This is a genomic window from Streptomyces sp. NPDC004327 (genome assembly GCF_042873935.1).
GTDB lineage: Bacteria > Actinomycetota > Actinomycetes > Streptomycetales > Streptomycetaceae > Streptomyces.
Genome location: NZ_JBIAME010000006.1, coordinates 615,608 through 671,129, shown reverse-complemented (window position 1 = coordinate 671,129; position 55,522 = coordinate 615,608). Strand labels below are relative to the sequence as shown.

Here is a 55,522-nt window from a genome sequence, read left to right as displayed (position 1 = left end):
CCGATTTCCTCGGTGCTTTCCGGTCCCTTTTCGACTTTCGTCGTTCCGGGCCCTTCCGGCGGTTCCGACTCTATCAGATCCTTTCGGCGTCTGATCCCCAGTCAGCGGGGTTTGTCTTTCCGGCTGTTGGGCCGTTCCGACGTCTCAAACTCTAGCGGATTTCCCTGGCGGCTCATAATCGAGCCATTCGAAATGAATTTCGGCATGCCGAAATTCGTCCCGGTAGGGAGATCGTGCGGAGTTGAGTGCCGCATCTGCGGCGGGATGGCTGCCGAGGAACCGTTCCGGCTCCGTGACAACTCGGAGAACACTACGCATCCCCGAGGGGCGTGTCAAGGCCCCCTCAGGGGCCCTGGCCAGGGGCCGGACGCCCCGGGAGCCGCTAGTCCAGGTCCGTCAGCCGGCCGCCCGCGTCCGGCTGGGTGAGCTCCACGCGGCGCAGCAGGCGGATCAGCATCTCGCCGAGCGCGCCGCGCTCCTCCGCGGAGAGGTCCTGGAGGAGCTCCTCCTCGAAGTCGGTCGCCATGCGCATGGCCTCCAGCCACTTCTGGCGGCCCTCGTCCGTCAGCTCGACGATCACGCGCACGCGGTTGTTCTCGTCGCGGTCGCGGGTGACCAGGCCCTCGCCGGCCATGCGGTCGATGCGGTGGGTCATGGCGGCCGGGGTGAGGCCGAGGCGCTTGGCGAGCTCGCCGGGGCCCAGGCGGTAGGGGGCGCCGGAGAGGACGAGGGTCTTGAGGACCTCCCACTCGGCGTTGCTGATGCCGAGGTCGGCGACCTGGCGGCCGTACGCCACGTTCATCCGGCGGTTCAGCCGGCCCAGGGCGGAGACCACCTTCTCGACCTGGGGGTCGAGGTCGCGGAACTCGCGCTGATAGGCGGCGATCTGCTCGTCGAGGCTCGGCTCCTGGGGGCCCTGGGTGCCGGACGGCTCGGGGTTGTCGGACATGCGGCGAGTATCCCACGGAGCTCGTTGGCGTTGAAGTCCTTCTATGTGTATCGTTAAGGATCGAACTTTAGGATTGAAGTCTTCAGGGTTCAGGGCTACAGCACTGAACCCGCGACCGAAGTGGGTGAGTGTGACCAAGGGGATGGGCGCCGCGATGCGCCGGATTCAGGCAGGCAGCGCGCTGAGCGCGTTCGGACTCGGCTTCACCGTGCCGTACCTCTATGTGTACGTCGCTCAGGTGCGCGATCTGGGTGCGAGCACAGCGGGTGTCGTCCTGGCCGTCTTCGCCATGGCGGCGCTCGTCGTCCTGCCCTTCAGTGGGCGGGCCATCGACCGGCGCGGTCCGGTGCCCGTGCTGCTCGTCGCCTCGCTGCTCGCCGCGGCCGGCGCGCTCGGGATGGGCCTCGCGTCCTCCGTGCCCGCGGCCGTCGGCGCTGCCGCGCTGCTCGGTGCCGGTACGGCCGTGATGCAGCCGGCGCTCGCCACGATGATCGTGTGGTGCTCGACGCCGGCCACCCGGACCCGGTCCTTCGCGACGCAGTTCTTCCTGCAGAACCTGGGGCTCGGCGTCGGTGGCCTCATCGGCGGCCAGCTGGTCGACGTGAGCCGTCCCGACAGCTTCCTGCTGCTGTTCTCGATCGAGTCGGCGATGTTCCTGGTCCTGGCCGCGATCGTGCTGACCGTGCGGACGCCGGAGTCCCCCGCCCTCCAGGGCGCGCGGCCGGCCGAGCGCAAGGGCGGCGGTGTGCGGGCGCTGCTCGGGCACAAGGCGATGGTCCAGCTGATGGTGCTCGGCTTCGTGCTGTTCTTCGCCTGCTACGGGCAGTTCGAGTCGGGTCTCGCCGCTTACGGCACGGAGGCCGCCGGGATCGCCCCGTCGACGCTCGGTATCGCCCTGGCCGCCAACACGGCGGTCATCGTGGCCGCGCAGTTCCTGGTGCTGAAGTTCGTCGAGCGCCGCCGGCGCACCCGGGTGATCGCGGCCGTCGGTCTGATCTGGACCGTGGCGTGGCTGTTCGCCGGGTACGCGGGCCTCGGTCACGGCAGCCAGGCGATGGCGACGGCGGCGTTCATCTCCACGTACGCGCTGTTCGGTCTCGGTGAGTCGATGCTGTCGCCGACGGTCGCGCCGCTGGTGGCGGACCTGGCGCCGGAGTCGATGGTCGGCACGTACAACTCGGCCTTCGCCCTGGTGAAGCAGCTCGCGCTGGCCGTCGGCCCGGCGGTCGGCGGGCCGATGGGAGCGGCGCTGCCCGGCCCGTACATCGTGGTCTTCGTGCTGTTCTCGCTCGGGATCACCTTCCTGGCGGTCCGGCTGGGCAGGCAGCTCACGCCGGTGCAGGACCAGCCTTCGCTGGCCGCCAGGCCGTCGAAGATCGTGGCGCGCCACGAGCCGGTGAAGGAGCCCGCCGCCGCCTAGTCGGGCAGGGCGAACTCGCACCACACCGCTTTGCCGCCGCCCGGCGTGCGGCGGCTTCCCCAGGACGAGGCGATCGTCGCGATGATCGAGATTCCGCGACCCGCCTCGTCCTCCGTTTCCGCCCGGCGGCGGCGCGGCAGATGGTCGTCGCCGTCCGTCACCTCGATGATCAGGCGGCGGTCGGTGCGGCGCAGCCGCAGCCGCATGGGCGGCGTGCCGTGCTGGAGGCTGTTCGCCACCAGCTCGCTGGTGGCGAGGACGCCGAGGTCGCGCAGCTCGACCGGGAAGCGCCAGCTGGCGAGGACGCCGGAGGCGAAGGCACGCGCGCGCGGGGCGGCCTCGACGCCGCCGATGAGTTCCAGGGCCGCGTTGTGGAACAGCTCGGCGTCGGCGCCGTCGCGGGCCGGGTGCTGGACGACGAGGACGGCGACGTCGTCGTCGTGCTCGGCGGTGACGCCGAGGGAGCGCAGCAGCCGGTCGCAGACGACCTGGGGGGTGCCGGTGGCGCCGGACAGGGCGCGCTCCAGGGCGGAGACGCCTTCGTCGATGTCCTCGCGGCGGCGTTCGACCAGGCCGTCGGTGTAGAGGACGGCGGTGGAGCCGGGCGGCAGGGCGATGGAGCCGGAGCTGTGGAGCCAGCCGCCGGTGCCGAGCGGGGGTCCGGTGGGGTCCTCGGCGCGGCGCACGGTGCCGTCCTCGTCGCGGACGAGGATCGGCAGGTGGCCGGCGGAGGAGTAGACGAGCTTGCCCTCGTTGGGGTCGTGGACCGCGTAGACGCAGGTGGCGATCTGGCTGGCGTCGATCTCGGCGGCGAGGCCGTCGAGGAGCTGGAGCACCTCGTGCGGCGGCAGGTCGAGGCGGGCGTAGGCGCGGACGGCGGTGCGCAGCTGGCCCATGACGGCGGCGGCGCGGACGCCGCGGCCCATGACGTCGCCGATGACGAGGGCGGTGCGGCCGGCGCCGAGGGTGATGACGTCGTACCAGTCGCCGCCTACGGCGGCGTCGGTGCCGCCGGGCTGGTAGGTGGCGGCGATGCGGAGGTCGTCGGGCTGCTCCAGCTCCTGGGGGAGCAGGGAGCGCTGGAGGGTGACGGCGGTCTCGCGGTGGCGGCGCTCGCTGGCGCGCAGCCGCTCGGCGGCCTCGGCGTGGTCGGTGACGTCGGCGGCGTGGACGAGGACGCCGCCGTCGGCGAGGTGCGGGCTGTCCACGGGCAGGCAGGTGACGGTGTAGGAGCCGCCGTCCTTGGTGCGGCGGGACTTCACGGTGCGGGGCTTGCCGCTGCGCAGGACCTGGTCGAGGAGGGGCAGCAGGCCGAGGTCCTCGGCTTCGGGGCAGGTGTCGGCGACGGTGGCGCCGGCGGGCCGGGGGCCGAAGGCGGCGACGTACGCCTCGTTGACGTACGCGATGCGGTGCTCCCTGCCGTACACGAGCGCGACCAGCCCGGGGAGGCGGCCGACGATCTCCCGCACGGTGAAGTCCTCCAGGGCGGGGCCGTCGAAGGAGTCGCCGGGGTCGCCGGCGGCGGGAGTGCCGGGCAGGGGCTCCGGCCGGGGCCCGTACTCACCGCGGGCCGCGGGCACGGAGCCTTCGGTCCCGCGGCCCGCCGCGCGACGCTGCGTTCCGGGGAGCCGGGCGCTCCAACGGGTGAAGTTCACGGATCTGTATGCCTCGTGGTGTCGTTGCCGTGCAGAGTCACTCTGTGCAGGTGTGAGCCCACCTATGGTCACACGTCCAGTGTGGACGAGTGCACTGACAGTGATGTCAGGCGGAGGACTCGCCGCCGTCGGATGGCCCGGCGGGCTTCGGCGGGGGTGGGGGCGCGGCGGCCTGTTCGAATTCGGCGCGCGGGTGCTCCAGGGAGCCGAGGGAGACGATCTCACGTTTGAACAGGCCGGAAAGGGTCCATTCGGCGAGGACGCGGGCCTTGCGGTTGAACGTGGGGACCCGGCTGAGGTGGTAGGCGCGGTGCATGAACCAGGCCGGGTAGCCCTTGAGCTTGCGCCCGTAGACGTGGGCGACGCCCTTGTGCAGGCCGAGGGAGGCGACGGAGCCGACGTAGGCGTGCCGGTATTCCTTGAGCGGCTGTCCGCGCAGGGCTGCGGCGACGTTCTCGGCGAGCACCTTGGTCTGGCGGACGGCGTGCTGGGCGTTGGGGGCGCATTCGGTGCCGGGAGTGTCGGCGGTGACGTCGGGTACGGCGGCGGCGTCGCCGGCGGCCCAGGCGTGTTCGACTCCGTCGACGGAGAGCTGCGCGGTGCAGCGGATCCGGCCGCGTTCGGTGCGCGGCAGGTCGGTCGCGGCGACGAGCGGCGCGGGTTTCACGCCGGCGGTCCACACGACGGTGCGGGTGGGCAGCCGGGTGCCGTCGCTGAGGACGGCGACGCGGTTCTCGCAGGAGTCGAGGCGGGTGCCGAGGCGGACGTCGATGTTCCGGCCGCGCAGCTCGCGGATGGCGTAGCGGCCCATCTCCTCGCCGACCTCGGGCAGGATCCGGTCGGTCGCCTCGACGAGCACCCAGCGCAGGTCCTCGGGCTTGATGTTGTGGTAGTAGCGGGCGGCGTAGCGGGCCATGTCCTCGAGTTCGGCGAGGGCCTCGACGCCTGCGTAGCCGCCGCCGACGAAGACGAAGGTGAGGGCGGCGTCGCGGATGGCGGGGTCGCGGGTGGAGGAGGCGATGTCCATCTGCTCGATGACGTGGTTGCGCAGGCCGATGGCCTCCTCGACGGTCTTGAAGCCGATGCCGTGGTCGGCGAGGCCGGGGACCGGGAGGGTGCGGGAGACCGAGCCGGGGGCGAGGACCAGCTCGTCGTAGCGCATGTGGACGTGTCCGGCGCCCTCCTCCTCGGTGGCGAGGGTGGAGAGGGTCGCGGTGCGCTTGGCGTGGTCGACGGCGTGGACCTCTCCGATGACGATGCGGCAGCGGTCGAGGACCCGGCGGAGCGGGACGACGACGTGGCGCGGGGAGATGTTGCCGGCCGCGGCCTCCGGCAGGAACGGCTGGTACGTCATGTACGGCTCGGGTGTGACCACCGTGATCTCGGCCGTGCGGTCGCGGAGCTCGGCCTTGAGCTGCCGCTGGAGGCGCAGCGCGGTGTACATCCCGACGTAGCCACCGCCGACAACGAGAATGCGCACAGGTTCCGTCACCGTCCCATGACGCACCGCCGTCCGGGGTTTGTCCACAGGCCCGGCAAATTGTGTGACCGGAGGGGTATGGAGGCGCGGGGTGGCGGAGCCACCGGTCGGGCCGGAGAATTCGCAGGTCAGGATGGAAATGCCCGGTGGGACCAGGAAGCGGAATCGGGAGGGTTCCGGTCCTTGCTCCGATCGGGGGGCGCACCGTACGGAACTGCCCCTTCTGAATTGACCCCGACTCAACTATGTTCGTACCTCGTCGGGGTGTCGGATCGCCGCGCGCGGACCGCACGCGCGGCACGGTCGGACCCTCGTGTCAGGGCGGGGAGTCTCCGGGGGGAGACATCATGAGCGGGGGAACGCTTATGCAGATTCAGGATTCGTACGGGCAGGTCCGTACGGCGCAGTCGGCGCCGAACGGCCGGTCCGCGCCGCTGCGCGTGGACGCGCAGCGCAATCTGGAGCACGTGCTGCGCGCCGCGCGCGAGGTGTTCGGCGAGCTCGGCTACGGGGCTCCGATGGAGGACGTGGCGCGCCGCGCCCGGGTCGGCGTCGGCACCGTCTACCGCCGCTTCCCCAGCAAGGACGTGCTGGTCCGGCGGATAGCCGAGGAGGAGACCGCGCGGCTCACCGAGCAGGCGCGGACGGCGCTCGGCCAGGAGGACGAGCCGTGGTCGGCGCTGTCCCGGTTCCTGCGCACCTCGGTTGCCTCGGGCGCCGGGCGGCTGCTGCCGCCGCAGGTGCTGCGGGTCGGCGTGGACGAGGTGCTGCTGCCGACCGGTGCCGTGGTGCCGGGTGCGCCGGCGGAGGACGAGGCGCGGGTGCCCCAGCAGCGCGAGGCCGTCGTCGCCGTGGGCGCCGGTGTGCCGGCCGTCGTGGCCGGCTTCGGTGAGAACGCTGACCAGCGGATCGTCGCGCCGCGCGCGGTGCCGGTGGCCGAGCAGGACGACGCGGGGGCCTCGGAGCTCCTGGAGGTCGTCGGCCGGCTGGTGGACCGGGCGCGGGAGGCGGGCGAGCTGCGGACGGACGTGACGGTGTCCGACGTCCTGCTCGTGATAGCCACCGCCGCGCCGGCGCTGCCGGACGCCGCCCAGCAGGCGGCGGCTTCGGCCCGGCTGCTCGACATCCTCCTGGAGGGTCTGCGCTCGCGGTAGCGGGCCGCCCCCGGGAGCAGGGTTCTCGATGGCCCGGGCGGGCCGTCGAGCATGACACGAACGGATGAGCGGTCACGCCCGTAGGCGCGAAGTCGCCCCGGACGAGTGGTAAGTGGACGCGGGGGTTCGGCGTGCCCGCGCTCTGTGGCAGGCTTGGCCGTGTTCGGGTCCGAGCGTGCATACGGGGGCTTCCGCGATGAGCGGTGACAGTCGGGACGAGACGTCGGCCGCCGCCGGCACCACGGAGCCCGACGGGCTGCCGGCCGGGCAGGTGCCGAGCCAGGGCGGGCCTACGGGCGCGTCCGGGCCGGGTGCCACGACTGCCGCCGGAGCCGCTTCGGGCGCCGGGGCCGCTTCGGGCGCCGGGGCCGCTTCGGCCGCCGGAGCCGTCGAGCCGAGCGTGCCGCAGCAGCGTGAGGGCGGCTCTTCGGCGCATCTCGCGGGCGACGACGCCGAATCCGGCTCCGTACTGCCGCCGCCGGTCGACCTGCCGCCGTCCGACGCCGAGCTCGTGCAGCTGATGCGGGAGGGCGAGGACAGCGCGTACGAGGAGCTGTTCCGCCGGCACTCCGAGGCCGTCCGCCGCTACGCCCGTTCCTGCTGCCGTGACGCCGACACCGCCGACGACCTGACGGCGGAGGTCTTCGCCAGCACCCTGCAGGCGGTACGGCGCGGGGCCGGGCCCGAACAGGCCGTGCGCGCCTATCTGCTGACCTCGGTCCGCCGTGTCGCCGCCACCTGGACCCGCACCCAGAAGCGCGAGCAGCTGGTCGAGGACTTCGCGGTGTTCGCCGAGGACGCCGCCCGGTCGTCCGAGGTCTCCGACGGGACCTCGGCCTTCGCGGGCGCCGACCTGGGCGCCGACGTGCTCGCCATGCACGAGGCCGAACAGTCCCTCGCCATGCAGGCGTTCCGGTCGCTGCCGGAGCGCTGGCAGGCCGTCCTGTGGCACACCACGGTCGAGGAGGAGTCGCCGAGCGAGGTCGCCCCGCTCTTCGGCCTCACCGCCAACGCCACCGCCGTGCTCGCCAGCCGGGCCCGCGAGGGCCTCAAGCAGGCGTACCTCCAGGCCCACGTCAGCCAGTCGCTCACCTCGGGCGGCGACTGCGCCCGCTATGCCGACCGGCTCGGCGCGTTCGCGCGCGGCGGGCTGCGGATGCGCGCCGAGCGGGGACTGCGCAAGCACCTGGACGAGTGCGCCAAGTGCCGGCTCGCGGCGGGTGAACTGGCGCACGTGAACTCCGGGATCCCCGCGCTCCTTCCGGTTGCCGTCATCGGCTGGTTCGCCGCCGGGTACTCGCTCAAGGCGGCCGGGGTCGTCGCGGGCGGTGTCGCCGGGGCGGGCGCGGCGGGCGCCGCCGCCGCGGCCACCGGCACGGGTGCCACCGGCACCGCCGGGGCCTCGTCGGCCGCCGCGGCCGAGGGCCTGGGCATCCCGGCGAAGGCGGGCATCGCGGCGGTCGCCGCGGTCGCCGCGACCGCCGGTCTGGTGTGGGCGCTCACCGGCTCCGACGCCGAACCGGTCGCCAAGCCCACGGCGACGCCGACGGTCGTCGCGCCCGTCGAGGCGCGGCCGCCCGCGCCGAAGCCGGCGCCGAAGCCCAGCAGCAGGCCCGCGCCCCCGCCCGTCCAGGCCGCCCCGCCGGCGCCCGTGCCGAAGCCGAAGCCGACTCCGACGCCGAGCGCGAAGCCCAGCCCCCGGCCGACGCCGTCGCCGAAGCCCCGGCCCAAGACGACGCCCCGGCCCACCCCGTCCAGGACCACGCCGAAGCCGGTGCCCGCGCCGGCCGCGTACCAGCTCAGCGAGTTGCAGTACGGGATCGCCGGAGACGGCACCAAGCCGGAGGTCGACCTGGCGGGGAGCAGCTGGATGTGGCAGCGCTCCGGCCTGTCGATGAACGGCACCCGCTACGCGCACGGGGTGACCGTGAACGCCCCGTCCTCGCTGCTGATCAACCTCAACCGGCAGTGCACCGGCTATGACGCGCTCGTCGGTGTCGACGACATGACCGTTCCGCTGGTCAAGCCCGCCGGGGTGCGCTTCTCGGTGTACGCGGACGGGGAGCGGGTGTGGCGCTCGGCCGTGGTCCGTCCCGGTGACGCGCCGATCCCGGTGCACGTCGGCCTCTCCGGCCGGCACACGCTGCGGCTGGTGGTCGAGCAGCACACGCCGTTCGGCCGCGCGGTGGTCGCGGACTGGGCGGACTCGCGGATCAGCTGCTCGTAGCGGAGCCCCGCCGGTCGCAGGGCGCCGCGACCGGCTCGCCCAGCGGCCGGGCCGTCGGCCCGGCTGTCGGCCCGGCCGGTGCTCCGTACGGCTCCGCGAGGGCGAGCAGGTCGTCGACGGCGAAGCCGAGGCCGCGGGTCCGCGCCGCCTCGTAGGTGTCCGCGTCCAGTCCGGCACGGGCCAGGGTCATGACGGCCTCGGCCTCGCGCAGCTCCGGCCGGACGCGCGGGACGTCCCCGCGCCAGGTGTCGGCGGCGGCCAGGGCGCTGACGGCGGGGGCGAGTTCACCGGCGAGGGCGAGCGTGGTGGCCAGGCCCTCGGCGAGGCCCGCGGTGATGAACTCGGCGCACTCGGCGTCCCTGGCCGTGCGCAGCGCGGCGACGGCCCGGCCGACGGCCGCCGCGCCGGCGCCCTCGTGGGCCTCGACGCGGGCGGCGAGGCCCAGCACGACGGCGACGAAGTGCGGCGGCGGGGTGCCGACCTCGACCAGGGAGCCGGCCGTCTCGACGTAACGGCGGGCGGCGGCCGTGTCCCCGCCGTCCAGGGCGAACGCGGCCCGCAGGAAGTTGACGTACGTCTCCGAGTCGTTGACGCGGTAGCGCGCGGCCTCGGACTCCGCCTCGTCCAGGCCCCTGGCGGCGTCCTCCGGGCGGCCGTCGCGGAAGTCGAGCTCGGCGAGCCGGGCGAGCAGGAACGGGGCCTCGGCGTGCGCGCCGACCTCGCGCGCGTGGGTCAGCGCTTCCAGATACGCCTCGCGGGCCTCGGCGTGCCGGCCGCGCATCAGGTTGGCCTCGCCGGCGGCGCTGGCGACCTGGGCCCGTATCCAGCGGTCGCCGACCCGGTGGGAGAGCACGCGCAGCTCGGCGAGGTCGTCGTCGACGCCGGGCATGCGGCCGGGCATGTCGACGACCATGTGGGTGCGGAACATCAGCATCACGCCGATCTCCCACTCGCCGCCGTACCGGCGGCAGTTGGCCACGGCCGTCTCCAGCAGGGCGCGGATGTCGACGGGCTCCTCGGAGAGGAACGCGGTGAACGGCCACAGCAGCCCGGGGAAGCGGGCGGCCTCGGGACCGGCCTCGGTGGAGAAGACGGTGCGCACGCGCTCGATCAGGGCGGCGGTCTCCGGGTCGTCGCGGAACGAGGAGAGGTTCTGGTTCTCCACGGTGAGGAAGAAGTGGAGCATGCGCAGGTGCATGCGGGGCCAGAAGCGGGGGTCGGCCCGGTCCTCGGGGTCGTCGCCGAGCCGCAGCACGCGCTCGACCCAGGACATGCCCTCGGGGCGGTAGTTGCGCAGCCACCAGAACCAGCCCATGGCGAAGACGATCCGCTGGGCGACGGCCTCGTCCGGGTCGGCGACCGTGGCGCGGTGGGCTGCGGCGCGGATGTTGTCGAGGTCGCGCTCGACGCGGGCGATCCAGGGGAGCTGGTCGCCGGAGCGCAGGAGGGGCTCGGCTCGCTCGGCGAAGGCGGTGAAGTGCGCGGTGTGGGCGGCCTCGGCGGCGGCGCGCAGCTCCGGGGTCTCGGCGGCGCGCTCGACGGCGTACTCGTGGATGGTCTCCAGGAAGCGGTAGCGCATCTCGCCGTCGTCGGTGGGGGTGGCGACGACGAGGGACTTGTCGACGAGGGCGCCGAGGACGTCCGCGGTGCGGTGGGCGGTGCCGCCGGCGGCCACGCTGAGGGCCTCGGCGGCGGCCAGGTCCCAGCCGCCGGCGAACACCGACGCCTGGCGCAGCAGCTCGCGCTCCGCCGGTTCGAGCAGCTCCCAGGACCAGTCGACGACCGCGCGGAGCGTCTGCTGGCGGGGCAGCACGGTGCGGGAGCCTGAGGTGAGGAGGAGGAAGCGGTCGTCGAGGCGGTCGGCGATCTGGCGCGGGGTGAGCAGCCGGAGCCGGGCGGCGGCGAGCTCGATGGCGAGCGGCAGCCCGTCGAGACGGCGGCAGATCTCCTCGACGGCGCGCGCGTCCTCGCCGGTGGCCTCGGCCCGGAAGTCGGGGCGGACCGCGCGGGCGCGCTCGGCGAAGAGCAGGTGGGCGGGGGTCGGCGGGAGCGGTTCGACGGGGCGGACGGCTTCGCCGGGCACGCCGAGGGGTTCCCGGCTGGTGGCGAGGATCCGCAGGCCGGGACAGCGGGTGAGGAGCGTCTCGGCGAGCGCGGCGGCCGCCCCGATGACGTGCTCGCAGTTGTCGAGCACGAGCAGCAGGGGGCGCCGGGCCAGGTCCTCGACGAGGTGCTCGGTCGGGTCGTCCTGAACGGGCACGCCGTCGCGGGTCATCATGTTCGTCTCGCGCAAGCGGAGCGCGGAGAGCACGGCGCCGGGCACGGCCCCGGGATCGTCCAGCGGCGCGAGTTCGGCGATCCACGCGCCGCCGCCGGCGGCCTGCCGGGCGGCCTCCTCCGCGAGCCGCGTCTTCCCCGAACCACCGGGCCCGGTGAGCGTGACCAGCCGCGAGCGCCCCAGATCCGCCCGCAGCGCGGCGAGGTCGGGCTCACGGCCGACGAAGGAGGTGAGCCTGGGGCGGATGTTCCCGGGCTCGGGGGCGACGGCCGGGGCGGTCCGGCCGGCCGGACCGGCGGGGGCGCCCGGGTCGGCGTCAGCCGGCCCGTCGGAAGGAGCGCCGGGGTCCGCCGGCCAGGCCGGAGCGGCCGGGCCCGGTGAAGGGGACCAGCCCGCGGGAGCGCCGTCCCGGGCGGGCCAGGCGACCGAACCGGCAGGAGCCGGCCCGTCGGAAGGAGCGCCACCGTCCGCCGGGCCGCCCGGGCCGGCCGGTCCGGGCGACGTGGACCAGCCCGCGGGAGCGCCGTCCCGGGCGGGCCAGGCAGCCGAACCGGCAGGAGCCGGCCCGTCGGAAGGAGCGCCACCGTCCGCCGGGCCGGCCGGGCCGGCCGGTCCGGGCGACGTGGACCAGCCCGCGGGAGCGCCGTCGCGGGCGGGCCAGGCGGCCGAACCGGAAGGGGCGGCCCCTTCGCCGGGGACGGCCCCGCCGGTGGCGGCCTGGTCGGGCCCGGCTTCGGGGCCGGCCGTGACCGGGCTGGCCGGGCGGGTGGGGCGGGCCGGGGCGGCGAGAGCGGACCAGCCGGAAGGTGCGGCCCCGTCGGGACGGGGTGCGGGAGCGCCGTGGTCGGCCCAACCCGCCTGGCCGGAAGGGGAGACGGGGCCCGGCCTGTGCGTCGGGGCGGGGGACGGCGGGCGCGGTGGGGTGTGGCCGGACAGGAGGTCGGCGTGCAGGGTGGTGAGCTCGGGGCCCGGGTCGGCGCCGAGCGCGTCGGCGAGGGTGCGGCGGGCGTGCTCGTACGCGGCGAGGGCGTCGGCCTGGCGGCCCTCGGCGCGCAGGGCGCGGATGAGCTGGGCGTGGAAGGTCTCGTCGAACGGATACGCGCCGGTGAGCTCGCTCAGCTCCGGCACGAGCCCGGCGGTGGCGCCGCGCCGCAGGTCGGCCTCGATGCGCTGCCGGAGCGCGGCGAGCCGCTGCGCCTCGGGACGCACGCCCGCCTGCTCGGGCAGATCGGCGAGCGCGGGGCCCCGGAACAGCGCGAGCGCGCCGCGCAGGAGCCCGGCCGCCGCGTCCGGGTCGCCGTCCGCGAGCCGGGCGCCCGCCTCGCGGACGCGCGCCTCGAACACGTACAGATCGATGTCCTCGGGCCCGGCCACCAGCCGGTACCCACCCGGGCCCGACGCGACCGCGTCCTTCCCGAGCACCCGGCGCAGCCGCCCGATCAGCGCCTGAAGCGCCGCCTGCGCCTCCAGCGGCGGCTCGTCCCCGTACACGTCGTCGACCAGCTCGCCGACCGACACCGTCCGCCCGCCGCGCACCGCGAGCGCGGCGAGCAGCGACCGCAGCCGGGCCCCGCCCAGGGGCAGGGGGGCGCCGGTGGCGTCGAAGGCTTCGGTCGTGCCGAGGATGAGATAGCGCACCGGATCATTGTCGCGGGCCGGGATGCCCCGCGCCTCGGGGTTTCCCCGGAGAGGGGCGCGGGAGGGGCGCGGGAGGGGCGCGGAGCCGTGGGCCGGGGGCGGAACTCTGTCCACAGGCTGGGGACAAACTCGGGCGGGCGCGCCGGCGGCCGACGCCTCCGCCCGCCTCCTCACGCCGGCAGTGATCTCCCCGTGGGGATCAGCGGGCCCGGCACCGCCCGGTGCCGGGGGGCCGCCGTGCCCGTCCAGCAGGAGCCCCGGCGGGTGAGGAGGCGGCGGAGCCAAAGTTCGGTGGAGACGAGGTCGGCGAGGCCGTCGAGCGGGAGGGGCGCGCCGTCGGCGGCGGCGAGGAGGGCCTCGCGGACGACGCGGGCCTCGATGAGGCCGGCGTCGGCGAGGAGGGGGGCGTCGAAGAGGGCGAGGAGGTGCGGGAGGGCGGCGCGCAGGCCGGCGCGGGTGGCGGCGGCCGGGACGGCGGGGTGGGAGGCGCCCCAGCCGGGCGGCAGGTCGTGGATGCCGGCGCCGGCGAGGACGGTGCGCAGCACACCGGCGCGGGCGTCGGGCTGGACCCGCAGCGACTCGGGGAGGTCGCGGCAGGCCCGTACGACCTGGTTGTCGAGGAACGGGGCGTGCAGCCGCTGGCCGCGGATCTCCGCGGCCTGTTCCAGAACGCGGTGGTCGGCGGCGGCACGCGCGAGGGCGGCACGCGCGCGTGCCTCGCCCGGCCGCTGCACGGAGGCCGGCAGGGTCGCCGCGCGGTTCAGGCGAACCGATACTTCCGCGAGCGCCTCCCCCGTCAGCCAGCGCGCCGCCGGACCCGGCCGGGACCAGGCGAGCGCGGACAGCGAGGCCTCCAGCGGGCCGTGGGCCCCGGCGGGCGCGCGATTGGCCTCCAACACGCGCGTGGCGGCGGCCTCCAGTCCGCTGCGGTACGGCGTACGGGCCAGCCGCCGGGCCGCCCGGTACACCTGGAGCGGGACCAGGAGCGCCCCCGCCGACGGGCCGGTGGCCTTCGCGAGCGCGGTCACGGGCCGCACCAGGGAGCGGCGCCGGCGGTCCATCAGGAGGTCGGCGAGGCGCGCCGGATGGGCGTCCAGGGCCTGGCGGGCGCCGAAGCCGGTGAAGTGGTCCGCGCTGCCGCCGGCGAGGCGCCGCCGGTGCCGTTCGGCCGACACCAGGGACGGGCCCGGCTCGTCCGTCAGCGGCCCGTCGAGGTCCGCGTACGGCAGGGCCTCCTCGCCGGCCGCGACGACCACGTGGTGCAGCCGCGGGTTGGCGGCGATCTCGCGGGCCCGGACGAGTTCGTCCCGGCCCTGCCGGCTGCCGGGTCCGGCCAGGTCGTTGAAGGTGACGGCGAGCAGCCGCTCCCCGGCGCCGGTGCCGTGGCCGAGGATCGTGCCGGGCACGCCGGGCAGCCCGGCGGCGAGGAGGGCGAGGGTGCCGGACGCGCTGCCGCCGGACAGGTCGGCGCCGATGCCGGGCGCGGGGGCGCCGCCGCGGGCCGCGCGCCGGTCGGCGGGGCCCATGCCGGGCACCGGTCCGGGGTCGGGCAGGGGCACCTCGGGGGCGTGCCGGGGCGCGGTGAGCCGGGCCCGTACGGCCTCGACGAGCGCGTCCCGCACGGCTTCCACGGCCTGCTTCGGGTCGGCCTCGGGCGCGGCGACGGCGAGCGAGGCGACCGTCTCGTAGCCGGTGATCTCGCGGGAGCCCTCGCGCAGGATCAGGGCGTGGCCGGGCGGCACCCGGCGCACGCCCTCGTACGGGGTGGAGTCGCGCAGCGCCTCGGGGGTCTCGGGGCAGGCGAGCAGGGCGGCGAGGTGGCCGATGTCGAGCTGGGCCTCGGTGAGGTCGGCGAGCGGCAGCGCGGCGGTGGAGTAGGCCGTGCCGCCGGCCCAGGGGGTGTGGAACACCGGGCGGGCGCCCGCGAGATCACCGGTGACGGTGATGCGGCGGCCTGCCTTGACGACGGCGGTGTAGCTGCCGGGCCACGCGGTCATATGCCGCAGTGCGCCCCCGCGCGCGGTCAGCAGGCCGCGCCGCAGCTCGTCGTCGCTCGCGGCGCAGCAGCCGAGCACGGCGATCCGGGTGTGCGCGTCGACGTCGACCAGCCGCACCTCGTCGGGGCGCCAGTCGCCGACCGCCCACAGCGGATCGGGGTCGCCCCACAGGAGTTGCGCGCCCACCGGGTGCACGGTGCGCCCCTCGGCGGGGTCGCCGACGGCGCCGGCCGAGCCGGGCGGCGCCGCAGAGGGACCGGCCGCGCCGCTCGCGCCGAAGCGCGCGGCGACACTGCTCCAGCCCACCAGCCACCGCATCGCCGCCTCCACAAAGGTCGAGTGGAGGACATGCTGCCATGACAACGGCGCACGGGAGGTGTCACCGGGGGCATCGCGCCAGACGCGAATGCGCCCCTGGCATGGGCCAGTTGGACCCTGCCCCTACGGGGTCGCCTTTCGGCCATTCTCGACCGCGCGACCGGGCGGCGGGTTTGCCGGGAGTCCTCCGGCAGTCCGGGAGGCGGTCGCCTCCCGGAGCCGCCCATCGCCCGCGGGGAATGGGGCGACGGTGTCCCCCAGCCCACCGGACCCGGACATCGGTCCTCGGCCAAGTGGGCCGACCCACGCAGCACTCATGGAAGCGCTCCCCCACCGGCCCGGCGAGAGCGCACGGGCGGGCGCACGGCCACACGGCGGGAGCACGACCGGCACCGGTCCGCCCGCCGCTCATTCCATCCCACAACAATCTCGCCATACGGAACACCGCCCCTTAACGGTCGGGATCCGGCGAACTACGCTGTGCTTACGAATGCCGCACGCCTATGCCCGGCGTTGTGCCCGGCGTCGCGGCGGCCGTCCGGGTTCCGGGTGTCGTGTCGAGGGGTGGCGTCATGTCCAGGGAGCAACGCGGGCCGAACGAAAAGCTCGGCACGGTTCTCGCCCTCGCGGGAATCAGCAATGCCGGGCTCGCCCGGCGCGTCAACGATCTCGGCGCGCAACGGGGTCTGACGCTTCGTTACGACAAGACGTCGGTGGCCCGCTGGGTGTCCAAGGGCATGGTGCCGCAGGGCGCCGCCCCGCATCTGATCGCCGCCGCCATCGGCCAGAAGCTCGGCCGGCCCGTGCCGCTGCACGAGATCGGGCTCGCCGACGCCGACCCCGCGCCCGAGGTGGGGCTCGCCTTCCCGCGCGACGTCGGCGAGGCGGTCCGCTCGGCCACCGAGCTGTACCGGCTGGATCTCGCCGGTCGGCGGGGCGGCGGCGGGATCTGGCAGTCGCTCGCCGGCTCCTTCGCGGTCAGCGCCTACGCCACGCCCGCCTCGCGCTGGCTGATCACCCCCGCCGACCCGTCGGTGGAGCGGCTCGCCCCGCGCCCGGCGACGACCGGGACCACGGGCACTTCGGGCGGGGAGGGCGCCGAGCACGCGCGCGTGGGGCACAGCGACGTCGCCAAACTGCGCGAGGCCGCCGAGGACGCGCGCCGCTGGGACTCGAAGTACGGCGGCGGCGACTGGCGCTCCTCGATGGTCCCCGAGTGCTTACGGGTGGACGCCGCGCCGCTGCTGCTCGGCTCCTACTCGGACGAGGTGGGCCGCGCCCTGTTCGGCGCGACCGCCGAGCTGACCCGGCTCGCCGGCTGGATGGCCTTCGACACCGGCCAGCAGGAGGCCGCCCAGCGCTACTACATCCAGGCGCTGCGGCTCGCCCGCGCCGCCGCCGACGTGCCGCTCGGCGGCTACGTCCTCGCCTCCATGTCGCTCCAGGCGACCTACCGGGGCTTCGCCGACGAGGGCGTCGACCTCGCCCAGGCCGCCCTGGAGCGCAACCGGGGCCTGGCCACCGCCCGCACCATGTCCTTCTTCCGGCTCGTCGAGGCCCGGGCGCACGCCAAGGCCGGCGACCAGGCGGCGGCCGCCGCCTCGCTCAAGGCCGCCGAGGGCTGGCTGGAGCGGTCCCGGGCGGGCGACGCCGACCCGAGCTGGCTGGGCTTCTACTCGTACGACCGGTTCTGCGCCGACGCCGCCGAGTGCTACCGCGACCTGAAGCTGCCCCGGCAGGTGCGCCGCTTCACCGAGCAGGCGCTGTCCCGGCCCACCGAGGAGTACGTGCGCTCGCACGGCCTGCGGCTCGTGGTGTCGGCGGTCGCCGAGCTGGAGTCGGGCAACCTGGACGCGGCCTGCGCCGCCGGCACGCGCGCGGTGGAGGTGGCCGGGCGGATCTCCTCGGCCCGCACCACCGAGTACGTACGGGACCTGCTCCACCGCCTCGAACCGTACGGGGACGAGCCGCGCGTCATGGAGCTGCGGGAACGGGCCCGGCCGCTCCTCGTGGCCCCGGCGTGACCGCCCCCGTCCCCGCCCGGGACCGGGCGGACGGGCGCCGCGGCCCGGCGTGACGCGCATCCCACGGGGTGAGCGGTTTAGCCCGGATGTCAGTGGGCCAGTGCACTATCAGGGGTGGGAGGTGGCGCTGGTGTCCGTGTCGGACCGCTTTGACTGTGACGTGCTGGTGATCGGCGGCGGAATCGTCGGTCTGTCGACGGCGTACGCGATCACGCGTGCCGCGCCGGGCACCCGGGTCACGGTCCTGGAGAAGGAGCACGCCCCGGCGCGCCACCAGACCGGGCGGAACAGCGGCGTGATCCACAGCGGCATCTACTACAAGCCGGGCTCGCTCAAGGCCCGCTTCGCGGTCGAGGGCGCGGCCGAGATGGTCAAGTTCTGCGCGGAGTACGGCATCGCCCACGAGGTCACGGGCAAGCTGATCGTCGCCACCGGGCGCGAGGAGCTGCCCCGGCTGCACGCCCTCGTGCAGCGCGGCAGGGAGAACGGGATCCCGGTGCGCGAGCTGGGCCCGGCGCAGATCAGCGAGTACGAGCCGCGGGTGCGCGGCCTGGCCGCGATCCACGTGGGCACGACCGGGATCGTCGACTACGGGCAGGTGGCGGCCAAGCTCGCCGAGGCGTCCGGGGCGACCATCCTGTACGGCTCGGCGGTCACCGCGATCGACCGGCGGCCCTGGGGCGTGGCGGTGCGCACGGCCGCCGGGCGCGTGGTGCGCGGGCGCGTCCTGGTGAACTGCGCGGGGCTGCACTGCGACCGGGTGGCGCGGCTCGCGGGCGACGACCCGGAGATGCGGATCGTCCCCTTCCGCGGGGAGTACTACGAGCTGGCCGACCCGTCCCTGGTCCGCGGCCTGGTCTATCCGGTGCCGGATCCGGCCTTCCCCTTCCTCGGCGTCCACCTCACCCGGGGCATCGACGGCGGCGTGCACGTCGGGCCGAACGCGGTCCCGGCGCTCGCCCGCGAGGGATACGGCTGGTCGGTCGTCCGCCCCCGCGACCTGGCCGGCACCCTCGCCTGGCCCGGCAGCTGGGCGATAGCCCGCCGGCACTGGCGGTACGGGGCGGGCGAGCTGCACCGCTCGCTGTCCAAGCGCGCCTTCACCGAGGCCGTGCGGCGGATGCTGCCGCTCGTCGAGGAGCGCGACCTGCGGCGGACGAAGCCGGGCGTGCGGGCCCAGGCGGTCCTGAAGGACGGCACGCTCGTGGACGACTTCCTGATCCGCGAGGCCGAGCGCACGGTCCACGTCCTCAACGCTCCCTCGCCGGCGGCGACGGCCTCCCTGCCGATCGGCCGCGAGGTGGCGGGCCGGGCACTGGCCCAGCTGTAACGCGCCCGGGCCGGCGTCTGCGCTCCCGGCTCCCGGCCCCGGCTCCCTTCGGCCCCGACGGGTCGGCGCGGCGCCCCGTAGAATCGGGGCATTGTGTCTGAGCAGCCAGAGAACACCCCGCACACCGCCACCGCCGCCACCGCCGAGCAGCCCGCGCAGCCCGTCGCGCGCCGGGGCAGCCGGATGTTCGCGCCGGGCGAGGGCCCCGCGCCGGATCCGGCGGGCTCGCACTTCGAGCGGCGCATCCGCAGCTTCCAGCCGCGCCGCAGCCGGGTCACGGCCGGGCAGGCCGAGGCCATGCTGAAGCGCTGGCCCGACTGGGGGCTCGACATCGACGGCTCGCGGACGCTCGACCTGAACGAGATGTTCGACGGTCTGCCGGTCGTGCTGGAGATCGGCTTCGGCATGGGCGAGGCCACGGCGCAGATGGCCGCCGCCGACCCCGGCACCGGCATCCTCGCCGTGGACGTGCACACGCCCGGCCAGGGCAACCTGCTGGGGCTCGCCGATCGCGGCGGGCTCGGCAACGTCCGGGTCGCCAACGGCGACGCGATCATCCTGCTGCGCGAGATGCTCCCGCCCGAGTCGCTGACCGGCTGCCGGGTCTACTTCCCGGACCCGTGGCCGAAGAAGCGCCACCACAAGCGGCGGCTGATCCAGCCCGACTTCCTGACCCTGCTCGCGCCGCGGCTGAAGAAGGGCGGGCTGCTGCACTGCGCCACGGACTGGGAGCCGTACGCGGAGCAGATGCTGGAGGTGCTCAGCGCGCACCCGGACTTCGCGAACAGCCAGGCCGACGGCGGTTACGCGCCGCGGCCCGGTTTCCGGCCGCTGACCCGCTTCGAGGGACAGGGACTCGACAAGGGCCACCCCGTCCACGACCTGCTTTTCCACAGGATCTGACGGGTCCGGGCCCGGTCCGCGCCGACTCAAGTCCGGTTTTCCACAGGCTTGGAGAACTCTCTCGCCCGCTGTCGGTGCCGCTGGTTAGTGTCGTTCCGTGTCATCGAACCCGATCACCGGACCTGCCGTCGGCCCCGCCACCGCGGTCGTGCCGGCCCCCGCTCCCGTGCCCGCGCTGGAGAGCGACGGACAGCCGGACTTCGCCGCCGTGCCGGAGCGCGCCAAGTGGCGCTACAAGCCGCGCAAGGCGTTCTGGCGCAGCCGGGTGGTCCGGGCCGTCGCGCTGATCACCGCGCTCGCGCTGTGCGCGCTGGTGATCCTCGCGCTGGTGCGGGAGGAGACCGGCACCACCGGCTTCCTCGTCGGCCTCGGCCTCGCCGTGCTGCCGGTGCCGCTGCTCATGGCCGCGTTCCGCTGGCTCGACCGCGTCGAGCCGGCTCCATGGAAGAACCTGCTGTTCGCGCTCGCCTGGGGCGCGTTCGCCTCCACACTGGTGGCGATCTTCGCCAACTCCTTCGCCGTGGAGTGGATCAGCAGCGCCACCGCCGACCCCGGCTCGGCCGACAAGCTCGGCGCGACGGCCGTCGCGCCCGTCGTGGAGGAGACGGCGAAGGGCGCCGCCGTGCTGCTGCTCTTCCTCTTCCGCCGCAAGGACTTCACGGGCCCGGTCGACGGCCTCGTCTACGCCGGGTTCACCGCCACCGGCTTCGCCTTCACCGAGAACATCCTCTATCTGGGCAACGCGTTCGGCGAGGACCAGGAGTTCGGCTCCGGAGGGGTCGGCTCGGTCACCGTGGGCACGTTCTTCGTCCGCGTCATCATGTCCCCGTTCGCGCACCCGCTCTTCACCTCGCTCACCGGGCTCGGCCTCGGCTTCGCCGCCCTGGTCCCGGCCGCCGCCCGGGCCCGCCGGATCCGCCTGGTGCTGCTGCCGCTGGCCGGTCTGCTCCTCGCGATGGGCATGCACGCGCTGTGGAACGGCTCGGCGAGCTTCCACCCGCTGGCGTTCGTGCTGGTCTACGGGATGTTCATGGTGCCGGTCTTCGCCCTGCTGACCTGGCTCGCGATATGGAGCCGGCAGAAGGAGCTGCGCACGATATCCGGCGAGCTGCCGGCCTATGCCTCGGCCGGCTGGCTCGCCCCCGACGAACCGCTCGCGCTCTCCTCCATGCGGGCCCGCTCGATGGCCCGCAACTTCGCCGCCCGCAGCCACGGCAAGCCGGCCGCGCAGGCCGTCGGCGAGTACGAGGCGTTCGCGACGACGCTGGCCTTCCTGCGGCACCGGGCCCGGCGCGGCCAGGCCGTGCCGGACTTCGCGGCCCGCGAGCAGGAGCTGCTGCACCACCTGTGGCAGCGCCGGGCGGTCGCCTCGCCCGCGCTGTCGTACGCGGCACGGGCGACGGGCCGGGTGTGGGCGCCGCCGCAGTACCTGGACTACGGCGGCTACAACCCGTACCGCAGCTAGAGCACCCGCTCCCCCGGCCGCCTCGGGCCGGCCGGCGACCCCGGCCCTGGGCCCAGGGCCGGCGACCCCGGCCCCGACTGCTCCGCCCGGCACTCGGCGCTCGGGCTCGGCACTCGGCTCCTGAGGTCTGTCCGACCCCGATCCGGCCTGATCGGCAAGACGCCCCTACAGCGCCGACGCCTCCGTGAGGGCGGCCAGCTCGGCCTCCGTCAGCTTCAGCTCGGTGGACGCGAGCAGCGCCGGGAGCTGCTCGACCGTGCGCGCCGAGGCGATCGGGGCGACGACGGTCGGGCGGGCGGCCAGCCAGGCGAGGGCGACGGAGGCGACCTCGGCGTCATGGGCCTCGGCGACGGCGTCCAGGGCGGCGAGCACCCGCCCGCCGCGCTCGGATTCGACGAGCTCGGCGACCCGCGGGGCGCGGACGCTGTCGACGGTCCTGCCGGGTCGGTACTTGCCGGTGAGGAAGCCGGCCGCGAGCCCGAAGTACGGCACGGCCGCGAGGCCGGCCTGCGCCACGGTGTCCATGAGCGGGCCCTCGTAGGTCTCCCGGGAGACCAGGTTGTAGTGCGGCTGGAGGGCGACATAGCGGGCGAGGCCCTCGGCCTCGGCGAAGTCGAGGGAGGCGCGCAGCCGCTCGGGGGAGATGTTGGAGGCGGCGACGGCGCGCACCTTGCCGTCCTTCACCAGCTGGTCGAGGGCGGTGACGATCTCCTCGACGGGCACGGACTCGTCGTCGAAGTGCGTGTAGTAGAGGTCGATGTAGTCGGTGCCGAGGCGGCGCAGCGACTCCTCCGCGCCGGCCTTGATCGTCGGGGCGCTCAGGCCCTTGTAGCGGGAGTGGGCGCCGACCTTGGTGGCGACGAGGACGTCGGAGCGGTTGCCGCGGGAGGCGAGCCAGCGGCCGATGACGGTCTCGGACTCGCCGCCCTCGTGGCCCTCGGCCCACTCCGAGTAGACGTCGGCGGTGTCGACGAAATTGCCGCCCGCGGCGGCGTAGGCGTCGAGGACGGCGAAGGACTGCGCCTCGTCGGCGCTCCAGCCGAAGACGTTGCCACCGAGGGCGAGCGGGAAGACGTGCAGGTCGGAGTCGCCCAGTCGGCGAAGAGAAGTCATGGATTGATCAACCCTCCACGCCACCGGGCCTATTCCGGCCGCCCGGGCCCGTCACGGCGAGGCGCCGGCCGAACACGCCGGCGCCCGCCCCCGGCCGGTGGCCGGAGGCGGGCGCCGCGGGAGGTCAGTAGCTGAGGCCCTTCGAGCGCAGCCAGGCGCCCGGGTCCACGCGGTCGCCCGACCCCGTGTGGACCTCCAGGTGGAGGTGGGGGCCGGTGACGTTGCCGGTGGCGCCGACGCGGCCGATGGTGTCGGCGGTGCCGACGGACTGGCCGACGGAGACCGTCATCGAGGAGAGGTGGCAGTACCAGACCTCGGTGCCGTCCTCGAGCTCCAGGACGATCCGGTAGCCGTAGGAGCCGGACCAGCCGGCCGACTTCACGGTGCCGCTGTGGACGGCCTTGACCGGGGTGCCGGTGGGCGCGGCGAAGTCCAGGCCGGTGTGGTAGCCGGAGGACCACATCGAGCCGGCCTCGCCGTAGGTCGAGGTGATCGTGTACGAGGAGGTCGGCAGCGAGAAGCTGGCGGCGAGCTTGGCCAGGCGCTCGGCCTCGGCCTTCGCCGCGGCCTCCGCCTCGGCCTTCTTCTTCGCCTCGGCGGCGGCCTTCTCCGCGGCGGTGGCCTTGGCGGCGGCCTCCGCGGCCGCCTTCTCGGCGGCGGCCTTCTCCGCCTTCGCCTTCTCGGCGGCGTCGGCGACGGCCTGCTGCTGCTCGGCCTGCTGGAGGATGCGGGCGCGCAGGGCCTCGCCGGCGTCGGCGGCCGTCTTCGTCTGCTCGGCGCCGGCGGTGTCGCCCTCGCCGGCGGTGTAGGTGACGGCGGTGAGCGGCTGGGTGTTGCCGTTGCCCGCGGTGTCGGCATTGTCGCCGTTGTCGTCGTGGCCGATCAGCGCGCCGACGCCGGGGAGTTCGCTCGCGTCGGGCAGGTGGACGTCCGGCAGGTCGGGCAGGGCGATCGAGACGGGCGGCTTGGCCTGCGCGGAGGCGAGGCCGCCGGCGCCGACGGCGGCGATGACACCGACGCCGAGGACGGTGGAGGAGCGGGCGAAGTTGGAGCGCTGCTTGACCACGCGGTGGCGCCCGCCGGAACGGCTCTGGGCCCGCAGGGAGTCCTCGGTGGGGTTCCACTCCTCGGCCGCCCCGTCCGTGCCACCCGCGCCAGGGGCGTCGTAGGAGGCGAAGGGGGTATGCGGAGCGGGGGTGTTGGAGGCCACGGAGGCGCTCTCCTTTCCTTCCTTCTCGCCTACCGGGTTAGCTGACGGGTTCGGAGCAGGAAGGTCTCCTACGGGCGTGCCGCACGGGTGCGGCGGGGCCCGATTCACCCCAAGTGGTGGTTCCCCGGTTCCCTTGCGGGATTCGGCGCGTGCGCACGGTGCCGCCTCTTGCGACGGCTGGGACGACCGCGCTGCGTTATCGAACGTTAATAGACACGGGCACTCGATTCCAAGCTGTTCCTCTTGATCATTCACTGAATTGAGAGGGAATCGCCCGAGTTGAGACCCCTTCAGAAAAAGCTCAGGTCACAAGAGGAGTCTGACATTCCGTCAATTGTTATCGGAGGGAGATCCATCGACTACACCCCGTCATGAGCCCTCGGGATCGCCAGGCGGGACAATCGGCGGGCCTTCCGGCGGCACCACCGGCATCGTCCGCCGCGACTCCGGCCGCCCCACCGCCGGCCGGCTCACCGCGAGCAGCGCCATGTCGTCCGTGGAGTCCCCGCCCGTGTGCCGGCGCACGTCCGCCACCAGCGCGTCCAGCAGCTCCTCCGGCCCCGGGAAGAGCCGCCCCACGAGCCGCACCGCCGGGTCGTAGAAGACACCGCCCGCGTCCCGCGCCTCCGACAGGCCGTCCGTGTAGAACAGCAGGGTCGCGCCCGCCGGGAACGGCGTCTCGTCCACCCGGTCCGGCCACGCCGCCAGGTCGCCCATCCCCAGCGGCAGCGCCGCCTCGCTCGGCCGCAGCAGCGCCACGCCCCCGTCCTCGTACAGCAGCAGCGGCTCGGGATGCCCGCGGTTCACCACCCGTACGACACCTCCGTGACCGCCCGGGAACTCGGCGAGCACCGCCGTCGTGAACCCCTCGACGGCGTCCAGGCCCTCCCGCCGCGTGGCCTCCCGTGCCAGCGCCCGGTCGAGCCGCGCCGCCACGCCCTCCAGGCTCGCCTCCTGCTCGGCCGCCTCCCGGAAGGCGCCGATGAGGACCGTGACCGCCTCCACGGCCTCCAGCCCCTTGCCCCGCACGTCGCCGACCACGAGCCGGACCCCGTGCGGGGTGTCCTGCACGGCGAACAGGTCGCCGCCGATGAAGGCGTCCGCGCGCGCCGCCTCGTACCGGGCCGCGATCCGCAGCCCGCCGATCCGCCCGGCGGGCGCAGGAAGCACCGCCCGCTGCGCGGTCTCCGCGATCTCCCGCGCCGAGGCGAGCCGTTCGCCGCTGCGCCGCACCACCCGGTTGATCAGCAGACCGAGCGCCGCGACCGTCACCACGGTCAGCGTCTCCGTGAGCGAGGGGATCTCGTCCACGGTCCCGTTGTAGAAGTGCAGGCCGATGCTGGCGAGCACCGCGGCGACGCCGGTGAGCAGCGTGATCAGGGTCGAGAAGAACGGCGCGGCGATCAGCGGCGCCGCCGAGAACAGCGGCGCCGCCGTGAAGGTGGGCGGGGTCGCCAGGTCGTAGAGCACCCCGCCCACGATCAGCAGGGGCGGCAGCGCGCGGATGAACGTGCGGGCGCCCCGGTACGGGCCGGGGTCGGGGCCGGGGGTGTCGTCCCCCGGCCCGCGCCGCACCGCCGCTCGCGCCACGCTGTGCTCCGCTCCCTGGTCCCGGGTCCGGGCCGCGGACGTACCCGCGCCCTCCCCAGGGTGCGGTCAGCCGGCCCGGCTCGGCGACTCCTCCTCGGCCGGTTGGCGTACGGCGAGCCGCCCGCCGCGCGCGAGCGCCGCCATGGCCGCCGCGCACCCGAGGCCGACCGCGCAGAGCACCAGCCAGGGCGCCGCCGACCAGCCGGTCACGTCGAGCAGGGCGCCCGTGCCCAGGTTCCCGAGCGTGATGCCGATCCCGCAGACGGTGTTGTAGAGCCCGTAGTGGGTGGCCACCCAGCGCCCCCGGGACAGCGCGACGACCGTGTCCATCTCGTACGGGTAGAGCACCGCGTTCGCCACCGCCAGGACCGCCGCGCACGCGAGGAGCGCCGGCAGCGAGCGACCGAGCGCCGCCGGCACCAGGAACGCCGCCCCCATCAGCCCGAGCCCGAGCACCAGGCACCGCTCGCGGCTGAGCCGCGCCTTGCACCAGGCGGTGATCCGCAGCTGCCCGGCCAGCGCGACCAGCGCCGACACCACGAACAGGGCCGTGGTCGCCGCCGTCCCGTCGGCCGCGAGCGGCAGCGCCAGATAGACCTGGAAGGACAGCACGTACGAGCCGGTCATGGCCAGCGAGAACAGCCAGAAGGTGCGGTTGGCCAGCGCCGACCGGAACTGCCCCTGCGCCGCCCCCTCCGACGAGGCGGCCTCCTCGGCCGCCTTGCGCCGTACGGGCAGATGCCGCAGCTGGACGACGGTGAGCCCGGCGAACAGCACCGCGGCCACCACGCACGTCAGCCGGAACGACACCCCGGTCAGCGCCACCCCGACGAGCGGCCCGAACAGGATGCCCGCCTGGTAGTAGGCGTTGAACAGCGCGAACGCCTCCACGCGCCGCTCCCCCGCCTCCGCCGCGACATAGGCCCGCACCGCCGGGTTGAACAGCGCGCCCGCCAGGCCCGTCGCCAGCGACGCGGCGATCAGCCAGGGCAGCGACTGCGCGAACGCGAGCGCCCCGAAGCCGGCCGTCCGCAGCGCGCAGCCGGCGACGATCAGCGGCTTGAAGCCGAGCCGGTCGGCGAGCGCGCCGCCGACCAGGAACATGCCCTGCTGCGACAGGTTGCGCGCGCCGAGCACGAGACCGACCGCCCAGGCCGCCATGCCGAGGCCGTCGGCCAGATGGGCCGCCAGGTACGGCATCAGCATGTAGAAGCCGAGGTTGATGGTGAGCTGGTTGAGGAAGAGCAGCCGCACGGCCGGGTCGAAGCTCCGGCTCTGCTTCCAGATCCCGCCCCGGGCGGGCACCGTCGTCGCGCTCAACGGACCGGCTCCTCGCGGGTCAGCTGACGGCGGGTCCAGCCGGTGACCGGCTCGCCCTCCGCGTACGCCGCCGGCTCCTCCCGCACGGGGCCGTCGAGCAGCCCGTGCGCCGCGCAGTACTCGTCGTTGAAGACCGTGTCGAAGTAGCGCTGCGGCCCGTCGGGGAAGACGGCCGCGATCCGGGTGCCGCGCGGCCGGGTGCGGGCCAGCCAGCCGGCGACCAGCGCGACCGCGCCGACGCTCCAGCCGCCCGTCGCGAACTGCCGGGCGGCGAGCCGGCGGGCCGCCCGCACCGATTCCGCCGGGGCCACCCAGTGGACCTCGTCGAAGGCGGCGTGGTCGACGTTGGCCGGGTGGATCGAGGAGCCGAGGCCGCGCATCAGGCGCGGTCCGGCCGGCAGGCCGAAGACGGTGGAGTTCACCGAGTCGACGCCGACGAGTTCCAGCGCGGGGCTGCTGGTGGCGCGCAGCGCGCGGGAGATGCCGGCGGAGTGGCCGCCGGTGCCGACCGCGCAGACCAGCACGTCGATCCGGTCCAGCTGTTCGGACAGTTCGGTGGCGAGTGCGCCGTACGCCCGCTGGTTGTCGGGGTTCCCGTACTGGTTCGGCCACCAGGCCCCGGGGAGCGCGAGGAGCAGCTCGGCGACCCGGTCCATCCGGGCCTGCTGCCAGCCGCCGGCCGGGGACGGCTCGGGCACGACGTGCACCTGGGCGCCGTGCGCGACGAGCATCCGCTCGACGATCGGCTCCAGGCCGGGGTCGGTGACGACGTGCACCGGGTGGCCGTGCAGGATCCCGGCGAGCGCCAGGCCGAGGCCCAGGGTGCCGGAGGTGGACTCGACGATCGGGGCGCCGGGCCGCAGCTCGCCGCGGCGGCGGGCCTGCTCGACCATGTAGAGCGCGGCGCGGTCCTTGATGCCGCCGAAGTTGAAGCCTTCGAGCTTGGCCCAGTAGCCGTCGTCCGTCCACAGCACCGGGGTGTTGCCGACGGTCTGCTCGGCGACGGAGAACAGGTTGGCGGGGTTGGCAGGGAGTGTCATGGGGGTTCGCGTCCCTTGGAGTGGGCGCATGCCCGCATGGGGGCATGCGGAAGGAGCCGAGGTCGGGTGCGGGTACGCGGGGCGCGTACGGGACCCGGCTCAGTTCCGGTTCACTCCGAGGGTGACGAGCAGGCTGCCGGGCTCGGGGCCGGGGCCCGCTCTGTCGCGGACGCAGCGCGCCCGCGGGTGCGCGGGGAACACCTCGTCGTGCGGGACGAGGACGGCGCCGCCGGCGCTCGGCGCGGACAGCTGTGTCCCCGTGACCTGCGCGGGCAGGTGCGCGTCGAACGACCAGCCCTCACCGGGCCGCTCGCAGCCGTGCGCGGGCAGGGGCGCTTCGACGCTGGTGCCGGCGGTGTCGGCGGCGAGGGGCAGGGCGTGGCCGTGGGCGCCGTGGCAGACCCCGGCGATGAGCGCGACGAGCGCGAAGAGGAGCAGCAGGGGCAGGACGGCGGGCGCCCGCCGTCCTGCCACCCGTGCTTCGGTCACGCTGCCGTTACTCATGGTGCGCGTGAGGTTACGGGGCGCATGGGGGCCGCGCAAAAGGACAGGCGCGGTTTTGGCCACCGTTTACTTGCGGGCGTACCGCCTGCCTGGTTGCCCGCGGCTACAGGTTCCGCTCGGCGAACACCGTCAGCGCGTCGCGCACCAGGACCGCCGTGCCCGCTCCGTGCTTGTCGTAGTTCTTCGTGAAGCGCGGGTCGCCCACGTACATCCGGCCGAGCCCGATCACGTACTCCTTCGTTCGCGCCGGTCCGGTCGGCGCCGCGGACAGCCAGTCGTACTGCCGTCGCGCGATCGCCTGCACCTCGTCGCTGTCGGGCGCGAGGCCCCGCGCCGCGGCGGCGCCGAAGTCGCGGGCGATGCCGGCCTGCTCGTCCTGGAACGCCTTCTTCTCGGCGTCGCCGAGCGAGCGCCACCAGCGGTCGCCCCGCACGTACGCGTCGCGGCCCCAGCGTTCGGTGACCTCGGCCTCGTACCGCGTGTGGTCGAAGCCGTCGAAGACTTCCTCGGCCATGAGCTGTTCTCCTCTCTCGGTCTTGTGGAGAGTGGTGCGTACGGCCTCGATCTGCCGCCCGATGCGCTCGCGCTCCTGTTCCAGGAGGGCCAGATGCGTGCGCAGGGCGGCCGAGGTGTCCCGCTGGCCTTCGAGGACCTCGGCGATGGCGGGCAGGGAGAGCCCGAGCTCGCGCAGCAGCAGGATCCGCTGCAGCCGGACGAGTGCCGCCTGGTCGTAGTACCGGTAACCGTTCGCGCCGATCCGGCTCGGCTCCAGCAGCCCGAGTTCGCCGTAGTGGCGAAGGGTGCGGCTGGTGGTGCCGGCCTTTCTGGCGATCTCCTGGATCGACCACTCCATGACGAGGACGCTAGATCTTGACGTTGCGTGAAGGTCAAGCGGGACGCGGCGGGTCCGGAACGCGGGACCACCCGGAACACGACGAAGGCCCGGATCGTCGAGACGATCCGGGCCTTCGTGCTACTGAGTAGCGGGGACAGGATTTGAACCTGCGACCTCTGGGTTATGAGCCCAGCGAGCTACCGAGCTGCTCCACCCCGCGTCGGTGAACACAACCTTACGGCATGGATGGCCCAGTCACGAAATCCATTCCCGTGCGGGCGGGCGGCGGGCCGCTCAGCAGCCGCAGTCGTCCGCGTCGACCGGCGCCGTCAGCGGGTCGGCGCCCTGCCGCGCCGGGCCCTCCCAGGTGTCGTACGCGAAGCCCTCGCGCGCCCAGTACTCGAAGCCGCCCAGCATCTCCTTCACCTGGAAGCCCAGCTCGGCCAGGGCGAGCGCGGCGCGCGTGGCGCCGTTGCAGCCGGGGCCCCAGCAGTACGTGACGACCGGCACGCTCTTGTCGAGGAGCTGCTCGGCCTGCTCGGGGATGAGCGCGGTCGGCAGGTGGACGGCGCCGGGGATGTGGCCCTGGTCCCAGGAGGCGGTGCTGCGCGAGTCGAGCACGACGAAACCGGGGCCGGAGCCGTCCTCGGCGGCGGTGGCCAGCGCGGCGGCGACGTCGGAGACGTCGGCGTGGAAGGCCAGGCTGGCCGAGAAGTACGCGGCAGCGGCGGCAGGGGAGGCCGGCGGGGTACGGAGAACGGGGTTGACCTGGTGCGTCGTCGTCATCATGGTGATCAATCTACGGACGGTGATCACCGCGCTGAAGTGGTGATCACCGGCGGTCGGGGGCGTTCGCCGGGGATTCCCGCGCGTCGGCCGACGACCGCCGGGGATCTCACGTACTGGTACGGAGAGCGGGCACGGATCCGGTCCCGGGACGGAGCGCCGTCACATTCCCCGGCCCCCGTCCGTCATGTCGGTGCGACCGGACGCGCAAGGGAAGAGGGACCGATGGACAAGGACGCACTCGCCGCACGCTTCGACGCCGACCGCGGGCACCTGCGGGCCGTGGCCTACCGGATGCTCGGCTCGCTCAGCGAGGCCGAGGACGCCGTCCAGGAGGCGTGGTTCAAGCTGAGCCGGTCCGACATCGCCGACGTACGGAACCTGAGCGGCTGGCTCACCACGGTCGTCGGCCGGGTCTGCCTGGACATGCTCCGCTCCCGCGCCGCCCGCCGCGAGGACCCGCTCGACTTCCGCATCCCGGACCCGGTCGTACGCGAGGAGGGCGCCGCCGACCCCGAGCAGGAGGCGCTGCTCGCGGACGAGGTCGGGCTCGCGCTGCTCGTCGTCCTGGAGACGCTGGCGCCGGCGGAGCGGCTGGCGTTCGTGCTGCACGACATGTTCGCGGTCTCCTTCGACGAGATCGCGCCCGTCGTCGACCGGACCCCGGCCGCCACCCGCCAGCTCGCCAGCCGTGCCCGGCGCCGCGTCCAGGCCGCCGGGCCCGCCCCGGAGCGCGATCCGGCGCGCCAGCGGGAGGTCGTCGACGCGTTCCTCGCGGCCTCCCAGGGCGGCGACTTCGAGGGGCTGCTCGCCGTCCTCGACCCGGACGTGCTGCTGCGCGTGGACGGCGGGGTGCTCACGGCGGCCGCGTCCAAGCTGGTGCGGGGCGCCGAGGCCGTCACGGCGCAGGCGCTCACCTTCGCGAGGTTCCGCCACGACGCGCGGCCGGTCCGGGTCAACGGCGCGGCGGGCCTGGTGTCGCTCGCGAACGGCACGCCGGTCGGCCTCATGGTGTTCACGGTCGCCGGGGGCCGGATCACCGGGATCGACATCCTCGCGGACCGGGAGCGGCTCGCGTCGCTCGGCGTGCGCTGAGCGGGCACTGACGCCCCGTGAGGGGGGCGCCTCACCGCCCGAAGGGGTCGTGCCCGACGTCGGCCGGCACCCGCTCGCGGACCGGGGTGCTGTCCGGACCCGGCACCCGCATGCCGGGGATCGGCCGGGTCTCGGCGCGGCGCAGCAGCACCGCGCCCTCCCGGTTCCACACCTCCACGTACCCGTGGTCGAGGAGCATCCGGACCCGCGCCTGCTGCTCCTCCACCGCGTGGAACGGGAAGGTCCGGCCGTGCACGCCGAGCAGCACCCAGTCCGCGCCGCGCGGGGTCCGGTCGGCGAGGACGACGGAGGTACGGCGGGTCAGCCGCGGGGCCACGGCGTTGTCGGCCTCCACGGTGACGCCGTCCGGGACGAGTTCGGCGGCGCGGGCGAGGGCGGCCTTGTCGGGGCGGGGCTGCCAGGAGCCCGGGGTGACGAGCAGTCCGAGGCCGAGGAAGACGGCGGCGCCGGTGCTGAGCGCGAGCGCCGCCGCGCCGAGCCGCTTGCGGTGCGGCCGCGGGAGGCGGGCCAGGGTCTCCAGGGAGGCCGTGAGCAGGATCGGCCACAGGAAGGCGTCGTAGTGGTTGACGACCGGCCAGTGGTTGCCGTTGTCGGAGAGCAGCCGTTCGGCGAGCAGCGGCAGAGCGAGCAGGGTGGTCGCCGAGCCGAGCGGCAGGAACGCGAGGGTGCCGAGCACCCACCCGACCAGGACGAGCTTGACCGGCGGCGTCACGGCGACCCACGGCACCACCCACGGCTCCGTGAACACCCGGGCCAGGAACGCCCCGCCGTCGGCGCCGATCCGCCCGTAACTCCAGTAGTAGCCGGGCGGACTGCCCATCGCGGGCAGGAACCAGCCGACCACGAGCGTGACGACCAGCGGCCCGCCGAGCAGCAGCCCGAGCCCCGCGGCCCGCCCGGCGCGCCGGTCCCGCGCCGACCGCTCGCGGCGGGCCCGGACGAGGAGCACCAGCCCGTACGCCCCGGCCACCAGCCCCATGTCCTCCTTCACCAGGCACAGCAGGGCCGCCCACAGCACCGCCGTGCCGTAGCGGCGGGCCAGGCCGCGCTCCAGCATCAGGAGGGTGAGCGGGACGGCGAAGGCGACCTCGTGGAAGCCGGTGTACGAGGAGTCGAGCAGCGGCCAGCCCAGTGCGTACACCAGCCCGGCGACGTCGGCCACGACCTCGCGGCCGGGGAAGCGGTGGCGGGCGATCCGGCGCGTCACGGGCACGCCGGCGGCGAACAGCGCGGCCTGGGCGAGGATCAGCGTGCGCGGGTCGTCCCAGAGCCAGTAGAGGGGCGCGAGCAGCGCCAGGAGTGGCGTGAAGTGGTCCCCCAGGAGCGTGAAATCCGGGGGGAATTCGTGGTGGACGCTCTTTATCGCCGACCGGGGTGGCGCGAACTGCGCGTACGCCCGCACCGCCTGGTCGAAAATCCCCAGATCGAATCCGGTCACCCGCAGCGCCGCCCACGACTGCAGGCCGAGCCCGGCGCACACGGCGAAGCACAGCACCGTCGTCGCGACACCCCGCACCCGCGCTCTGTCCGCCGGCCCGCCGGCCCGCCATGGCCAAGGGCGCCGCCGTCGCCGCTGCCGGGGTACGACGGCGAGCTGATCCTGCACGGCACCCGCTCGCGTCGTCATTCCCCGGACGCTATGCGGCCCGGCCGCCCGTCTGCCACCTCTCGCATGAAAAACGCCCCGCCCGGTCGAAACCGGACGGGGCGCTTCCTGTAGGCCGTGTGGGACTCGAACCCACAACCAATGGATTAAAAGTCCACTGCTCTGCCAATTGAGCTAACGGCCCGTGGACAAGCACACCCGAGCAGCATAGCCCGATACCTCCTCGGAACCGATCGGGTATCGGCCGCGCCGCCGCGGGCCGTGGCGATCGACCCATGCGACAGGGCCCCCGCCCGCACAGTCGTGCGGTCGGGGGCCCTGGTCACGGTCCGTCAGCCGTTGCGCTTCCAGCGCGGCTTGTCGTCGCGGCGGAAGCCACCGCGGTCGTTGTCACGGTCGCGGTTGAACGACGGGCGGTCGTTGTCGCGGCGGAAGCCCGGGCGGTCGTCGCGGCGGTCGCGGTTGAACGGGCGGTCGCTGCCACGGTGGCCACCATGGCTGCTGTGGCCGCCGGCCGGACGGTCGTCGCGGCGGAAGCCGCCACGGTCGTTGTCACGGTCGCGGTTGAACGACGGGCGGTCGTTGTCGCGGCGGAAGCCGCCACGGTCGCCGTCCCGGCGGTCGTCCCGGCGGAAGCCACCGCGGTCGTTGTCGCGGCGGTCGTCACGGCGGTCGAAGCCACCGCGCTCGTTGTCGCGGCGGAAGCCGCCACGGTCGTTGTCACGGTCGCGGTTGAACGACGGGCGGTCGTTGTCGCGGCGGTCGCGGTTGAACGACGGACGGTCGTTGTCACGGCGGTCGCGGTTGAACGACGGACGCTCGTCGCGACGGTCGTCGCGGCGGAAGCCGCCACGGTCGTTGTCACGGTCGCGGTTGAACGACGGGCGGTCGTTGTCGCGGCGGAAGCCACCACGGTCGCCACCACGGTCGTTGTCGCGGCGGAAGCCACCACGGTCGCCACCACGGTCGTTGTCGCGGCGGAAACCGCCACGGTCGCCACCACGGTCGCCGTCGCGGTCGTCGCGCTCGCGGCGCTGCTCGCGGCGCTCGGCATCACGGCGGGCCTGGGCCTCGGCGGCGGCAGCGGCCGCGGCCAGCTCGGCCTCGGCGGCCTGCGCGGCCTCGGCGACGGCGGCGTCCGGGTCCTCGCCGCGCTCACGGGCGGCGCGGGCGACGAGGCGGTCGGCCTCCTCGCGGAGCTCGACGGCGCGGCGCTGCAGGCGCTCCAGCTGACGGGTGAGGTCGGCGACCTCGCGCTCGGCCTGCTTGGCGGAGTTGTTCGCGGAGTCGGCCTGGACCTCGGTCAGCGAACGGGCGCCGGTGATCTCGGCGACCTCCGGGTCGAACGCGCCCGCACCGCCGACGATGTGGCGCGAGGCGTCGACGCCCGCGTCCTCCATCAGGCGGAAGATCTGGCGGCGCTGGTGCGGCAGGGCCAGGGAGACCACGACACCGGAGCGGCCGGCACGGGCGGTACGGCCCGAGCGGTGCAGGTAGTCCTTGTGGTCGCCGGCCGGGTCCACGTTCAGGACCAGGTCGATGCCGTCCACGTGGATGCCGCGCGCGGCGACGTCGGTGGCGACGAGGACGTTGACGTAACCGTCCTTGAAGTCGGACAGGGTGCGGGTGCGCGCGCCCTGGGTCATGCCGCCGTGCAGCGCGTCGGCCTTCACGCCGGACTCGCGCAGCTGCTCGGCGACGCGGTCGGCGCCCAGCTGGGTGCGGACGAAGATGATGGTGCGGCCCTTGCGGGCGGCGATGGCGGCGGTGACCGGCGCCTTGTCCTTCGGCTTCACGACCAGGACGTGGTGGGTCATCGTCGTGACGGCGCCGGCGGACGGGTCGACCTCGTGCGTGACCGGGTTCACCAGGTAGCGCTTGACCAGGCTGTCGATCTCGTTCTCCAGGGTGGCGGAGAAGAGCAGGCGCTGGCCGCCGGCCGGGACCTGGTCGAGCAGCTCGGTGACCTCGGGCAGGAAGCCCAGGTCGGCCATCTGGTCGGCCTCGTCGAGGACCGCGATCTTGACCTGCTCCAGGGAGCAGGCGCCGCGGTTGATGATGTCGCGCAGACGGCCCGGGGTGGCGACGAGGATGTCGACGCCGCGCTCCAGGGCGTAGATCTGGTTGCCCATGGACGTACCGCCGCAGACGACCTTCATCTTGAGGCCGAGCACGTCGCCGTACGGCTGGAGGGCGTCCGCGACCTGCATCGCGAGCTCACGGGTCGGGGTGAGGATGACGCCGCGGGGCTTCTTCTTCTCGGTGTGGCCGTCCGCGAGGGTGGCGAGCAGCGGCAGACCGAAGGAGAGGGTCTTGCCGGAGCCGGTACGGCCGCGGCCGAGGATGTCCTTGCCGGCCAGGGCGTCCGGGATGGTCGCGGCCTGGATCGGGAACGGGGTGGTCACACCGTTCTGCGCGAGCTTGCGCACGACGCCCTCGGGCAGGCCCAGGTCGCCGAAGGTGATCGAGGGGGTCTCGTCCTCGACGTCGGCCTCGTCGGCGGCGTCGATCTCGGCGATCTCTTCGATCGAGTCGATCTCGGCCTCGACGGTCTCGACGACGTCGGTGGCGTTCACGGCCTCGGCCTGCTCGACGACGGCGTCGGTGACGACCTCGGTCTCGTCGTTCTCGGGCAGGACGGCGTGATCAGAACTGAAAATGGACATGCGAAATGCGAAACCTTCCGGAGTCTCGGCACGCGCCCGTCAACTCCGTGTTTCGCACAAGACCGCCTCGATGCGGTCAGCCACGGCAAGGGAGAGTACGCGCCAGTCGCGGCGCTCTTCGGTCGTGGCGCCGGGCAAATGGGATCAAACGATCTACCACCATACGCACTCCCCCCCACTCAAGGCAAACCGAGAGGCGAGAGCTGCGTCACATCGGCCCGGCCTGAGGCGACGCCGCCGGCTCGTGGACCCCGTCCGGCCCGTCGGCGGCCCGCATGGCACCCATGTGGGTGTCGGCGCCCGGCGAGGTCGTCGGCGTCTCGCTCACCGTCGGCTCGGGCGTCGGTTCCTGCGTCGGACTCGGCGACTCCTGGGTCGGCGACGGCGTCGGGTCGACCGGCGGCGGCGTGGTCGGCCCGCCCGGCACCCCGCCGGTGCCTCCGGCGCTGCCGGTCCCGCCACCGGGGCCCGCCGACGGCTGCGGCTTCGGCGGCCCGCCCGGACCGGCCGGGCCGCCGCCGTCCGGCTTGGCCGACGCGGACGCCGACCCGCTCGGTACGGGCTTGCCCTTGCCCTCGCCGTCCGCGTCGGGCCCGCTGCGCCCCGTACGGTCGAAGCCGCTCCCGCCGTGGGCACCGGCGTAGCCGCCGTCCGCGCCCGAGGCGGCCGCCGCGTCGCCCCGCTTCCCCGCGGAGGTGCTGGGCGCCGGCTTCGCGCCGTCCTCGCCGACACTCATACAGCCGCTCAGACCCGCACAGGCGGCGACCGCCAACGCGGTGGCGGCCCATCTCACACGGTTGGGCAAATGGCGCACGGAGGGCACCTCCAGGACACTCGGGGCGTTTCAGGCAGGAACGGCGCGCGGATCGAAACGCACCGCCCTGCCCAACTCCCTTGGCGCCACAAGGGACACGCCCCGGACCCACCCGGCCCGGCCCGGCTCGGCTCGTACCCGCCCGGCCCGGCCGCCCGGCCCGGCCGCCCGGCCGCAGCCTCACCCTCAGCCACACCCACGGCCCTCACCCGCAGCCGTCACCCGTAGCCGAGTGCGTGCAGCCGTTCGTCGTCGATGCCGAAGTGGTGGGCGATCTCGTGGACGACGGTGACCTCGGTCTCCGCGACCACGTCCTCGCGCGTCTCGCACATCCGCAGCGTCGGCCCCCGGTAGATCGTGATCCGGTCCGGCAGCACCCCGGCGTACCACTCGCCGCGGTCGGTCAGCGGCGTTCCCTCGTAGAGCCCGAGCAGCTCCGGGTCACCGGTCCCCGGCTCCGGCTCGTCCTCGACGAACACGGCGACGTTGTCCATCAGCCGCGTCAGTTCCGGCGGGATGCGGTCCAGGGCTTCGGCGACGAGCTCCTCGAACTCCTCGCGTGTCATCTCCAGCACGGGCCCATTCTCCCCTCCCACCCCCTCCCGCCTCCCCCTTCCGGGAAACCGTTTTGGCGATACCGCCCGACATCCCATATGCTTCTCACGTCCCCGAGGCGCTGCGAAGCGCCCAGGTGGGGCCGTTAGCCCTCATCGTCTAGTGGCCCAGGACGCCGCCCTTTCAAGGCGGTAGCACGGGTTCGAATCCCGTTGGGGGCACGCACAACCGTGTGCGAGACTAGTTCTCGCATACAAGCTTGGCTCTGTGGAGCAGTTGGTTAGCTCGCCACCCTGTCAAGGTGGAGGTCGCGGGTTCAAGTCCCGTCAGAGTCGCTGAAGCTGGAAACAGCTTCGTGGCTGGGTAGCTCAGTTGGTACGAGCGATCGCCTGAAAAGCGATAGGTCGCCGGTTCGACCCCGGCCCCAGCCACAACCGGAAGGCCCCGTTCTCACGAACGGGGCCTTCCTCGTTCCTACCCTTCCTTCCGCTCCCGCCCGGCCCCGCGCCATCCGCGCCACACGAGCCCGACCGCCACCACCGCCACGAGCGCGGCCAGCAGCGCCCAGTCCGGGACGGCGCGGCCGAGCGCGCCGACGCGCTCCTCGACCGCGAAGGAGTCGTCGACGGAGAGCAGCCCGGGCAGCGCCGTGGTGCCGTCGAAGACCAGGAAGAGCGTGCCGAGCGTGATGAAGAAGAGGCCCGAGAGCAGCGAGGTGGAGTGCACCTCGAAGCGGCCGAGGCGGATCGGGCGGCCGCGCAGCCAGCGGCGCCGGCCCAGGTCGTGACGCTCCCAGAGCAGCGCGAGCAGGAACAGCGGCACGGCCATGCCGAGCGCGTACACGGCGAGCAGCAGCCCGCCGTAGACCGGGCTGCCGCTGACGGCGGCGACCGTCAGGACGCTGCCGAGGATGGGTCCGGCGCAGAAGCCGGCGAGGCCGTAGACGAGGCCGAGGGCATAGACGGAGAGCGCGGTCGTGGGCCGGATCCGGCCGCTCGCCTCGGCGATCCGGCGGGAGGCGAAGCCGAGCCCGAGGAGCTGGAGCACGCCGAGGACCACGATCAGCCAGCCGCCCGCCGTCACCAGCAGGTCCCGGTGGCCGTAGAAGAGCCGGCCGGCGAAGGAGCCGGCGGCGCCGAGCGGCACGAGGGTGGTGGCGAGGCCCGCGTAGAAGATCCCGGTGCGGGCGACCAGCCGGGCGCGGCTGTCGATCGAGTAGGCGAAGAAGGCGGGGAGCAGCAGGGCGCTGCACGGGCTGAGGAGGGCGAGGAGTCCGCCGAGGAAGGCGGCGAAGTAGCCGATGCCGGAGGTCACTGCTCGCCCTTCCGCGCCGTCGCCGTCTTCGCCGCCGCCTCGATCGCCTCCGTGAAGGTCTCCGCGGGCTGGGCGCCCGCGATCGGGCGGCCGTTGACGAGGAAGGACGGCGTCGAGGTGGCGCCGAGGGCGTAACCCTGCTCCTGGTCCTTGCCGACCGCCGCGCGGGCCGCCGCGCTGTCCGCGTCCTCCTGGAAGCGGGCCAGGTCGGTGACGCCGGCCTCCTTCGCGAGGGCGGCCAGGCGCTCCTTGCCGAAGCCCTTCTCCTTGGCGCCGGGCGCGTAGGCCGCCTTGTGGAACTCCCAGAAGCGGCCCTGCCGGCCGGCCGCCCAGGAGGCGCGGGCGGCGGCCTCGGACTCCTCGCCGAAGATCGGGAAGTTGCGCCACTCGATGCGCAGGACGCCGGAGTCCACGTACTTCTTCACCAGCTCCGGCTCGGTGTCCCGGGCGAACTTGCCGCAGTAGCCGCACTTGAAGTCGGCGTACTCGATCAGGACGACGGGCGCGTCGGCCCGGCCGAGCGCGAGCTCGTCGGCGGCGTCCCGGCGGGCGTACGCCTCCAGTTCGGGGTAGACGCCGGCGGACGGGTCGGCGGAGACCTCGGCGGCCGCGCCCCGGCCGGCGGACGCGGACGGCGGGGAGGGGGCGGTGGCGGCGTACGAGGCGAGGCCGAGCAGCGTGGCGGCGAGCACGACACCGCTGATGATCACGACGGGCTTGGACTTGGGCATGACGAAGCGCTCCTGAGAAGGGGAGAAAGAGACGGACGGCGAGGCGAGGCGCCCGTCTAGACCCTCAGGATCGACAGCTCCACCGGGGACGGCGACGCGAGCTCCGGCGGCGCCCGCCCCGCCCGTACGTCCGCCGCGGCCTGGTCCGCGCCCCAGCCGCCGCACGGCATCCGCTCCGCGGCGAGCACCGGCAGCAGCTCTCCGAAGCCGTGCGCGCGCGGCGGTACGGCCGGGGCGGCGGCACCCTCGTCGCCGCCGTGGCTCTGGCCGCAGCCCGGCGACGCGGGGCCCGCGACCGACGGCCCCGGCCCGGGAGCGGCGGCGCCCGCCGTCCCGCACACCACGAGCCCGAGCACCAGCCCCGCCAGCGCGGCGAACGCCACCAGGGCGCGCAGGGCCGGAGTGCGGGACATGCGGAAACCTTTCTGGGGCGGTGCGGGCCGGTGTGCCCGAAATACTACGCAGAGGCGTGGCGCAGCCCTCGTAAATCGGTTCGCCGCTTCTCGGCCGCAGGTGCGATCCTGGATCCCGTATGTCTACTTCCTTCGCCGCCCTCCAGTCCGTCCTGGCCGAGGTCTCGCTGCGGGACTCCCACCGGCTCGGCCGCCGTCTCGAAGGCGCCCGCCGCATCCGCAAGCCCGAGGCCCGCGCGGCCGTACTGGACGAGATCGCCGCCGAGGCCGGCAAGGCCAAGGAGCGCGTCGAGGCCCGCGCGGCCCTCGTGCCGCCCGTCACGTACCCCGAGCAGCTCCCCGTCTCCCAGAAGAAGGACGACATCCTTCAGGCGATACGCGACCACCAGGTCGTGATCGTCGCCGGTGAGACGGGCTCCGGAAAGACCACGCAGATCCCGAAGATCTGTCTGGAGCTCGGCCGGGGCGTCCGGGGCATGATCGGGCACACCCAGCCCCGCCGGATCGCCGCCCGCACGGTCGCCGAGCGCGTGGCGGAGGAGCTGAGGACCCCGCTGGGCGAGGCCGTCGGCTGGAAGGTCCGCTTCACCGACCAGGTGAACCCCGAGGCCACCTTCGTCAAGCTGATGACGGACGGCATCCTGCTCGCCGAGATCCAGACGGACCGCGAGCTGCGCGCGTACGACACGATCATCATCGACGAGGCCCACGAGCGGTCCCTCAACATCGACTTCCTGCTCGGCTATCTGGCCCAGCTGCTGCCCAAGCGCCCCGACCTGAAGGTCGTCATCACCTCGGCGACCATCGACCCGGAGCGCTTCTCCCGCCACTTCGGCGACGCCCCGATCGTCGAGGTCTCCGGCCGCACGTACCCGGTCGAGGTCCGCTACCGGCCCCTCCTGGAGGAGGACGGCGACGAGGCCGACCGGGACCAGATCACCGCGATCTGCGACGCCGTCGACGAGCTCCAGAAGGAGGGACCGGGCGACGTCCTGGTCTTCCTCTCCGGCGAGCGCGAGATCCGCGACACCGCGGACGCGCTGATCAAGAAGAAGCTCTTCAACACGGAGATCCTGCCGCTGTACGCGCGGCTGTCGCACGCCGAGCAGCACCGGGTCTTCCAGGCGCACTCCGGCCGCCGGATCGTCCTCGCGACGAACGTGGCCGAGACCTCGCTGACCGTCCCCGGCATCAAGTACGTGATCGACCCGGGCACCGCCCGCATCTCGCGCTACTCGCACCGCACCAAGGTGCAGCGGCTGCCGATCGAGCCGATCAGCCAGGCCAGCGCCAACCAGCGCAAGGGCCGCTGCGGCCGTACGTCGGACGGCATCTGCATCCGGCTCTACTCCGAGGACGACTTCCTCACCCGTCCCGAGTTCACGGACGCGGAGATCCTCCGCACCAACCTGGCCTCCGTCATCCTCCAGATGACCGCGGCCGGCCTCGGCGACATCGAGAAGTTCCCGTTCATCGACGCGCCCGACCACCGCAACATCCGGGACGGCGTGCAGCTGCTCCAGGAGCTGCACGCGCTCGACCCGGCGCAGAAGGACCCGAAGAAGCGGCTCACCGACACCGGCCGCAAGCTCTCCCAGCTGCCGGTCGACCCGCGGCTCGCCCGGATGGTCCTGGAGGCCGACAAGAACGGCTGCGTCCGCGAGGTCATGGTGATCGCGGCCGCGCTGTCCATCCAGGACCCGCGCGAGCGGCCGGCCGAGAAGCAGGCGCAGGCCGACCAGCAGCACGCCCGCTTCAAGGACGAGACGAGCGACTTCCTCGCCTACCTCAACCTGTGGCGCTACGTGCGCGAGCAGCAGAAGGAGCGCGGCTCGTCGTCCTTCCGCCGGATGTGCAAGCAGGAGTACCTGAACTTCCTGCGCATCCGCGAGTGGCAGGACATCTACTCGCAGCTGCGCACGGTCGCCAAGCAGATGGGCATCCACCTCAACGAGGAGGACGCCCCCGAGCAGTCCGTGCACGTCTCCCTGCTCGCCGGTCTGCTCAGCCACATCGGCCTGAAGGACGTCAAGGAGTCCAAGGACGGCGGCGGCGGCCGGGACGCCAAGCGGGAGGGCACCCGCAACGAGTACCTGGGCGCGCGCAACGCCAAGTTCGCCGTCTTCCCGGGCTCGGCGCTCTTCAAGAAGCCCCCGCGCATGCTGATGTCCGCCGAGCTGGTGGAGACCTCGCGCCTGTGGGCCCGGGTGAACGCCCGGATCGAGCCCGAGTGGGTCGAACCGCTGGCCCAGCACCTGGTGAAGAAGACGTACAGCGAGCCGCACTGGGAGAAGGACCTGGCGGCGGTCATGGCGTTCGAGAAGGTGACGCTGTACGGCGTGCCGATCGTCGCCGACCGCAAGGTGAACTACGGCCGGATCGACCCCGAGGTCTCCCGCGACCTGTTCATCCGCAACGCGCTCGTCGAGGGCGACTGGCGCACCCACCACAAGTTCTTCGCCGACAACCGCAAGCTGCTCACCGAGGTTGAGGAGCTGGAGCACCGGGCCCGGCGCCGGGACATCCTGGTCGACGACGAGACGCTCTTCGACTTCTACGACAAGCGGGTGCCCGAACACGTCGTGTCCGGCGCCCACTTCGACTCGTGGTGGAAGCACAAGCGGCACGAGGAGCCGGAGTTCCTCGACTTCGAGCGCGAGATGCTCATCAACGAGAAGGCGGGCGCGGTCACCAAGGCCGACTACCCCGACTCGTGGCGGCAGGGCGCGCTGAAGTTCCGGGTGACGTACCAGTTCGAGCCGGGCGCGGACGCGGACGGCGTGACCGTCCACATCCCGCTCCAGGTGCTCAACCAGGTCACCGACGAGGGCTTCGACTGGCAGATCCCGGGCCTGCGCGAGGAGGTGGCGACGGAGCTGATCCGCTCGCTGCCGAAGCCGATCCGCCGCAACTACGTGCCGGCGCCGAACTTCGCCGCCCGCTTCCTCGACGCGGTCGTGCCCGTGCAGGAGCCGATGACGGTGGCGCTCGCGCGCGAGCTGCAGCGGATGGTCGGCGTGCCCGTCACGGCGGACGACTTCGACTGGGCGAAGGTCCCCGAGCACCTGAAGATCACCTTCCGGATCGTCGACGAGCGGCGCCGCAAGCTGGCCGAGGACAAGGACCTGGAGACGCTCAGGCTCCGGCTGCGCCCCAAGGCCCGCCAGGCGCTCTCCCAGGCCGCCAAGGCCGCCACGGCGGGCCCCGACGGCTCCGGGCCGTCCCTGGAGCGCACGGGGCTCAAGGAGTGGACGATCGGCACCCTCACCAAGGTCTTCGAGACCCGGCGGGCCGGTCAGCCGGTCAAGGCGTACCCGGCGCTCGTGGACGAGGGCGACACCGTGGCCGTGCGCCTCTTCGACACCGAGGAGGAGCAGGCGCTCGCGATGTGGCGGGGCACCCGGAAGCTGATCATGCTGAACATCCCGGTGAACCCGGCGAAGTTCGCCTCCGACAAGCTCACGAACCAACAGAAGCTGGCCCTGTCCGCGAACCCGCACGGCTCGATCCAGGCCCTCTTCGACGACTGCGCGACCGCCGCCGCCGACCGGCTGATCGCCGACCACGGCGGCCCGGCCTGGGACGAGGAGTCCTTCCGGAAGCTGTACGACAAGGTCCGCGCCGACCTCGTCGAGCTGACCGTCCGCACGGTGAACCAGGTGCAGCAGGTCCTCGCGGCCTGGCAGGCCTGCGAGCGGCGCCTGAAGGCCACCGGCAGCCCCGCCCTGCTCCGCAACCTCCAGGACGTGCGCGAGCAGCTCTCCTGGCTGATGCCGGCCGGCTTCGTGACCCGTACGGGCCTGAAGCGGCTGCCGGACCTGATGCGCTACCTGGTGGCGGTGGACCGGCGCCTGCAGCAGATGCCGACGGGCGCGCAGCGGGACACCACCCGGATGGAGAAGGTCCACGAGATGCTGGACGAGTACGCCTGGCTGCTCGAACAGCTCCCGAAGGGCCGGCCGGTGCCGGCGGCCGTCACGGACATCCGCTGGATGATCGAGGAGCTGCGGGTGAGCTACTTCGCGCACGCGCTCGGCACGGCCCACCCGGTGTCGGACAAGCGGATCGTGAAGGCGATCGACGCGGCGGTTCCGTAGCCCTCGGCCGCCGGTTCGACCGCACCCCCTGACCTGCTGTACTCTTTTCCTCGCAGCCACTACTAAGCGGCCGCGATGGCTCTGTGGAGCAGTTGGTTAGCTCGCCACCCTGTCAAGGTGGAGGTCGCGGGTTCAAGTCCCGTCAGAGTCGCAAACGAAGAAGGCCCGCACCGATTGGTGCGGGCCTTCTTGCGTGCCGCACGCCGTGCCGCGCCACACGCCGTGCCGCGCCGCCCAAGCCGTGCCGTATGCCGCACGCCGTGCCGCGTGCCGCCTTCCGCGCCCGTACCGTGCGCCGCCCTGTGCGCCGCCCTGTGGGCCGCCCCGCGCTCAGCCCCGCGCTCAGCTCCGTGCGCAGCCCCGTGCGCAGCCTGTGCGCCGTCTTGCGTGCCGTCTTGCCTTCTTCCGCCGCAGGGACCAAGGTCCCACCAACGGGTGACCAACGGCGGGGTACGGGCCGTTTCCGGGGTGGAAGGCTGTTCCACGGCAAGACTTTGACGATGTGACGGGAGTCACTGAATCCGTTTCAGGAAGTGCCAGACTTACACCCTTCCTACATCGGCCCCATTTAATATGTGCAATTGCACGTGCGGGGAGGGGGTCCGGACGGGCTCGGGACGGCGTCGGGACGGGGTCTACGCGCGCATAAAAAGATCACGCTGGACCCGGCGGAGTCCAGCGCGATCGATGACATGGAGCCTGTTGGGGCAGGTACCTGTCGGCAGAGCTAGGGGGTGGGCTGCCGGGTTGGGGGACCCGGAATGTGCCCGGTACTGCAGGGTGTTACGGGGTGTGGCGTGTGTCGCAAGCGCCTCAGGCTTCGCTGCGCTGCTGCGGAATGCCCGCCAGCAGGGCGCGGACCTCGGCCTCGCGGTACCGGCGGTGTCCACCCAGGGTGCGGATGGACGTGAGCTTGCCGGCCTTGGCCCAGCGGGTCACCGTCTTCGGGTCCACGCGGAACATCGTGGCAACCTCGGCAGGGGTCAGCAGCGGCTCGGCATCAGGGGTGCGAGCGGTCATGAGCGGCCTCCTCGGGAGAACCGAACCTTCTCGGTTCTTTCCTCTAAATTCTGCACCTTGACCCGCCATGCCCGAAATGGCAGAAGCGGGTCGAGTCGGTTATAGGACGAACGGCTTGTCCTCGGCACTACAACTACACCATCCGTCCAGCCGCGTCGGCCAAACCGATGGAATTGCCCTCGCAGGTGTTCATCAGCGGCGGAAGTCGACTGACCATGCCATAGCGGACAGTCACGCCACTGTGACGATCAGTCACAGAGCGATCAGGAGTCCTCAGACCCCCCATAGAGTGCAATGTCGAGCATTCCGCCCACACTTGGACGGAAGGAACCCTCCCCGGACTCCTTGTCCTATTTTGGCACGAGGGTGGGCGATGGGCGCAAGGGTGCGTTAAGTGCAATCCGTCACGCTTGAGTCAAAGGCCCGGATCGGGACCTACGTCCTGCCACACCCGCCCCAACGTCCCCACAAGAGCACACCAAAGGCCCGAACAGGTGTCCAGCAATGAAGATCATTTACATCAGGTGGACATGTCCTGTCGATGGTCAGTTGGCGAACTGGAGGTTGCGAACGGCTCGCCATCGGGCAGCGAAACGCCCATAAGCCGCACTCGCCCCCTCGCCGTCCCCCTCCCGCAGCGCCTCGATCCCCTCCGCCACGTCCGCCGCCGACCGGTCGCCCGCGAGCGCCTCCGCGCCCAGCACGTGCACCAGGCCCCCGTAGTCCAGCTCCACCAGCGCCCGCGGATGGAACTCCTCCAGCCAGCGCCCCACCTCCACCAGACCCTCCGTCATCGGGCCCTCGTCGATCGCCTCACGCAGCGCCTTCAGCCCCCGCGCGAGCCGCCGCCGCGCCTGCACCATCGGCGTCCGGTAGCGCAGCACCGGCGCCGCCGCGCCCTCCGCACCGGCCTTCCCCGGCACGTACTCCCGCTCCTCGTCCGAGAACAGCACGAACCAGCGCAGCGGCACCCGCCACACCGCGCTGCGGATCCACGGCCGCGCGTCCGGGTTCCGCTCCAGCCAGCGCTCGTGGTCCGCCGTCAGCTGCTCGCGGACGACCGGCGGCAGCATCGCGTCCAGGACCTGGGCCGGCAGCGTGCCGCCCGTCAGCTCCTGAAGGGCCAGCCAGCCGCGCAGCCGGGTCCGCCACGGGCACACCAGCACCGTCCCGTCCACCGTCGCCACGAACGCGTCCCCGCTCTCGTGCACCGGCACCGGGACCGGCGGCACCGGCACCAAGTCCGCCAGCGAGCGCCGCAGTTCGTCCTGGGCGCCCGGGACGTCCGGACGGCAGGCATAGCGGGCCCAGTGGGCGCGCTCCGGCTCCGGAAAGGCGGCCAGCGGCTCGTACACCCTCAGATACGAGGCATAGGGGACGAGCACCGACGAGGGGACCGACATGTCGCAAATCCTTCCACGCGGGTACTCCTGAAGGGGGTGATCCTCGGCACTGCGGCCCTGCTACGCCCAGGTAGGACTTACCCTCGTGCCGACCTGGTCCCACCCCCACCCGCAGGGGGGACCTTCCGCCGCTTGTATTTGGGAGTCACCACCGTGACCGATGTGACCGGCGTTCCTGACGTACTGCACACCCTCTTCCACTCGGAACAGGGTGGCCACGAGCAAGTCGTGCTGTGCCAGGACCGCGCCACGGGCCTCAAGGCCGTCATCGCCCTCCACAACACCGCCCTGGGCCCCGCCCTCGGCGGCACCCGCTTCTACCCGTACGCCACCGAGGCCGAGGCGATCGCCGACGCGCTCAACCTCTCCCGCGGCATGTCGTACAAGAACGCCATGGCCGGGCTCGACCACGGCGGCGGCAAGGCCGTGATCATCGGCGACCCGGAGCAGATCAAGACCGAGGAGCTCCTCCTCGCCTACGGCCGCTTCGTGGCCTCCCTCGGCGGCCGCTACGTGACGGCCTGCGACGTCGGCACCTACGTCGCCGACATGGACGTCGTGCACCGGGTCAACGAGTGGACCACCGGCCGCTCCCCCGAGAACGGCGGCGCCGGCGACTCCTCCGTGCTCACCGCCTTCGGCGTCTTCCAGGGCATGCGCGCCTCCGCGCAGACCGTGTGGGGCGACCCGACGCTGCGCGGCCGCAAGGTCGGCGTCGCGGGCGTGGGCAAGGTCGGCCACTACCTGGTCGAGCACCTGATCGCCGACGGCGCCGAGGTCGTCATCACCGACGTCCGCGAGGAGTCGGTGCGCCGGATCACCGAGAAGTTCCCGCAGGTGACCGTCGCCGCCGACACCGACGCCCTGATCCGCACCGAGGGCCTCGACATCTACGCCCCCTGCGCCCTGGGCGGCGCGCTGGGCGACGACACCGTGCCGGTCCTCACCGCGCGGATCGTCTGCGGCGCGGCCAACAACCAGCTCGCGCACCCCGGCGTGGAGAAGGACCTGGAGGAGCGCGGCATCCTCTACGCGCCCGACTACGTCGTCAACGCGGGTGGCGTGATCCAGGTCGCCGACGAGCTGCACGGCTTCGACTTCGACCGCTGCAAGGCCAAGGCCACGAAGATCTTCGACACCACCCTCGAAATCTTCGCACGTGCGAAGTCTGATGGTATTCCGCCGGCCGCCGCGGCCGACCGGATCGCCGAGCAGCGCATGGCCGAGGCGCGCCGCGCCTGAGTCTTGACAGGTCCGGCCCGCTGATCGATCAAAATCGGTCAGCGGGCCGGACCGTCTTTGCGGGCGATTCGCGAGACTTCACTCACGCCGATCGGCGGGTCGGACCTCAAGAAGAGGTTAAAATCGCGATTGACCAGCAAGGACGGGGCTCCTCTGCGGTTCTGTACCGGGGAATGTGATGCGCGCGGCGTACCGTAGGCCCGAGGAAACAGGTACCGTTGAAACCCTACGGACCGGTCTCTCTGTCGAGAGCCCGTTTCGAATCATGAACGCGTGTCAAGACTCTGGGGCCGACGAGCCCCGTCACTGAGGGGGTCGAGCCATGGGGCGCGGCCGGGCAAAGGCCAAGCAGACCAAGGTCGCCCGCCAGCTGAAGTACAGCAGCGGCGGGACTGACCTGTCGCGTCTGGCCAATGAGCTGGGCGCTTCGACTTCGAGCCAGCCGCCGAATGGCGAGCCGTTCGAAGACGACGACGAGGAAGACGACCCGTACGCGCAGTACGCGGATCTCTACAACACGGACGACGAGGACGAGGACGACGAGTCCGGTCCCGCGTCTACTCAGCGTCGCGCTTGACCTTCTGAACACCGAAACCCGGTCCGGAGTACCCGGACCGGGTTTCTGCGCTGTCCGCGACGGCTGACGGCCCGGCGGGGCCCGCGGCCGACCGCGAACGGCCGAGGGGCGCCCCGGAACCGTCCGGGGCGCCCCTCAGTCGTGTCCGCGGGCCTACTTCGCGTAGTCGCCGACCAGCTCCGCGCCGGTCGCCTTCTCGCCGCGCTCGGTGATCTCACCGGCGACCCAGGCGTCGACCCCGCGGTCGGCCAGGGTCGTCAGGGCCGCGTCCACCGACTCGGCGGGGACCACGGCCATCATGCCGACGCCCATGTTCAGGGTCTTCTCCAGCTCCAGGCGCTCCACCTGACCGGCCTTGCCGACCAGGTCGAAGACGGCGCCAGGGGCCCACGTGCCGCGGTCCACGACGGCGTGCAGGCCGTCCGGGACGACACGGGCCAGGTTGGCGGCCAGGCCGCCGCCGGTGATGTGGCTGAAGGCGTGCACCTCGGTGGTCCGGGTGAGCGCCAGGCAGTCCAGCGAGTAGATCTTGGTGGGCTCCAGGAGCTCCTCGCCGAGCGTCCGGCCGAACTCCTCGACCTGCTGGTCGAGGCTCATGCCGGCGCGGTCGAAGACCACGTGGCGGACGAGCGAGTACCCGTTGGAGTGAAGACCGGAGGACGCCATGGCGATGACGGCGTCACCCGTACGGATGCGATCCGCGCCGAGCAGCCGGTCGTACTCCACGACACCGGTGCCCGCGCCGGCGACGTCGAAGTCGTCCGGGCCGAGCAGGCCCGGGTGCTCCGCCGTCTCGCCGCCGACCAGGGCGCAGCCGGCCAGGACACAGCCCTCGGCGATGCCCTTGACGATGGCGGCGACCCGCTCGGGGTGGACCTTGCCGACGCAGATGTAGTCGGTCATGAAGAGCGGCTCGGCGCCGCAGACGACGATGTCGTCCATGACCATGGCGACCAGGTCGCGGCCGATCGTGTCGTACACGCCCATCTGACGGGCGATGTCGACCTTCGTGCCGACGCCGTCGGTGGCCGAGGCGAGCAGCGGACGCTCGTAGCGCTTGAGGGCGGAGGCGTCGAAGTAGCCGGCGAAACCGCCGAGGCCGCCGAGGACCTCGGGGCGCTGCGTCTTCTTCACCCACTCCTTCATGAGCTCGACGGCGCGGTCGCCCGCTTCGATGTCGACGCCCGCGGAGGCGTAGGAGGCACCGGTGGTCTCAGCAGACATGGGTGAGAACTTTCGTGTCGTCGTACAGCTCGCGCTGCTCGTACTGCTCGTGCTGCCGGTCCGCCCGCGCCACGGTCGTGGCGCGGGCGGCGGGGTCTTACGGGCGGCGCAGGGCGTCGGCGGCCGCGGTGGCGGCGGGGCCGGCGGCCAGCTCGGTCTCCAGGAGCTGCTTGCCGAGCAGCTCGGGGTCCGGAAGCTCCATCGGGTACTCGCCGTCGAAGCAGGCGCGGCACAGGTTGGGCTTCTGGATGGTGGTCGCCTCGATCATCCCGTCGAGCGAGATGTACGAGAGCGAGTCGGCGCCGAGCGACTTGCCGATCTCCTCGACCGACATGCCGTTGGCGATCAGCTCCGCGCGGGTGGCGAAGTCGATGCCGAAGAAGCAGGGCCACTTCACCGGCGGGGACGAGATCCGGATGTGGACCTCGGCGGCGCCGGCCTCGCGGAGCATCCGGACGAGAGCGCGCTGGGTGTTGCCGCGGACGATCGAGTCGTCGACGACCACCAGGCGCTTGCCCTTGATGACTTCCTTGAGGGGGTTCAGCTTCAGCCGGATGCCCAGCTGGCGGATGGTCTGCGAGGGCTGGATGAAGGTCCGGCCGACGTACGCGTTCTTGACCAGGCCGGCGCCGAACGGGATGCCGGACGCCTCCGCGTAGCCGATGGCGGCGGGGGTGCCGGACTCCGGCGTCGCTATCACCAGGTCGGCCTCGACAGGGGCCTCCGCGGCGAGCTTGCGGCCCATCTCCACACGGGAGAGGTACACGTTCCGGCCGGCGATGTCCGTGTCCGGACGGGCCAGGTACACGTACTCGAAGACACAGCCCTTCGGCTTCGCTTCCGCGAATCGCGAAGTGCGCATGCCGTTCTCGTCGACGGCGATGAGCTCGCCCGGCTCGACCTCGCGGACGAAGGTCGCACCGCAGATGTCGAGGGCGGCGGACTCGGACGCGACGACCCAGCCGCGCTCCAGGCGGCCGAGCACCAGCGGGCGGATGCCCTGCGGGTCACGGGCCGCGTAGAGCGTGTGCTCGTTCATGAAGACGAGGGAGAAGGCGCCCCGGACCTCGGGGAGGACCTTCGCGGCCGCCTGCTCGATGGTGAGCGGCGTGCCGTCCTCGTCCACCTGGCCCGCGAGCAGCGCGGTGACCAGGTCGGTGTCGTTGGTGGCGGCTACCTGGGTGGACCGGCCCTCCTTCTTGGGGAGGTCGGCGACCATTTCGGCGAGCTGCGCCGTGTTCACCAGGTTTCCGTTGTGGCCGAGCGCGAGCGAGCCGTGGGCGGTCGCCCGGAACGTCGGCTGCGCGTTCTCCCACACGGAAGCACCAGTGGTCGAGTAGCGGGCGTGACCGACCGCGATATGACCCTGGAGGGAACCGAGAGAAGTCTCGTCGAAGACCTGGGAGACAAGTCCCATGTCCTTGAAGACGAGGATCTGGGAGCCGTTGCTTACCGCGATTCCCGCGGATTCCTGGCCCCGATGCTGAAGGGCGTAGAGCCCGAAGTACGTGAGCTTAGCGACCTCTTCACCCGGAGCCCAGACACCGAAGACGCCACAAGCGTCCTGGGGGCCTTTCTCACCGGGGAGCAGATCGTGATTGAGTCGACCGTCTCCGCGTGGCACGCCACCGAGTGTAGGCGAGATCGACCACTGGTCCGAATTGGCGAACGGGCCCGAAACGGCCTCTGAACTGCCATTGATCTCGTCGTCGGATCCTACGAACTGATCCTTCGATCCTTGTCGGAGCCCACAAACCAAGGCCCACAAGGGTCGACGGCCGATTGGCGAGATCTGCTCGGTGCCGAGCGGACGCTCGTACGGTACGGAGCGGGCACCCGGGATGTGACGGAGTCCACGGTGCGGAACGCCCGTTGACACCGCATCCGGGGCTCCGCCAGGCTCGTGATCATGCAGCCCGTCAGCGACTCCGACCTCTCGGTCACCCTTGTGACGCGCCGGCACGTGGACCTGGCCCGTGTCGCGAGCGCGATCTGTCGCCGCGTCTGAGCTCCCTTCGGCAATCCCGCCCTTTCCTCAGGCGGTCCCGCATTTCCGCACTGCTGCGGTCCGCGCCCATCTGCACTTATCTGCACTTCTCCGTACTTCTGCACTTCTGCACTTCTGCACTTCGGTAATTCCGCAGTCGTGCGGACGTGCAGTCGTGCAGTCATGCAGTCGTCCGGTCACTCGGTCGCGCGGTCACGCAGTTCTGCATTCCTCCAGGAGACCCGTATGTCCCGGTCCATATCCCGCCGTACCCTCGGCGGGGCCGCCGTCGGCACCGCCGCCGCGGCCGCGCTCGGCACCACCGCCCCCGCCGCCGAGGCCACGCCCGCCGCCTCCGCCGGGGAGCGGCCGTTCCGCGCCGCGCCCGGCCGCCACTCCGCCCGGCCCAACATCCTGTTCGTCCTGGGCGACGACCTCGGCTGGGCCGACCTCTCCTCGTACGGCTCCCCGCACATCCGCACCCCGCACCTCGACCGGCTCGCCCGCCAGGGCGTCCGCTTCACCGACGCCTACTCCGGCTCCGCCACCTGCTCCCCGACCCGCTTCAGCCTCTACACCGGACGCTTCCCCGGCCGCACGAAGGGCGGACTCGCCGAGCCCATCGCCGACAAGTCCGCCGGTCTGGAGCCCACCCACCCCACGCTCGCCTCGCTGCTCCGCGACGCCGGCTACACCACCGCGCTCATCGGCAAGTGGCACTGCGGCTACCTGCCCGACTACTCCCCCACCCGGTCCGGCTGGGACGAGTTCTTCGGCAACTTCGGCGGCGCCCTGGAGTACTACTCCAAGCTCGGCCTGGGCGGCGAGTACGACCTCTACGAGGGCGACGCCGAGTACCGGGACCTGCGCTACTACACCCGGATCCTCACCGAGCGGGCGAGCGAGTACGTGAGCCGCGACCACGACCGGCCCTTCCTGCTCAACCTCAACTTCACCACCCCCCACTGGCCGTGGATCGCCGACGGCGACGAGGCGGAGAGCGCCGAGATCGTCCGCCGGATCAAGGCCGGCGACCGCTCCGCGCTCTGGCACCAGGACGGCGGCTCGATCAAGAAGTACAAGGAGATGGTCGAGGACCTCGACCGCTCCGTCGGCCAGGTCCTCGCCGCGCTCCGGCGGGCCGGCCGCGAGCGCGACACCCTCGTCTTCTTCGGCAGCGACAACGGCGGCGAGCGCTTCTCCTACAACTGGCCCCTCGCCGGCAACAAGGGCTCCCTCCTGGAAGGCGGCATCCGCGTGCCGTCGATCCTGCGCTGGCCCGCCCGGATCGACGGCGGCCAGGTCAGCGACCTGCCCGTGTACTCGCCCGACTGGACCGCCACCCTCCTCGACGTCGCCGGCGCCCGCCCGCACCCCGCCTACCCCCTCGACGGCACCAGCCTCGCCCCGTACCTGCTGCGCGGCGCGCCCGTCGGCGAACGCGACCTGTTCTGGCGGGTGCGCGGGGAGCGCGCCCTGCGCCGCGGCGACTGGAAGTACTACCGGGGCAAGAGCGGGCGCGACCAGCTCTTCCACCTCACCGCCGACGCCCGCGAGCAGGCCGACCGCGCCCCCGACGAGCCGGCGCGGCTCGCCGAGCTGCGGGCCGCCTGGGAACGGACGGACGCCGGACTGCTCCCGTACGGGAGCTGACCCGCCGGCTCAGCCGCCCTGGCCGGCCTTCGCCGTGAAGCCCTGGCCGTCCGCGTCGGTGACGGTCAGGGTGCGGTGCTCCACGCGGTAGGTGAGCGGGCTGTCCAGGGCGTCGTACAGCTTGGTCTCCAGGTCCATCTGCGCGGGCGTGCAGATCATCCGGGTCGTCGCCACCGCGCCCAGCGTCACGCGGCTGCCGCTGATCGTCGCGGGCGCGGTGACCCGGTTGCAGCCGAGGCTTCCGGTGAGCCGGACGTCCTTGCCGCGCCCGGTGAAGGTCAGCCGCGCCCTGCCCTCGGACCCGGCCGGCAGCGCGGTGGAGGTGGCGTCGGCGCCCGTGCCGGAGAGCAGCCCGTCCACCGTCCAGGTGGTGCCGAGGAACGGGGTCTGCTTCTCGGCGGCCAGCTCCACGCGGCGGCGCCCGTCGGCGGAGGTGAGGACGAGCGATTCGCCCTTCAGGCTCGCCGTGATCTCGCCCTTGAGGGAGCCGAGCAGGGCCTCCTCGAAACGCCGCCGGTCGTCGGGGCAGCCGATCGCCGTCACCGTGGGATCGGAGACGGTGAGCCGGTCCCCGCGCACGGCGACGGCGGCGTCGAAGCCGTTGCAGCCGCTGGTGCCCTGGACCCGGCCGTCCATCGTGAAGTCCACGAGCCCGCCCGACGGGGCCACCGTCCGCACGCCGTCCACCGTGACCGCGCCGATCGTCCAGTGGGTGCCCGCGACGGGCACGTCGGGCGAGGCCGCGCCCGGGCCCGTACCGCAGCCGGAAAGAGCCGAGAGGAGGATGACCAGAGACGTTCCTGCACATGCGCGCGGCTTCTTCATGGCGGTGGGACGGAGGCCGCGGCCCCGCGGTTCCGCGGTTCCGGGCCGCTCAGCCCATCAGCGGCAGCAGCCCCGACAGGTCCGCCCGCTCGCCGCTCGCGCTCACCCGGGCCGCGTCCAGCTCCGCCGCCCAGCCGGCCCGGCCGGTCGCGAGACGGATCCAGGTGAGCGGGTCGGTCTCGACGACGTTGGGCGGGGTGCCGCGGGTGTGCCGGGGGCCCTCGACGCACTGCACCACCGCGTACGGCGGGACCCGCACCTCCACCGCGCCGCCGGGCGCCTTCGCGGCGAGCGCGTCGCACAGCAGCCGGGTGCAGGCGGCGAGCGCCTGCCGGTCGTACGGGACGGCGACGCCGGTCGCGGCGGCGAGGTCGTCGGTGTGGACGACGAGTTCGACGGTCCGGGTCACCAGGAAGTCGGCCAGCGTCATGGCACCCAGGCTCACCGGGAGCAGCCGGGTGTCCTGCGCGCCGGCGAGCGCCGACTCGTACGCCTCCCGCGTCCGCTCGTACAGCGCCGCGAGATCGGCCGTGTCGAGTGCGCGGGTGTGCTCGTCGATGCGCCCGGCGGCGGCCGCCGTCGCGAACGGCCATTCGAGCAGCGGCAGTTCCCGCTGCGCGGGCTCGGGCCGGGCCAGCAGCTCGGGCACCGCGCCGACCATCCACGCGAGGTGCCCGGCCAGCTCCCGCACCGTCCAGTCGCCGAGCCGGGTCGGCCCGTCCAGCGCCTCCTCGGGAAGCGCGAGCACCGCGTCCCGTACGTGCCCGAACTGGGCGGACACGGCGGCCCGGATCTTGGCGGGGTCGTAGCTGCGGGTGCGCTGGGCGCGCTTCTTGGCGGGTGGCATGGCCCGAGGCTAGCCCCGAGACTGGAAGGAACGGAGCCCATCACGGAGCCAATCGCAGCGAAAGCAGGCGACGGGACCATGACCCATCACGAACACCCCGATGCCGCCCTGGTGCGGCAAGGCTACGAAGCGTTCGGCAAGGGTGACATGGAGGCGCTGGCGGCCACCATGACGAGCGACTGCACCCACCACGCGCCCGGCACCACCCGGTTCGGCGGGCACTTCAAGGGCCGGGACAACATCCTGGCCATGTTCGGCGAGATGTTCGAGTACACCGGCGGCACCATGCGGGTCGAGCTGGAGGGCGTCTACCCCGACGGGCGCGGTCATGTCATCTCGTCCCACAAGTGGTTCGCCGAGCACGGCGACCGTGGGATCGAGATGCGCGGCGCCATGTTCTTCACGATCATCGGCGGGAAGGTCTCCGACGTCGACGAGTGCGTCGAGGACATCACCGAGCTGGACACCTTCTACTCGCTGGACGGCTGACGGACACGGCGGAGCCCCCGCCCTTGCCGGGACGGGGGCTCCACTCCGTACGGATACGGGGACCGATCAGGCCAGCAGGCCCGGGATCGTCGCCTCGTGCGCGGCGCGCAGCTCCTCCAGGGAGACGCTGAACTCGCCCTGCACGTCGACCGCGTCGCCGTCGACGACACCGATGCGGGTCGCCGGCAGACCCCGCGCACCGCACATGTCGGTGAAGCGGAGTTCCTCGCTGCGCGGGACGGCCACGACCGCACGGCCGGCCGACTCGCTGAAGAGGAAGGTGAAGGCGTCCAGGCCCTCGGGCACGACCAGGCGCGCGCCGTTGCCGCCGCGCAGGCAGGACTCGACGACCGCCTGGACCAGACCGCCGTCGGACAGGTCGTGGGCCGCGTCGATCATGCCGTCGCGGGAACCCGAGATCAGGATCTCGCCGAGCAGCTTCTCCCGGTCGAGGTCCACGGCCGGCGGCATGCCGCCGAGGTGCTGGTGGATCACCTCGGACCACGCCGAGCCGCCGAACTCCTCCTTGGTGTCGCCGAGCAGGTAGAGGAGCTGGCCCTCTTCCGCGAAGGCGATCGGGGTGCGGCGGTTGACGTCGTCGATCACACCGAGGACGGCCACGACGGGCGTCGGGTGGATCGCGACCTCACCGGTCTGGTTGTACAGCGACACGTTGCCGCCGGTGACCGGGGTGCCGAGCTGCAGGCAGCCGTCCGCGAGACCACGGGTGGCCTCGGCGAACTGCCACATCACGGCCGGGTCCTCGGGCGAACCGAAGTTCAGGCAGTCCGAGATCGCCAGCGGCTTGGCGCCGGAGGCGGCGACGTTGCGGTACGCCTCGGCCAGCGCGAGCTGGGCACCGGTGTACGGGTCGAGCTTGGCGTACCGGCCGTTGCCGTCGGTCGCCATGGCCACGCCGAGGTTGGTCTCCTCGTCGATGCGGACCATGCCGGCGTCCTCGGGCTGGGCGAGCACGGTGTTGCCCTGCACGAAGCGGTCGTACTGGTCGGTGATCCAGGACTTCGAGGCCTGGTTCGGGGAGCCGACGAGCCTGAGGACCTGGTCCTTCAGCTCGGCGCCGTCCTGCGGCCGGGCCAGCTTGCCGGCGTCGTCGGCCTGCAGGGCGTCCTGCCACTCGGGGCGCGCGTACGGCCGGTGGTAGACCGGGCCCTCGTGCGCGACCGTGCGCGGCGGGACGTCGACGATCTGCTCGCCGTGCCAGAAGATCTCCAGGCGCTCGCCGTCCGTCACCTCACCGATGACGACCGCGATGACGTCCCACTTCTCGCAGATCTCCAGGAAGCGGTCGACGTGCTGGGGCTCGACGATCGCGCACATGCGCTCCTGCGACTCGCTCATGAGGATCTCCTCGGGCGAGAGCGTCGCGTCGCGCAGGTGCACCTTCTCCAGGTCGACCCGCATGCCGCCGGTGCCGGCGGAGGCCAGCTCGGAGGTGGCGCAGGACAGACCGGCGCCGCCGAGGTCCTGGATGCCCGCGACGAGCTTCTCCCGGAAGATCTCCAGGGTGCACTCGATGAGGAGCTTCTCCTGGAACGGGTCGCCGACCTGGACCGCCGGGCGCTTGGCCGGCTTGGTGTCGTCGAAGGTCTCGGACGCGAGGACCGAGACGCCGCCGATGCCGTCGCCGCCGGTGCGGGCGCCGTAGAGGATGACCTGGTTGCCGGGGCCGGAGGCCTTGGCGAGGTG

At 73.2% G+C, this 55,522-nt stretch carries 41 protein-coding genes, 6 tRNA genes and 1 riboswitch (1 of these 48 only partly in view); of the genes, 18 read left to right on the top strand and 29 right to left on the bottom strand.

The genetic code is table 11. The features are described from left to right. Positions 1–382 precede the first annotated feature (382 nt). Complete coding sequence (locus tag ACFYU9_RS23865; protein ID WP_389210405.1) at positions 383–949, bottom strand: MarR family winged helix-turn-helix transcriptional regulator; 567 nt, start codon at positions 947–949, stop codon at positions 383–385. A gap of 142 nt (positions 950–1,091) precedes the next feature. On the opposite strand from ACFYU9_RS23865, the gene ACFYU9_RS23860 reads away from it, so the two are divergent. After that, positions 1,092–2,369 carry an MFS transporter gene (locus ACFYU9_RS23860; RefSeq protein WP_389345916.1) on the top strand — a complete coding sequence of 426 codons (1,278 nt, stop codon included), beginning with the start codon at positions 1,092–1,094 and terminating at the stop codon, positions 2,367–2,369. Here the strand turns inward: ACFYU9_RS23860 and ACFYU9_RS23855 are convergent. Further along, positions 2,366–4,024, bottom strand: coding sequence for a SpoIIE family protein phosphatase (locus ACFYU9_RS23855; protein ID WP_389345900.1), 1,659 nt, complete (start codon positions 4,022–4,024; stop codon positions 2,366–2,368). The genes ACFYU9_RS23860 and ACFYU9_RS23855 overlap by 4 nt on opposite strands. Positions 4,025–4,130: 106 nt before the next feature. Beyond that, positions 4,131–5,516, bottom strand: a complete 1,386-nt coding sequence (locus tag ACFYU9_RS23850; RefSeq protein WP_389345899.1) for an NAD(P)/FAD-dependent oxidoreductase — start codon at positions 5,514–5,516, stop codon at positions 4,131–4,133. A 353-nt stretch (positions 5,517–5,869) separates the two neighbouring features. On the opposite strand from ACFYU9_RS23850, the gene ACFYU9_RS23845 reads away from it, so the two are divergent. Beyond that, a complete protein-coding gene (locus ACFYU9_RS23845) occupies positions 5,870–6,658 on the top strand; it encodes a TetR/AcrR family transcriptional regulator (protein ID WP_389345898.1) in 789 nt (262 codons plus the stop codon). A 196-nt stretch (positions 6,659–6,854) separates the two neighbouring features. Next, the gene (locus ACFYU9_RS23840) at positions 6,855–8,885 is read left to right on the top strand and encodes a sigma-70 family RNA polymerase sigma factor (protein WP_389345897.1); all 2,031 of its coding nucleotides are present in this window, start codon (positions 6,855–6,857) and stop codon (positions 8,883–8,885) included. On the opposite strand, the gene ACFYU9_RS23835 is transcribed toward ACFYU9_RS23840, so the two are convergent. Next, complete coding sequence (locus ACFYU9_RS23835) at positions 8,872–12,801, bottom strand: BTAD domain-containing putative transcriptional regulator (protein WP_389345896.1); 3,930 nt, start codon at positions 12,799–12,801, stop codon at positions 8,872–8,874. The two genes, ACFYU9_RS23840 and ACFYU9_RS23835, sit on opposite strands and share 14 nt — an antisense overlap. 170 nt (positions 12,802–12,971) lie before the next feature. Beyond that, positions 12,972–15,116 carry an asparagine synthase-related protein gene (locus tag ACFYU9_RS23830; RefSeq protein WP_389210417.1) on the bottom strand — a complete coding sequence of 715 codons (2,145 nt, stop codon included), beginning with the start codon at positions 15,114–15,116 and terminating at the stop codon, positions 12,972–12,974. Between the two features lie 572 nt (positions 15,117–15,688). On the opposite strand from ACFYU9_RS23830, the gene ACFYU9_RS23825 reads away from it, so the two are divergent. From ACFYU9_RS23825 to ACFYU9_RS23810, 4 genes are all read left to right on the top strand, one after another. Beyond that, the gene (locus ACFYU9_RS23825; protein ID WP_389210419.1) at positions 15,689–17,140 is read left to right on the top strand and encodes an MFS transporter; all 1,452 of its coding nucleotides are present in this window, start codon (positions 15,689–15,691) and stop codon (positions 17,138–17,140) included. A 130-nt stretch (positions 17,141–17,270) separates the two neighbouring features. After that, positions 17,271–18,470, top strand: coding sequence for an L-2-hydroxyglutarate oxidase (gene lhgO, locus ACFYU9_RS23820; protein WP_389345895.1), 1,200 nt, complete (start codon positions 17,271–17,273; stop codon positions 18,468–18,470). 90 nt (positions 18,471–18,560) lie between these two features. Beyond that, entirely contained in the window at positions 18,561–19,373 is an 813-nt protein-coding gene (gene trmB / locus ACFYU9_RS23815) for a tRNA (guanosine(46)-N7)-methyltransferase TrmB (protein ID WP_389211463.1), read from the top strand. 148 nt (positions 19,374–19,521) lie between these two features. Next, the gene (locus tag ACFYU9_RS23810; protein ID WP_389211465.1) at positions 19,522–20,838 is read left to right on the top strand and encodes a PrsW family intramembrane metalloprotease; all 1,317 of its coding nucleotides are present in this window, start codon (positions 19,522–19,524) and stop codon (positions 20,836–20,838) included. Between the two features lie 165 nt (positions 20,839–21,003). Here ACFYU9_RS23810 and ACFYU9_RS23805 read toward each other — a convergent pair whose 3' ends face one another. From ACFYU9_RS23805 to ACFYU9_RS23765, 9 genes are all read right to left on the bottom strand, one after another. Beyond that, positions 21,004–21,951: an aldo/keto reductase gene (locus tag ACFYU9_RS23805; protein ID WP_389210423.1), complete on the bottom strand. Its 948-nt coding sequence runs from the start codon at positions 21,949–21,951 to the stop codon at positions 21,004–21,006. Between the two features lie 124 nt (positions 21,952–22,075). Continuing rightward, positions 22,076–23,161, bottom strand: coding sequence for a M23 family metallopeptidase (locus ACFYU9_RS23800; RefSeq protein ID WP_389210425.1), 1,086 nt, complete (start codon positions 23,159–23,161; stop codon positions 22,076–22,078). Positions 23,162–23,172: 11 nt separating this feature from the next. Further along, positions 23,173–23,319: riboswitch (cyclic di-AMP (ydaO/yuaA leader) on the bottom strand. Between the two features lie 211 nt (positions 23,320–23,530). Next, positions 23,531–24,751: a PP2C family protein-serine/threonine phosphatase gene (locus ACFYU9_RS23795; RefSeq protein WP_389345894.1), complete on the bottom strand. Its 1,221-nt coding sequence runs from the start codon at positions 24,749–24,751 to the stop codon at positions 23,531–23,533. Positions 24,752–24,817: 66 nt separating this feature from the next. Next, positions 24,818–26,071, bottom strand: a complete 1,254-nt coding sequence (locus ACFYU9_RS23790; protein ID WP_389210429.1) for an MFS transporter — start codon at positions 26,069–26,071, stop codon at positions 24,818–24,820. Further along, a complete protein-coding gene (locus ACFYU9_RS23785; RefSeq protein ID WP_389345893.1) occupies positions 26,068–27,111 on the bottom strand; it encodes a PLP-dependent cysteine synthase family protein in 1,044 nt (347 codons plus the stop codon). The genes ACFYU9_RS23790 and ACFYU9_RS23785 overlap by 4 nt, the downstream gene beginning before the upstream one ends. 99 nt (positions 27,112–27,210) lie before the next feature. Beyond that, the gene (locus ACFYU9_RS23780) at positions 27,211–27,615 is read right to left on the bottom strand and encodes a hypothetical protein (protein WP_389210433.1); all 405 of its coding nucleotides are present in this window, start codon (positions 27,613–27,615) and stop codon (positions 27,211–27,213) included. 103 nt (positions 27,616–27,718) lie between these two features. Then, entirely contained in the window at positions 27,719–28,468 is a 750-nt protein-coding gene (locus tag ACFYU9_RS23775; RefSeq protein WP_389345892.1) for a MerR family transcriptional regulator, read from the bottom strand. Positions 28,469–28,596: 128 nt separating this feature from the next. Beyond that, positions 28,597–28,670: transfer RNA gene (locus tag ACFYU9_RS23770), tRNA-Met, on the bottom strand. Positions 28,671–28,744: 74 nt separating this feature from the next. Next, the gene (locus ACFYU9_RS23765; RefSeq protein ID WP_389211467.1) at positions 28,745–29,236 is read right to left on the bottom strand and encodes a rhodanese-like domain-containing protein; all 492 of its coding nucleotides are present in this window, start codon (positions 29,234–29,236) and stop codon (positions 28,745–28,747) included. Positions 29,237–29,461: 225 nt separating this feature from the next. Here ACFYU9_RS23765 and ACFYU9_RS23760 point away from each other — a divergent pair, with 225 nt between their 5' ends. Next, positions 29,462–30,331: a sigma-70 family RNA polymerase sigma factor gene (locus ACFYU9_RS23760; RefSeq protein WP_389345891.1), complete on the top strand. Its 870-nt coding sequence runs from the start codon at positions 29,462–29,464 to the stop codon at positions 30,329–30,331. A 31-nt stretch (positions 30,332–30,362) separates the two neighbouring features. On the opposite strand, the gene ACFYU9_RS23755 is transcribed toward ACFYU9_RS23760, so the two are convergent. From ACFYU9_RS23755 to ACFYU9_RS23735, 5 genes are all read right to left on the bottom strand, one after another. Then, entirely contained in the window at positions 30,363–31,868 is a 1,506-nt protein-coding gene (locus ACFYU9_RS23755; protein WP_389345890.1) for a DUF2079 domain-containing protein, read from the bottom strand. 201 nt (positions 31,869–32,069) lie between these two features. Further along, positions 32,070–32,142, bottom strand: a tRNA-Lys gene (locus tag ACFYU9_RS23750). 148 nt (positions 32,143–32,290) lie between these two features. Continuing rightward, positions 32,291–34,624 carry a DEAD/DEAH box helicase gene (locus ACFYU9_RS23745; protein WP_389345889.1) on the bottom strand — a complete coding sequence of 778 codons (2,334 nt, stop codon included), beginning with the start codon at positions 34,622–34,624 and terminating at the stop codon, positions 32,291–32,293. Positions 34,625–34,832: 208 nt separating this feature from the next. Further along, positions 34,833–35,360: a hypothetical protein gene (locus ACFYU9_RS23740; RefSeq protein ID WP_389345888.1), complete on the bottom strand. Its 528-nt coding sequence runs from the start codon at positions 35,358–35,360 to the stop codon at positions 34,833–34,835. 296 nt (positions 35,361–35,656) lie between these two features. Next, positions 35,657–36,013 carry a metallopeptidase family protein gene (locus ACFYU9_RS23735; RefSeq protein WP_389210443.1) on the bottom strand — a complete coding sequence of 119 codons (357 nt, stop codon included), beginning with the start codon at positions 36,011–36,013 and terminating at the stop codon, positions 35,657–35,659. A gap of 128 nt (positions 36,014–36,141) precedes the next feature. On the opposite strand from ACFYU9_RS23735, the gene ACFYU9_RS23730 reads away from it, so the two are divergent. The 3 genes from ACFYU9_RS23730 (at position 36,142) to ACFYU9_RS23720 (ending at position 36,424) form a co-directional block, all read left to right on the top strand. Then, positions 36,142–36,214, top strand: a tRNA-Glu gene (locus tag ACFYU9_RS23730). A gap of 40 nt (positions 36,215–36,254) precedes the next feature. After that, a tRNA-Asp gene (locus ACFYU9_RS23725) sits at positions 36,255–36,328 on the top strand. Positions 36,329–36,350: 22 nt separating this feature from the next. Continuing rightward, positions 36,351–36,424 (top strand) — tRNA-Phe (locus ACFYU9_RS23720). Between the two features lie 43 nt (positions 36,425–36,467). Here ACFYU9_RS23720 and ACFYU9_RS23715 read toward each other — a convergent pair. The 3 genes from ACFYU9_RS23715 to ACFYU9_RS23705 are packed head-to-tail and all read right to left on the bottom strand — an operon-like array spanning position 36,468 to position 38,451. Further along, the gene (locus tag ACFYU9_RS23715; protein ID WP_389210444.1) at positions 36,468–37,307 is read right to left on the bottom strand and encodes a cytochrome c biogenesis CcdA family protein; all 840 of its coding nucleotides are present in this window, start codon (positions 37,305–37,307) and stop codon (positions 36,468–36,470) included. Beyond that, the gene (locus ACFYU9_RS23710; protein ID WP_389210445.1) at positions 37,304–38,038 is read right to left on the bottom strand and encodes a DsbA family protein; all 735 of its coding nucleotides are present in this window, start codon (positions 38,036–38,038) and stop codon (positions 37,304–37,306) included. Before ACFYU9_RS23710 ends, ACFYU9_RS23715 begins: the two co-directional genes overlap by 4 nt. Before the next feature lie 56 nt (positions 38,039–38,094). Beyond that, entirely contained in the window at positions 38,095–38,451 is a 357-nt protein-coding gene (locus ACFYU9_RS23705; protein ID WP_389210446.1) for a hypothetical protein, read from the bottom strand. Between the two features lie 119 nt (positions 38,452–38,570). On the opposite strand from ACFYU9_RS23705, the gene hrpA reads away from it, so the two are divergent. Both hrpA and ACFYU9_RS23695 read left to right on the top strand, forming a co-directional pair. Then, positions 38,571–42,548: an ATP-dependent RNA helicase HrpA gene (hrpA, locus tag ACFYU9_RS23700; protein ID WP_389210448.1), complete on the top strand. Its 3,978-nt coding sequence runs from the start codon at positions 38,571–38,573 to the stop codon at positions 42,546–42,548. Positions 42,549–42,625: 77 nt separating this feature from the next. Next, positions 42,626–42,699, top strand: a tRNA-Asp gene (locus ACFYU9_RS23695). 662 nt (positions 42,700–43,361) lie between these two features. On the opposite strand, the gene bldC is transcribed toward ACFYU9_RS23695, so the two are convergent. Both bldC and ACFYU9_RS23685 read right to left on the bottom strand, forming a co-directional pair. Continuing rightward, positions 43,362–43,568 (bottom strand): developmental transcriptional regulator BldC, encoded by a 207-nt coding sequence (gene bldC / locus ACFYU9_RS23690; RefSeq protein WP_003949541.1) that lies wholly within the window; start codon positions 43,566–43,568, stop codon positions 43,362–43,364. 545 nt (positions 43,569–44,113) lie between these two features. Next, entirely contained in the window at positions 44,114–44,971 is an 858-nt protein-coding gene (locus ACFYU9_RS23685) for a hypothetical protein (RefSeq protein ID WP_389210450.1), read from the bottom strand. A 153-nt stretch (positions 44,972–45,124) separates the two neighbouring features. On the opposite strand from ACFYU9_RS23685, the gene ACFYU9_RS23680 reads away from it, so the two are divergent. Together ACFYU9_RS23680 and ACFYU9_RS23675 are read left to right on the top strand one after the other, a co-directional pair. Continuing rightward, positions 45,125–46,213 (top strand): Leu/Phe/Val dehydrogenase, encoded by a 1,089-nt coding sequence (locus tag ACFYU9_RS23680; RefSeq protein ID WP_389210452.1) that lies wholly within the window; start codon positions 45,125–45,127, stop codon positions 46,211–46,213. A 322-nt stretch (positions 46,214–46,535) separates the two neighbouring features. Further along, complete coding sequence (locus ACFYU9_RS23675) at positions 46,536–46,790, top strand: DUF3073 domain-containing protein (RefSeq protein WP_265861184.1); 255 nt, start codon at positions 46,536–46,538, stop codon at positions 46,788–46,790. Between the two features lie 153 nt (positions 46,791–46,943). Here the strand turns inward: ACFYU9_RS23675 and purM are convergent, their stop codons facing one another. Further along, complete coding sequence (gene purM, locus ACFYU9_RS23670; RefSeq protein ID WP_389210454.1) at positions 46,944–48,014, bottom strand: phosphoribosylformylglycinamidine cyclo-ligase; 1,071 nt, start codon at positions 48,012–48,014, stop codon at positions 46,944–46,946. 97 nt (positions 48,015–48,111) lie between these two features. Beyond that, positions 48,112–49,638: an amidophosphoribosyltransferase gene (gene purF, locus ACFYU9_RS23665; protein WP_389210456.1), complete on the bottom strand. Its 1,527-nt coding sequence runs from the start codon at positions 49,636–49,638 to the stop codon at positions 48,112–48,114. Between the two features lie 285 nt (positions 49,639–49,923). Here purF and ACFYU9_RS23660 point away from each other — a divergent pair, with 285 nt between their 5' ends. Then, a complete protein-coding gene (locus ACFYU9_RS23660; RefSeq protein WP_389210457.1) occupies positions 49,924–50,022 on the top strand; it encodes a putative leader peptide in 99 nt (32 codons plus the stop codon). Between the two features lie 225 nt (positions 50,023–50,247). Next, positions 50,248–51,654: a sulfatase gene (locus tag ACFYU9_RS23655; RefSeq protein ID WP_389345886.1), complete on the top strand. Its 1,407-nt coding sequence runs from the start codon at positions 50,248–50,250 to the stop codon at positions 51,652–51,654. Positions 51,655–51,663: 9 nt separating this feature from the next. Here ACFYU9_RS23655 and ACFYU9_RS23650 read toward each other — a convergent pair whose 3' ends face one another. Continuing rightward, on the bottom strand, positions 51,664–52,479 hold the full coding sequence (locus ACFYU9_RS23650; protein ID WP_389345885.1) for an META domain-containing protein: 816 nt from the start codon (positions 52,477–52,479) through the stop codon (positions 51,664–51,666). A gap of 49 nt (positions 52,480–52,528) precedes the next feature. Then, positions 52,529–53,326 carry a sterol carrier family protein gene (locus tag ACFYU9_RS23645; protein ID WP_389345884.1) on the bottom strand — a complete coding sequence of 266 codons (798 nt, stop codon included), beginning with the start codon at positions 53,324–53,326 and terminating at the stop codon, positions 52,529–52,531. Positions 53,327–53,404: 78 nt separating this feature from the next. Here ACFYU9_RS23645 and ACFYU9_RS23640 point away from each other — a divergent pair, with 78 nt between their 5' ends. Beyond that, a complete protein-coding gene (locus ACFYU9_RS23640; RefSeq protein WP_389210465.1) occupies positions 53,405–53,815 on the top strand; it encodes a nuclear transport factor 2 family protein in 411 nt (136 codons plus the stop codon). Between the two features lie 66 nt (positions 53,816–53,881). Here the strand turns inward: ACFYU9_RS23640 and purL are convergent, their stop codons facing one another. Next, positions 53,882–55,522: the 3' portion of a phosphoribosylformylglycinamidine synthase subunit PurL gene (purL, locus tag ACFYU9_RS23635; RefSeq protein WP_389210467.1), read on the bottom strand. 609 nt of this gene lie beyond the right edge of the window; 1,641 of the gene's 2,250 nt are visible here — the last part of the coding sequence; its start codon lies off the right edge, out of view; it ends in the stop codon at positions 53,882–53,884.

Excerpts from the sequence above, each read along its gene's own strand:
- ACFYU9_RS23865 (WP_389210405.1), bottom strand. The coding sequence starts at position 949 with ATGTCCGACAACCCCGAGCCGTCCGGCACCCAGGGCCCCCAGGAGCCG.
- ACFYU9_RS23860 (WP_389345916.1), top strand. The coding sequence starts at position 1,092 with ATGGGCGCCGCGATGCGCCGGATTCAGGCAGGCAGCGCGCTGAGCGCG.
- ACFYU9_RS23845 (WP_389345898.1), top strand. The coding sequence starts at position 5,870 with ATGCAGATTCAGGATTCGTACGGGCAGGTCCGTACGGCGCAGTCGGCG.
- ACFYU9_RS23840 (WP_389345897.1), top strand. The coding sequence starts at position 6,855 with ATGAGCGGTGACAGTCGGGACGAGACGTCGGCCGCCGCCGGCACCACG.
- ACFYU9_RS23830 (WP_389210417.1), bottom strand. The coding sequence starts at position 15,116 with ATGCGGTGGCTGGTGGGCTGGAGCAGTGTCGCCGCGCGCTTCGGCGCG.
- ACFYU9_RS23825 (WP_389210419.1), top strand. The coding sequence starts at position 15,689 with ATGTCCAGGGAGCAACGCGGGCCGAACGAAAAGCTCGGCACGGTTCTC.
- ACFYU9_RS23805 (WP_389210423.1), bottom strand. The coding sequence starts at position 21,951 with ATGACTTCTCTTCGCCGACTGGGCGACTCCGACCTGCACGTCTTCCCG.
- ACFYU9_RS23785 (WP_389345893.1), bottom strand. The coding sequence starts at position 27,111 with ATGACACTCCCTGCCAACCCCGCCAACCTGTTCTCCGTCGCCGAGCAG.
- ACFYU9_RS23780 (WP_389210433.1), bottom strand. The coding sequence starts at position 27,615 with ATGAGTAACGGCAGCGTGACCGAAGCACGGGTGGCAGGACGGCGGGCG.
- ACFYU9_RS23775 (WP_389345892.1), bottom strand. The coding sequence starts at position 28,468 with ATGGAGTGGTCGATCCAGGAGATCGCCAGAAAGGCCGGCACCACCAGC.
- ACFYU9_RS23765 (WP_389211467.1), bottom strand. The coding sequence starts at position 29,236 with ATGACGACGACGCACCAGGTCAACCCCGTTCTCCGTACCCCGCCGGCC.
- ACFYU9_RS23760 (WP_389345891.1), top strand. The coding sequence starts at position 29,462 with ATGGACAAGGACGCACTCGCCGCACGCTTCGACGCCGACCGCGGGCAC.
- ACFYU9_RS23745 (WP_389345889.1), bottom strand. The coding sequence starts at position 34,624 with ATGTCCATTTTCAGTTCTGATCACGCCGTCCTGCCCGAGAACGACGAG.
- ACFYU9_RS23740 (WP_389345888.1), bottom strand. The coding sequence starts at position 35,360 with ATGAGTGTCGGCGAGGACGGCGCGAAGCCGGCGCCCAGCACCTCCGCG.
- ACFYU9_RS23710 (WP_389210445.1), bottom strand. The coding sequence starts at position 38,038 with ATGCCCAAGTCCAAGCCCGTCGTGATCATCAGCGGTGTCGTGCTCGCC.
- ACFYU9_RS23705 (WP_389210446.1), bottom strand. The coding sequence starts at position 38,451 with ATGTCCCGCACTCCGGCCCTGCGCGCCCTGGTGGCGTTCGCCGCGCTG.
- hrpA (WP_389210448.1), top strand. The coding sequence starts at position 38,571 with ATGTCTACTTCCTTCGCCGCCCTCCAGTCCGTCCTGGCCGAGGTCTCG.
- bldC (WP_003949541.1), bottom strand. The coding sequence starts at position 43,568 with ATGACCGCTCGCACCCCTGATGCCGAGCCGCTGCTGACCCCTGCCGAG.
- ACFYU9_RS23685 (WP_389210450.1), bottom strand. The coding sequence starts at position 44,971 with ATGTCGGTCCCCTCGTCGGTGCTCGTCCCCTATGCCTCGTATCTGAGG.
- ACFYU9_RS23675 (WP_265861184.1), top strand. The coding sequence starts at position 46,536 with ATGGGGCGCGGCCGGGCAAAGGCCAAGCAGACCAAGGTCGCCCGCCAG.
- purM (WP_389210454.1), bottom strand. The coding sequence starts at position 48,014 with ATGTCTGCTGAGACCACCGGTGCCTCCTACGCCTCCGCGGGCGTCGAC.
- ACFYU9_RS23660 (WP_389210457.1), top strand. The coding sequence starts at position 49,924 with ATGCAGCCCGTCAGCGACTCCGACCTCTCGGTCACCCTTGTGACGCGC.
- ACFYU9_RS23655 (WP_389345886.1), top strand. The coding sequence starts at position 50,248 with ATGTCCCGGTCCATATCCCGCCGTACCCTCGGCGGGGCCGCCGTCGGC.
- ACFYU9_RS23650 (WP_389345885.1), bottom strand. The coding sequence starts at position 52,479 with ATGAAGAAGCCGCGCGCATGTGCAGGAACGTCTCTGGTCATCCTCCTC.
- ACFYU9_RS23645 (WP_389345884.1), bottom strand. The coding sequence starts at position 53,326 with ATGCCACCCGCCAAGAAGCGCGCCCAGCGCACCCGCAGCTACGACCCC.
- ACFYU9_RS23640 (WP_389210465.1), top strand. The coding sequence starts at position 53,405 with ATGACCCATCACGAACACCCCGATGCCGCCCTGGTGCGGCAAGGCTAC.